The organism is Actinoplanes italicus (assembly GCF_003001815.1).
Classification (GTDB): Bacteria; Actinomycetota; Actinomycetes; order Mycobacteriales; family Micromonosporaceae; genus Actinoplanes; species Actinoplanes italicus.
This window is the reverse complement of record NZ_PVMZ01000018.1, coordinates 57,672-115,094: the sequence shown is the minus strand read 5'-3', so window position 1 is coordinate 115,094 and position 57,423 is coordinate 57,672. Positions and strand designations below refer to the sequence as shown.

Below are 57,423 nucleotides of genomic sequence, written 5' to 3'. Positions count from 1 at the left end.
ATGCCCGCATGCCTCCCCAGCGATTTGAGCGTGTGCTCAATCTAGCCGGTTTTGAGCGGTCGCTCAAGTCCGTTCAGGGTGCTCTCCAGCAGCGGCAACGCCCGCAGCACCTGCCGGGAGCGGATCAGCGAATCCCACAACGGTTCGAACTTCTTCCACCCGCCCGCGTACGCCAGATGCCGCCACCGCCCCGCGCCGGACTTCGTGGCGGCACCCCGCCAGATCGCGCCCCACCGGTAGAAGTCCCGGTACGCCCGCCAGTACCCGGCCTCCAGCTGCACACCGGTCATGCCCTTCGGCCGGTACACCACGTGCCGGGTGTCGTAGCGGTCCCAGTCGGTGTGCAGCAGCCGGTCGTCGGCCTCCATCCGCCGGAACAGGGCGGTCCCCGGATACGGCGTCATGATGTGGAACGTGGCGGTCTCCAGGCCGTTCTCGACCGCCCACGCCACGGTCCGGTCGAAGACGTCCGGCCCGTCGCCGTCCATGCCGAACACGAAGCTCGCGTTCACCATCACCCCGGCGTCGTGCAGCCGCCGCGCCACGGCGCCGTAGTCGCGGCCGATGTTCTGTCGTTTCCGCTGCTCGGCCAGGTTGGCGTCGTTGATCGTCTCGAAGCCGACGAACATGCTGCGCAGCCCGGCGTCGACCGCCTTCTCCAGCAGCCCCGGCCGCAGGATCGCGTCCACCGTGCTCGCCGCCTGGAACACCCGGCCCATCCCGGCCATGCCGTCGAACAGCGCCTCGGCGAACCGCCGGTTGCCGAGCAGATGGTCGTCGAGGAAGTACAGATGCCGGCCCGGCAGCCGTTCGATCTCGGCCAGCGCGTCGTCGACGAGCTGGGTGTAGAACGACTTCCCGCCCTCGAAAAAGGCGTCCTTGTAACAGAAGTCGCAGTGGTGCGGGCAACCCCGGGACACCACGATCGAATTGGGTACGAGGTAGCGCTCGCGCCGGATCAGGTCCCGCCGGACCGGCGGTAACCCCTTCAGCGTCCGTTCGGTGGAGACGTAACGCTTCTCGGCGGACCCGCGGCGGAAGTCGTCCAGGAAGCGTGGCCAGGTGTCCTCACCGGGCCCCAGGAAGATCGCGTCGGCGTGCGCGGCGGCCTCCTCCGGCAGCGAGGTTACGTGCAGGCCGCCCAGCGCCACGAACACGCCTCGCTCCTGGTAGGCGTCGGCCAGCTCGTACGACCGCCGCGCCGACGTGATGTACACCTGGATCACGACGAGGTCGGGCCGATCGTCCGCGACCACGTCGTCGATGCGCTCGACGTGCTCGTCGAGGATCCGCACCTCGTCGTCGTCACGCAGGTAGGCGGCCAGGGTGGCCAGCCCCAGCGGCGGGAAGAGCGAGTACTTGATCGGCCGGAACAGCGGGCTGGTCGCCTCGGTCAACGCGGGCAGAATCATCGTGACACGCATGAAGGTGACGCTAGGAACCGGTTGTGGAGATTCGGTGTGCCCGCCGTGGAGACTCCGCCGGAATCCGCCGGCGGCCGGACGTGCGGGAACGGCGGATGATCCACTCGGCGACGAGCACGTTGATCAGCCAGCCCAGGATCAGCGTGGCGGCGCGGCTGGCCGCCGTGAGCTCACCGGCGGCGGCCAGCACCGGCGCCTGGGTGAAGAACTGCGTCCCGGCGCCCATCCCGACGGCGTACCCGCGGATCATCCACGCCCGGTGAGTGGTGAAGTCGCGGCGGAGGACAGCCAGGAGACCGAGGATCAACGACATCAGCATGTACGTCACGACGGCCACCCGCGTACCCGTCAGCACCACACTGTCCACGTCGGTCCACGGCAGGAACAGGGTCAGCCACAGCCCGCTGAGCGCCGCGACGATCCCGGCCGGCAGCACGATCCGCCCGGCCACCCGGTGCCAGCGGCGACGGCCGCGGCGCAGCGACGGCGCGAACTGGAACGCGCCCAGGACACCGAAGACGGTGACGCTGACGATGTGCGCGATCAGGGCGACCGGCGCCTGGGTGACCCGGTCGTCCGGGAACACCTCGGCGGCGCCGGCCATCTCGGACAACCGCAGCGCACCGGCCACGGACGGAACGAACGCGAGGACCACGAGCCCGGCCGGGATCAGCCAGTTCGACGACTTCTTCATGCCCTCGATGCTCGCCGCCGGCGCGGTCGTGCTCATCGGTGCGCGGGCCCGGCTCGTACCGGCCGAAAGTGCGGGACGACAGCCGTACTTGAGGCCAATCCGGGGCGTGGTCGCGCTGCGTAGGATCGGGTCGTGCGTGAATGGTCGCTGTGGGCCGAGTCCCGTCCGCCGGGCCCGCCGGGCCGTGGTCCGCGTGACTGGGTGCTGACCGGTGTGCTGATGGTCGCGGTGCTGGCCGAGGGACTGCTGCGGCCGGACGTCCCGGCGCGGGTGGCGACCGTGGTCATGACGCTGGCGCTGATCCCGGCGCTGCTGTGGCGCCGGGAGCGGCCGCTGCTGATGGTCGTGATCGTCTTCGGGGTCAGCTGGGTGGTTCCGCTGTTCACCGGTCACCAGCCCGAGCTGATCTCCGGCGCGTTCGTGCTGCTGCTGGCGTACTCGCTGGTCAGGTGGGGTTCTGGCCGGGAGATCGTGGCCGGCGTGGCGCTGATCCTCGGCAAGATCGGGATCAGCGGGCTGACCGGCGCGATCCCGCTCAGCGAGGTGATCGCCGGTTTCCTGCTGATGTGCACGCTGTTCGCGCTGGCGGCGGCCATGCGGTTCCGGGGCCGGCTCCGGGCGCGCGAACTGGACCAGGCGAAACTGCTGGAACGCGAGCGGCTGGCCCGCGACCTGCACGACACCGTGGCCCACCACGTGTCGGCCATGGCGATCCGGGCGCAGGCCGGCATCGCGGTGTCGCGGACCAGCCCGGACGCCGCCGTCGACGCGCTGCGGGTGATCGAGGCCGAGGCGGTCCGCGCGCTCTCCGAGATGCGCACCATGGTCCGGGCGCTGCGCGGCGGCGACCCGGCCGACCTGGCGCCCAGCCCCGCCGTCGCCGACCTGGCCGAGCTGGCCGGGCCGTCGCCGGAGGGCCCGCGCGTGGACGTGGAGTTCACCGGCGACCTGCGGGACCTGCCACCGACCCTGGGGACGGCGATCTACCGGCTGGCCCAGGAGTCGGTGACGAACGCCCGGCGGCACGCCCGGCACGCCACCCGGATCGGGGTGCGGGTGCACGGCGGCGACGCCATCGTCCGGCTGCGGGTCAGCGACGACGGCGACGGCGGCCCGGTCCGTTCCGGCGGGTTCGGCCTGGCCGGCATGCGGGAACGCGCGGCCCTGCTCGGCGGCACCTGCGACGCCGGCCCGGACGTCACCGGCGGCTGGACCGTCACCGCGACCCTGCCCAGGAGCCTCACGTGACGGTACGGGTGGTGGTCGCCGACGACCAGGAGATCGTCCGCACCGGACTCACGATGATCCTCAACGCCGAGCCGGACATCGAGGTGATCGGCCAGGCCGGCGACGGGCTGCGCGCGGTCGAACTGGCCCGCCGGCTGCGGCCGGACGTGTGCCTGTTCGACATCCGGATGCCCGGCGTGGACGGCATCGAGGCCACCCGGCGGCTGGCCGGACCGGCCGTCGCCGACCCCCTCGCGGTCGTCGTGATCACCACGTTCGACCTGGACGAGTACGTCTATGCCGCGCTGCGCGCCGGAGCCCGCGGGTTCCTGCTCAAGGACGCCGGATCGGCGCTGCTGGCACAGGCCGTGCACGCCGCGGCCGCGGGCGACGCGCTGATCGCCCCGAGCGTCACGACCCGGCTGCTGAAGGCGTTCGCCGGCTCCGGTCCGCCCGCTCCGGCCCGGCAGCCCGTCGACCCGCTGACCGACCGTGAGGAGGAGGTGCTCGGCGCAGTGGCGCGCGGGCATACCAACACCGAGATCGCCGCCGAGTTCCACATCAGCCTGAGTACGGTGAAGACGCACGTGGCGAGCCTGATGGCGAAGATCGGGGCGCGGAACCGGGTGGAGATCGCGATGTGGGCGTACGAGACCGACCGCCTGCGGTCCAGATGAGGAGCAGACCGTGACGACCACTCTGGACCTGACGGTGTTCCGGGCGCTGAGTTTCGACTGTTACGGCACGCTCATCGACTGGGAGGCCGGCATCGCCGCGGTCCTCGCGCCCTGGGCCCGCGAGCAGGGGCTGGACCTCAGTGACGAGGAGCTTCTGCGGGCGTACGGCGATCACGAGGCCGCCGTCGAGCGGCAGACCCCGGCTCCGCTCTACCCGGACGTGCTGGCGGAGGCGTTCCGCCGGACAGGCGCCCGGTTCGGCCGCCCGGTCGGCGAGGAGCAGGCGCGGCTGCTGGGCGCGTCGGTGCCGGACTGGCCGGCGTTCCCGGACTCCCCGGACGCGCTGGCGCGGCTCGCCCGGCACTACCGGCTGATCATCGTCTCCAACGTGCACCGGGCCGGTTTCGCGGGCAGCAACGAGCGGCTCCGCGGCGACTTCGCGGCGATCATCACAGCCGAGGACGTCGGCGGCTACAAGCCGGGCGACCGGCACTTCCGGGCGCTGGAGGCGGCACTGCCCGGCCTCGGCGTGTCCCGTGGCGAGTTGCTGCACGTCGCGCAGAGCCTGTTCCACGACCACGTGCCCGCCAGGCGGGATGGCCTGCCGTCCGTGTGGATCAACCGCCGGCACGACCGGCCCGGCTGGGGCGCCACCCCGGAGCCGGACGAGGAGTTCGGCTACGACCTGGAGTTCGGGTCGATGGGCGCCTTCGCCGACGCCGCCGACCAGGCCTTCGAGAGGAGGCGCGGGTGACACCGGAGCGGGTCGCCACGATCGACTACCACACCGGCGGGGAGCCGTTCCGGATCGTGCCGGACCCGCCGGTCGCGATCGAGGGCCGGACGGTCGCTGAACGCCGGATGTTCGCGCAGTCCGACCCGGCCGTCGACCGGTTGCGCCGGATCCTCTGCCACGAGCCGCGCGGGCACGCCGACATGTACGGCGGTCTGCTCGTCCCGCCGGACGACGACGGCGCCCGCCTCGGGGTGCTCTTCTTCCACAAGGACGGCTTCTCCACCGCGTGCGGGCACGGCACGATCGCGCTCGGCGTCTGGGCGGTGAGGTCCGGGCTGGTCGGCGCGCCCGCCGACGGCGTGGTGGAGGTGCCGGTCGACGTGCCGTCCGGCCGGGTCACCGCACGCGTGCACACGACCGGCGGCCGGGTGAGCGCCGTCGACTTCGTGAGTGTGCCGTCCTATCTGGTCGCCGAGGCGATCACGGTCCGCACCGCACGTGGACCGGTCCCGGTGGTGGTCAGTTACGGCGGGGCGCTGTACGCCCAGGTGGAGGCGTCCGCCGCAGGGCTGTCGGTGACGCCCGGGCACCTGCCCGAGCTGATCGCGCTCGGCCGGCAGGTGAAGGCGGCGCTCGCCGGGCATCCGGCGGCGCGGCACCCGAGCGACGAGCGGCTGTCCGGGATCTACGGCACGATCGTGTTCGACAAGCTCGGCGGCCCGGCACATCAGCGCAACGTGACGATCTTCGCCGACGGCGAGGTGGACCGCTCGCCGTGCGGGTCCGGCACGGCGGCCCGGGTGGCGACGCTGGCCGCGATGGGCGCGCTCGCCCCCGATCAGGAGCTGGTGCACGACTCGATCGTCGGATCGCGGTTCGTCGCCCGCTACGCGCCCGGGCCCGAGGTGGTGCCGGTGATCACCGGGATGGCGTACCCGACCGGCGAACACGTCTTCCTCGTCGACCCGGCCGATCCGATGACCCCCGGATTCGTGCTGCGATGATCCCCTATCTGTCCGCCGAGCGGGTGTTCGCGCTGCTCCCGCCCGCCGACGCGGTCGCTGCGATCGAGGACGCCCTGCGCGCCGGCCTGGATCCGGCCGCCGGGGTGCCGCGCAGCGCGGTGCCGATGCGGCACGGGTCGATGCTGCTGATGCCCGCCGAGTCGGCCGCGCACGCCGGCGTCAAGCTGGTCACGGTGGCGCCGGGCAACGCGGGGCGCGGGCTGCCCACGATCAGCGGCGTCTACGTCGTCTTCGACGCGGGGACCCTGCGGCCGGTCGCGGTTCTCGACGGCACGGCGCTGACCACCCTGCGTACGCCCGCCGTGTCCTTCGCCGCGGTCCGGCGGTTCCTGCCGCCCGCGCCACGAACGGTCGTCTTCGGTGCCGGTGCGCAGGGCGGGGGACACGCCGCCACGCTGCGGGCCCTGGCCCCGGCCGCGTCGGTCACGGTCGTCACCCGTAGCAGTCCGGTGCCGGTGGAGGCCGCATTGCGCGACGCCGACCTGGTCGTCTGCGCCACCACCGCCCGGGAACCGCTCTTCGACTCGCGCCTGCTGAACGACCGGGCCGTGGTCGTGGCGGTCGGTTCGCACGAACCCGACGCGCGCGAGGTCGACTCCGCGTTCTGTGCCCGCGCCACGGTGATCGTCGAGGACCGGGCCACCGCGTTGCGCGAGTGCGGTGACGTGGTCCGTGCCGTCGCCGACGGCGTGCTCGACCCGGAGCGGCTGGTCGGCATCGCCGAAGCGGTGGGCGGTGCCCCGGTGCCGGACGGTCCGGTGCTGTTCAAGGGCTCCGGGATGGCCTGGCAGGATCTCGTGGTGGCCGAGGCCGTGCTGGCACGGGGCGAATAGGTCTGAAACGGCCCGCAGGGATCGGTGCCGGGCGATCATGGAGTGATGAGAGCGGCGACAGTCGTGCCGTCCGGGGTCGAACGCACCTTCGACGAGGACGAGATCATCGTCACCAAGACCGACACCAAGGGCGTTCTCACGTACGCCAACAGGGTCTTTCTCCGGGTCTCGGCTCTGACCGAGGCCGAGGCGATCGGCAAGCCGCACAGCCTGATCCGGCATCCGGAGATGCCCCGCGCGGTGTTCAAGCTGCTCTGGGACAGTCTTAAGGCCCGGGAGGAACTGTTCGCCTACGTCGTCAACCTGGCCTCCGACGGTGCGCACTACTGGGTGCTGGCGCACGTGACGCCGTCGCTGAACGAGCACGGCCAGGTGGTCGGTTACCACTCCAGCCGGCGCAAACCGGAACGGGCCGCGGTCGCCGCCGCGCAGGAGGTGTACGGCCGGTTGCGGGCCGAGGAGCGCCGGCACGACAACGCCAAGTCGGCGCTGGACGCGTCGTGGGCGATGCTGCAGTCCCTGCTGGACCAGAACGGCCAGACCTACGACCAGTTCGTCTGGGAACTCACGAACGCGAGCGCGGTGTGATCCGGCGCGGGCGGGGTGGCGACGCGCCGGAGCAGCCGGTCGGTGAAGCGCTGGCGCAGATCGCCCGGGTGTGCGAGTCGGCGGCGGCCGGCGACTTCGAGCAACGGGTTCCACGGATCGGCGAGGAGGCCGACGCCGAACGGGCCCGCGACGCGGTCAACAGCCTGCTCGACGTGACCGACGCGTTCATCCGGGAGTCGGGGGCGGCGCTGGCGGCGGCCGCCGAGGGGCGGTTCCACCGGCGGTTCCTGACTCGGGGCATGCGTGGTGCGTACCGGAACGCGGCCGAGCAGATCTCCCAGTCCAGCGGCCGGATGAGCGAGGACGCCGAGCGGGTCGAGCAGGCCGCGCAGGCCCGGCTGCAGCTCGCCGACGAGCTGGAGTCGGCGGTCCTCACGGTGTCCGAGCAGGTGGCGACCGCGGCGACCGAGATGGGATCGTCGGCGAACGGGCTCGCCGACTTCGCCCGCAACGCCGTCGGCAGCGCCGAGCAGGGCCTGACCACGGTGACGCAGTTGCGCAGCTCGTCGGACCAGATCCGCCGGGCCGTCGACCTGATCAACGCGGTGGCGGCGCAGACCCGGTTGCTGGCGCTGAACGCCACCATCGAGGCGGCCCGTGCCGGGGAGGCGGGACGCGGTTTCAGTGTGGTCGCCAGCGAGGTGAAGACCCTCGCGACCGAGACCAGCGCCTCCAGCGAGGAAATCCTGGCCCAGGTCAACACGGTCCAGCATGCGGCCGGGGACGCGGTGCGGGTGCTGGAGGAGGTGACGGCCAGCATCCGGGAGATGAGCCGCCTGGTCGACGGGATCGCCAACGCGGTGGACGGCGGGCCGGGGGCGCTGGAGGGCCAGGCCGGGCTGGCTCAGCTGGCCGAGGTGCTGCGCGGTGAGGTGAACCGGTTCGTCAGCACGGCCCGTCAGTAGAGCCTTCAGTTGCCGCCGGAGTCGGCCCGCATCCACATCCAGGCCGCCGCGATGACGATCAGCACCAGGACCGCGACGAACCGGAACAGCCCGAATCTGGTGCTGCGCATCTTGCTCCGCAGTCCGGGAAGGTCGGTGTTGGCCTTCTTGTAGCCCGCGAGAGCACCTTTCCTGCCGTCGATGTGGCGGGCCAGGCGCATCCCCACGAAGAGCGCGATGGCCACACCGAGGATGAATCCGCCCATCCACCCCTCCTCAGACCCTTGATCAGCCTTCCCGCGGCAGAGGTGCATGTCAATGCGCCGATCCGCCGGTACGTTCCGGCAAATCCCCTCGCGGAGGGACCGTCGATCGGCGGGGGTCACCCCGCCGATCGACGGTAATCTCTCCCGGATTCGTGCCCCGGAGGTGTTCTTTCACAGGAGCTTCACAGGGTCTGCCGTGGGATTCCCCTTGCCCGGCCGGAACCATGCCGGCCACATCTTCAGGGGGAACGGATGACAGACGTGCGGAGCGGCCGCCGGCGATCGCGCTGGCCTGCTGTCGGCGTCGCGATGGGCGCGCTCGTGCTCACCGGCGCCGGGGTCTCGGCGGCCGAGGCGGCCACGGCTCAGCCGGCGCTGACCTTCGTGGCGGCGACCAGGTCGGTGACGGCCGAGCGGTACGTCAGTGGCGACGAGGTCTACCTCTCGTTCGACCTGGGCCTGCACGTGATCGCCGGCAAGGACGCCTTCGAGATCCGGGCCCGCCGCACCGGCTACGACAAGCCGATCACGGCGCACCGCACGGTCGTCAAGAAGGGCAAGAAGAGCCAGGTCGCGCTGCCGGCCGGGACCGTCAAGGACTTCACCGGCCTGGCCGACTTCACCACGATCACCATCAAGAACGCGGCCGGCAAGGTCGTCACCTCGTACAAGACGTCGTTCTGCGGCAACTCGTACAGCTCGGCCCGGACCCGGCGCGACGCCCCGGCGACCAACCCGTACCCGACCCGCTGCGGTGGCGAGAACCCGTTCACCCTCGGCGCGGTCTGGGGTGTGCAGGCGGGCTGGAACGCGGCCGTCGCCGACCAGCCGGCCACGTCCGCCCCGCTGGCCAAGCTCACGCCTGGCAAGTACACGGCCGAGGCCACGATCGCGCCGAAGTATCGCAAGATGTTCGGCGTTCCCGACCGTAACGCCACGGCCAAGGTCGCCGTCACCGTGGTCGACGCGAAGGTCGACGAGGAGGGGCTCGCAGCGGCCCGGACCAGGGACGCCCGTGAGGAGCCGGCGATGGCTCAGCAGGTGGCCGCCGCCGGGCACGACCGGCACGCCGAGGAGGGCGACGCGAGCCGTCAGGTGTCGTCGTTCCGGCCCGAGTTCCGGGCCGCCGCCGGCCGCCCGGCCACCCTCGCGGCCGCGCCCAAGGCCGGCCCGAAGCCGGACCTGAAGTCGCTGCCGGCCTGGGGCATCTCGCTCTCCCAGGAGAACCGCAAGTGGTACGTGAACTTCGGCGCCACGGTCTGGAACGCGGGTTCGTCGCCGCTCGTGGTGGACGGCTTCCGGCGTACCGGCACCGAGCTGATGGACGCCTACCAGTACTTCTTCGATGCCAAGGGCAAGCAGGTGGGCTCCCGCCCGGCCGGCACGATGGAGTGGGACGACCGCGACGGTCACAAGCACTGGCACTTCACCGACTTCGCGCAGTACAACCTGCTCAAGGCCGACCAGAAGTTCGCGGTGCGCTCCGGCAAGGAGGCGTTCTGCCTCGCCAACACCGACGCCGTCGACTACACGGTCAAGGACGCGAAGTGGCGGCCGGACAACACCGACCTGTCCACGTCGTGCGGCGCGAACACCGTCGTGGCGGTACGTGAGGTGCTCGACATCGGCAACGGCGACACCTACTCGCAGGACCGTCCGGGCCAGTCGTTCGACATCACGAACCTTCCGAACGGCACCTACTACATCCAGGTCGTCGCGAACCCGGCCAAGCGCCTGTCCGAGCTGAGCACGGCCAACAACACCGCACTGCGCAAGATCGTGCTCGGCGGTACGGCCGCCCGGCGGACCCTGTCGGTGCCGAAGGTGTACGGCATCACCGGCTGATCCAGCCCGGTGGTGGGGGTGTTCCCGCCGGTCGGCGGAGAGGCCGCTCGGCGGGGACACCTTAGGGTGCGTACGGCAAATTGATCGATTGCGGCGGGGCGGGTGTACGTGATCCGGGTGGTGGTCGTCGACGACGAGGCACTGGTGCGGTCGGGTTTCCGGCTGATCCTGAACGCGGCGCCGGACATCGAGGTGGTCGCGGCGACCAGTGGCGGGGGAGCGTTCGACGCGGTCGGCGAGCACCGGCCGGACGTGGTGCTGGTCGACATCCGGATGCCGGACGTCGACGGGCTCACCGTCCTGGGCCGGCTGCGTGAGCTGCCCGACCCGCCGGTGGTGGCGATGCTGACCACCTTCGACGCCGACGAGTACGTGCTCAAGGCCCTGCACCTGGGCGCGGCCGGGTTCCTGCTCAAGGACACCGAGCCCGAGCACCTGGCCCAGCTGGTGCGCACCCTGGCGATGGGCGGGGTGGTGATGTCACCGAAGGCGTCGCGGACCCTGCTGCGCAGCCTCCCGCGGACCGAGGAGATCGCCGGCGACCCCGCCGGGACGCGCGTCGAACGCCTCACCGACCGGGAACGCGATGTGCTCGTACTGCTGGCCGAGGGTCTGTCGAACGCCGAGATCGGGGTGCGCCTTCACCTCGGCACCGGCACCGTGAAGGACCACGTCAGCGCTCTGCTCACCAAGCTGCGGGTTTCCGGCCGGGTGCAGGCGGCGTTGCTCGCCCAGCGGGCCGGCCTGCTGGACGCCCGGCCGTGAGGGCCCGGCTCTCGCGCCTGCCGTCCTGGGTCGTCGAGGTCGCGCTCATCGCCGTGTCCGCCCTGGACATCTGGGTCGACCTGTGGAGCGACCACCCAGCGGCCGTCGCCTCCGGTGCGGTGGCCTGTGCCGCGCTCGCCCTGCGGCGGCGGTTCCCGCTGCTGGTCGTCCTGCTCACCGTACCGGCGGCGCTGCTCGAGGCGGCGCTGGTCGCGCCCTGCATCGCCCTCTACACGCTGGCCGAACGGTCCCGTGACCGGCGGCTGCTCGCGATCTGCGTGGTGCTCGCCTCGATCGCGTCGGCGGCGCCGTCCCCGTTGAAGGACGACGACGCGCCGTTCGGCGACAGCGTGATCTTCTTCGTGTACGCCCTGGCCACGGTGGTGCTGCCGGTCCTGCTCGGCCAGCTCGTGCAGACCCGGCGCGAACTGTCCGGGCGGCTGGAGGAGATCGAGGAGGTCAAGGAGCACGAGCGGGTCCTGCACGCCCAGGCCATCCTGGCGCAGGAGCGCGCGCAGCTGGCCCGCGAGATGCACGACGTCGTGTCGCACCAGGTCAGCCTGATCGCGGTGCAGGCCGGGGCGATGCAGGTGTCGGCCGCCGACGACGACACCCGGGAGGCGGCGCGCACCATCCGGTCGCTGAGCGTCGGTACCCTCGACGAGCTGCGCACCATGGTCACTCTGCTGCGTGCGTCCGGCGACGACATCACCCAGCTGACCCCGCAGCCCACGCTCGCCGACCTGTGCACGCTCATCGCCAACAGCGGCATCGACGTCTACCTCACCGGGGATCTGGGACTCGCGGTCGGCACGCCGCGGCAGAGGGCGATCTATCGTACGGTCCAGGAGGCCCTCACCAACGTGCGTAAGCACGCCCCCGGCGCCACCGCGACGGTCGACCTGTGGCACGACGGCAAACACGTCGGCGTGACCGTCGTCAACGGCCCGCCGACCCGTCCGTCACTGCCGCTGCCCGGCGCCCACCAGGGCCTGATCGGTCTTCAGGAACGTGCCGACCTGCTCGGCGGCACGCTCGAGTCCGGCCCGACGGAGGACGGCGGCTTCCGGGTCAGGATGCGGCTGCCGATCGACGTGGACTGAATACGGCCGGTCATCGTGGCCAGTGACGGACCGCCGGCCAGGCACCAGATCGCGATCACCGGGTCGCAGATCGCGCAGCCCAGCGACGAGTTGTGGTCGAACGGCAGGATCGGCTCGCCGCGCAGGTGGTGAACCACGTCCCAGGCGGTGTGCAGCAGCCAGCCCAGCCCGATGAACCGCCAGGACGTCAGGCCACGGTAGGCGACCAGCGTCATCACGGTGGTGAACAGCAGCTCGCCGGGGCCGAACCCGCCGCCGCTGAGGTAGGCGGCGCCCGCGCCGGCCACCACGATCGCGTTGAACGGACGGCGGTGCCGATCCGGGAGCAGCGAGCTCAGGACGACGAAGACCACCCCGATGAGCAGGGGAATCACAACAGACATGCCCCGAACCTAGGGATCCTTCCGGAACCGGCACAGTGGCCATCGAGCCGTACCCCAACGGGTTCTGGCCATGCAAGAAGTTTCCAACAAATTCATAAGGCCACTTCAACGACCTCTTCGGTACGCGTGTTACCGCTCCCAGGAGCATCGATGGTGGCGTCCGTCATTGACCGAGTTCTCTTCGCGCGCAAGTCTTCTGCAGAAATTGGCTGACTTGTTCTTGCAGTCACAGCAAGATCTTGCGATCACGGAGGGTCAACCATGGAACGGCGACGACGAACCGCCGCACTGGCGGCGGCAGCGACCCTGGCGCTCGTGCCGGTGACGGCGGGCCCGGCCCACGCGGGTCCGGCCCACGCGGGTCCGGCCCACGCGGATCCGGCCCACACGGGCGGCCTGCGCGCCGGACAGGTCTACAGCTCCTTCATCGTGACGCCGCAGCCGGGCGCCACCATGACCACCCGGGCGCTCGAAGCGGGCGGGGGAGTGGACGCCGTGCGCATCCTCGCCACCGGTGGCGAACTGCTGCGGGTCAGGAAACCCCTGCCGGCGGCCGAGGCCCGCGCGTGGATGGAGCGGATCGCCGCCACACCCGGCGTCGCCTCGGTCGAACCCGACCTCACGGCGACCCGCACGTCGACGCCCGGCGACCCGCGCTACGGCGAGCAGTGGCCGCTGTGGCAGGTGCACCCGCAGACCGGCACGGCCTTCCGGGTCGACGACGCCTGGGACACCGGCGCTGACGGCGAGGGTGTGACAGTGGCCGTCCTCGACACCGGCATCCGCCCGCACGCCGACCTGGCGGCGGCCCTGGTGCCCGGCTACGACTTCATCGCCGACCCGGCCAACACCGCCGACGGCGACGGCCGGGACGCCGACGCCCTCGACCCCGGCGACTGGAACGACGAGGGCGACTGCGGCGCCACCGCGTTCTCGCCGAGCAGCTGGCACGGCACCCACATCGCCGGCATCATCGGCGCCGCCCGCGACAACGACCTCGGCATCGCCGGCATCGCCCCGCACGCGAAGGTGCAGCCGGTCCGGGTCCTCGGCACCTGCGGCGGCCAGGATTCCGACATCGCCGACGCGATCGTGTGGGCGGCCGGCGGCCAGGTCCCCGCAACACCCGCCAACCCCACCCCGGCGCAAGTGATCAACATGAGCCTCGGCGGTTACGGCCCGTGCGGCCCGACCATGCAGGCCGCCGTCGACAAGGCCGTCTCCCGCGGCGCCACCGTGGTCGTCTCGGCCGGGAACGCCGCCGACGACGCCGCGAACTACCACCCCGCCAACTGCGACGGTGTGCTCACTGTCGGGGCCACCGGCGACGACGGCTACCTGGCCTCGTACTCCAACCACGGCGACACGGTCGAGGTGGCCGCCCCCGGTGGCTGGGGCTACTGGCGCGACAACGACCCCTCGCACCGGATCCTGTCGACCGTCGACGCCGGAGCCCGGGGGCCGGCCGGAGACTCGTACGCCGTCATGCGCGGCACCAGCCAGGCCGCCGCCCACGCCTCCGGAGCGGTGGCGCTCCTCCTGTCCCGCCGTCCCGGTCTTACGCCCGCACAGGTGGGTGACCTCCTGCGGCGCAACGCCCGTGCGCTTCCCCTCGGCGGCGGCTGGTACAACAGCCCGCACCCGATCGGCGGCGGCCTCATCGACGTCGCCCGCACCCTCCACGACGCCACCGGCACACCCGGCGGCGAGTGCACGGTCTGCACCGGCGTGGCCACGATCATCGACATCACCGTTCCACCGGACACCCCCGGAACCGTGCACCTGGCCGGCGACCTGTCCCGGCTCGGCACCGGCGCCCCCGACTGGGACCCGGGCACGGTCCGGGCGATGCGCTACGTCCGCACCTCCTGGGACGGCACCCACACGCCCGCGTGGCGCGTCCAGCTCGCGGGAACGACCCCGGGAGTGGCGCTCGGCTACAAACTCACCCTCGGTGACTGGCCCCGGGTCGAGAAGGCCCGTGACTGCACCGAGACCACCGACCGGACCGTGACCCTGCCCGAGGACGGAACCCTGTGGGCGTACGCCACCGTGGACAACTGGAACGGCGTCACGCCGTGCACCTGAGCCTCCACCGCGTCCGCAGCACCTCGACCCAGCGGCGGCGGGCGCACACGGAACTGCTGCGTGTGCAGCCCCCGCCGCTATCACGACGGTCAGCGTCCGCGGACGCGCTGCATGTGCGCTCACCGCCGCTGTTCACGGCCGTTCACGACGTCGAAAGCACACGACTCGGCCCGGCGTGCGCTTCTGGCGCCGCGCGAATTGGTTCTCCGGCGACGCCGGAACCGAACTCGGATCTCGCCGGAGCGGAACCCCGAGGCACGGTCCGCCGGGAGTCGGTGTCCATCGCGTCGCGGTGCCGGTCCGTGCGCCGATGTGCGCCGATGTGTGGTGATCCGTGGTGATGTGCGTGCGGAGCGCAGCGGACCACCGGTCACCACGCGAGCCGGGGACGGGCGAGCCCGGTGACGATGACCCGGCAGGGCGGCGTCACAGATTGAGCCGTGGGAGCGCGGGTATGCGGGCGTCGTGAACACTCTTCGTGCCGTGGTGCTCAACTGCACCCTCAAGCCCTCGCCCGCACCGTCGTCCGCCGAGCTGCTCGGGCGTGAGGTGCTCGCGGCCCTCGCGGATCACGACGTCGACGGTGAGGTGATCCGGGTGGTGGACCACGACGTCCGGTTCGGAGTGTCCACCGACGAGGGTGACGGGGACGGGTGGCCGGGCATCCGCGAGCGCATCCTCGCCGCGAACCTGCTGATCATCGCGACCCCGATCTGGATGGGCCAGCCGTCGAGCGTCTGCAAGATGGTGCTGGAGCGGCTGGACGCCGAGCTGTCCGAGACCGATGACGAGGGGCGGCTGCTCACCTTCGGCAAGGTGGCCGCCGTCGCCGTCGTCGGCAACGAGGACGGCGCCCACCACGTGACCGCCGAGGTTCTGCAGGCGCTCAACGATGTGGGGTTCACGGTCGCGGCGTCGGCGTCCACCTACTGGGTCGGTGAGGCGATGGGCGGCGTCGACTACCGCGACGCCGGGCCGAAACCGGATACCACGGGCACCGCTACCAAGACCCTCGCCGCGAACGCCGCGCACCTCGCCCACCTGCTGGCGGACAGTCCTTACCCGGCCGGCTGACTCAGCGGTGCGGGACGGTTGCCGATAGGTGGTGCGTGAGCGCCCCTTGCGTCAGCCTCGATGACCTCCTGTGTGACGGCGGCGGCCTGTACTGCGTCTACCAGCCGTTCGTCGACGTGGACTCGGGTTCGGTGGTCGCCTTCGAGGCGCTGCTGCGCCCGCCTTCCGGCTCCGGCTGGCAGTCACCGGTGCAGCTGCTGAGCGCCGCCCGCGAGGCCGGGCGGCTGGCGGACCTGGAGCGGGCCTCGCTGCGGGCCTCCCTGGCCGACGCGGCACGGCTGTCCCGGGGCCGGCCGGTGACGTTGTTCGTGAACCTCGAGCCCGACACGCTCACCCGGCGCCTCGACATGGTCCTCGACGAGCTCGACGGCCGGGCCGGGCAGGTGCGGGTGGTCGTGGAGATCACCGAGCGGGCACTGGCCGACGATCTCGCCGGGGTGCTGGCCGGCGCCGAGCGGCTGCGGGCCGCCGGGTGTGCGATCGCGCTGGACGACGTAGGCGTACACCCGGAGTCTCTGGCATTCATCCCGCTGGTTCGTCCCGAGGTCGTCAAGCTCGATCTGAAGCTGCTGCGCACCGTCAAGGACCCGGCGACCGTGGTGGTCGCCGGGGCGGTGCGTGCCTACGCCGAGCAGGCGGGCGCCGAGGTGGTCGCCGAGGGTGTCGAGACCCCCGAGGACCTGACACGTGCCCTGGTGCTCGGCGCCACCCTTGGCCAGGGCTGGCTGTGGGGCCGCGGTGAGCGTGAGTTCGCGCCCCCGGCCGCCGATCCGGACCGGTTCGCGGCCCGGCCGATAGGGGCGGCCCTGGCAGCGACGCCGTTCGACCTGGTCGGCACCGACCGGCGGATCCGGCACGCGCCCAAGCACCTGCTGCTGCCGGTGTCCAAGACGCTGGAGCTGATGGCCCTGCAGGAGTCGGTGCCGCCCGTGGTGCTCGCGGCGTTCGAGCACGTCCAGTTCTTCCAGCCGTCGACGGCCGCCAGGTTCACCGGACTCGCCGCCCGCCTGCCGTTCGTGGCGGCGCTCGGCGTGGACATGCCGCCGTCCCCGGCGCCGGGTGTCCGGGGCGCGAACCTGGCCCCCGGCGATCCGCTGGCGGGGGAGTGGACCGTCGTGGTGCTCGGCGCGCACACGTCGGCCGCCCTGATCGCCCGTGACCTCGGTGACACCGGCCCGGACCGGGACCGGCAGTTCGCGTTCGTGGTCTCCTACGACCGGTCGACGGTGACCGCGGCCGCGCACTCGATGGCCGGGCGGATCGCCGCTTCCTAGACACGGTGCAACCCTTCCGCACTCGCACCGGGCCGTGATCGCACCCTTCGCTCCGCACAGTCGAACACACATTCGACTGGAGCCGAGGAGCGTACGTACCGGTGAAGAAGCGTCAGCGTGCAACCCGTCTCGTCGCCGCCGCGGCGATGACCATCGCCAGTGTCGCGCCGGTGGCGGCCGCGCCCGCTCCCGCGCAGGCCGCCGTGCCGGGCGTGGCGAAGACCTACGCGAGCCTGATGTACCGCAGCCTGACCGCCGACGCGACCATGGCGAAGCTCCGGAGCACCCTGGCCACGCAGAAGACCGACCAGCGCAAGCGAGATTCCGAGGCCGTCAAGGCGAAGAAGGTGAACGACAGCGCTCAGGCGCGGCTGGCCTCGGTGACCGCCGGGCACAAGGCGGTGCACGAGAAGCTCAAGTCGGCCGAGCGGGCGCTGAGTGACGCGAAGAACGCTGTGGCGAGGCAGTCGAAGCAGCGGCCGCGCAACAACGCCGCGATCGCCCGGGCCAAGCGGGCGGTGACGGCGGCGACGACGACCCGGGACACCCGCCGGACGCGTCTGCATCAGGCGGCGGCCGCGCTGCGGACCGCGAAGAAGGACGCGAGCACCGCCAGGTCCGCGTTGAGTGGTGCGACCTCCGCGGCCACCCGCGCGGCCTCGGCGATCGCGCAGACCCAGCGGCGGATCGACACGGCGGGTACGGCGGCCGGCTACGCCACGCAGGCGGCGGCGCTGAGCCGGACCGTGGTCGACGAGACGCGCCCGGTCTTCACGGTCGCCGACACCACCAGCGTGTACGGCACGACCGTGCACAAGAACGTCGCGTTCGCCTTCAAGCGGATGGTCGACGACGCCCGTGCCGACGGCGTCCTCCTGTCCGGCGGCGGTTTTCGCACGAAGGAACGGCAGATCGAACTGCGCAAGATCAACGGCTGTCCGGACGTCTGGACCGCGCCGGCGTCGTCCTGCCGGGTGCCGACCGCGATCCCCGGCCGTTCGCTGCACGAGATCGGCCTGGCCGTCGACGTCACGTCCGGCGGGAAGACGCTGACCCGCAAGAGCAAGGCTTTCACCTGGATGAGCGCGCACGCCGCCGAGTACGGCTTCGTGAATCTGCCGTCCGAGGCGTGGCACTGGTCGATCACGGGCGGCTGAACAAAGCAACTTCACAGTCCGGTTTCAGTTTCGGCGGCACCGTTCCGGGTTACGGCGTGTGACGGATTTCGCTAACCCTGAACGGCGCCGCCGGCGCTCGTTAGCCTGAGTGGAGTGAATGCCCGGATGCCCGTCACTGAACGCCGTCACCTCCGCAGCGCGGCCGTCCTGGCCGTCTGCGGCCTGATCGCCGGTCTCGTGGTCGCCGCGGCCTCCTTTCCCGCCGTCGCGATGTCCGGCCTGGCGGTCAAGGCCGGTTCGGAGGAGCTCGGCCAGCTTCCGGGCGAGCTCGTCGAGCAGTCGTCACCGCAGGTCTCGCGGGTCTACGCGTCGGACGGCAAGACCCTGATCGCGCTGATGTATGACGAGTTCCGCAGTGACGTGCCGCTCGCGCAGATGTCGCAGAACATCCAGGACGCGATCGTCGCGGCCGAGGACCACAAGTTCTTCGAGCACAACGGCGTCGACCTGAAAGGCGTGGCCCGCGCTTTCGTGAACAACAATCAGGGCGGCACGCAGCAGGGCGCGTCCACCCTGACCATGCAATACGTGCGAATGGGACTCGCGTATTCGGCGACCGACCCGCAGGAGGTGGTGGACGCCACCAAGGACACCGCGCAGCGGAAACTGAACGAGATGAAGTACGCGATCCAGGTCGAGAAACAGTTGACCAAACAGCAGATCCTGGAGCGCTACCTGAACATGGCTCCGTTCGGCAACGGCGCGTATGGTGTCGCCGCCGCGAGCCAGGTCTACTTCGGCAAGAAGCCGGCCGACCTCACGGTGGCCGAGGCCGCCCTGCTGGCCGGCATGGTGAAGGCGCCGACCTCGTTCGACCCGACCACCGAGACGGGTCACCCGCAGGCGCTGGCCCGCCGTGACTACATCATCGACAACATGGTCGACCTCGGGCAGATCACGGCCGCCGAGGCCGCCGCCGCGAAGAAGGTCAAGGTGCCGACCACGGCGAAACGGCCGAGCCGTGGCTGCGTGTCGGTGGCCAAGAACCACTGGGGTTTCTTCTGCGACTACTTCTACCGCTGGTGGCTGGACCAGAAGGCGTTCGGGGAGACGACGTACGACCGTGAGCGCCTGCTCAAGAGCGGTGGCTACCGGATCGTCACGACCCTCGACCTGGACGCCCAGTCCGCGGCCCGTAAGCGGATCACCGAGCGCACCTCGGACGACAACCCCGACGCGCTGATGCTGGCCGCCGTGGAGCCGGGCACCGGGGCGGTCCGGGCCCTGGCCGCGAACCGCAAGTTCAAGATCGACGACGAGGCGGATCCGCAGAACAAGCTCTCGTCGAACCCGGAGCTGGCCCGCGAGGGCGTCCGCGGTACGTATCCGAACACGACGAACCCGATCATCACCGGCAGCACCGGCGTCCCCGGCTACCAGGCCGGCTCGGTGTTCAAGATGTTCACCATGGTCGCCGCCCTGGAGAAGGGCATGGAGCTGGACACCACGATCTACTCGCCGCAGCGCTACAAGTCCCGTTACCTCGACTCGGCCGCCCCGCCGGGCTGCGGCGGCTACTACTGCCCGAGCAACGCGTCGGCGAGCGAGGCCGGGAACTTCAACATGTGGACCGGGTTCGGCCGCTCGGTGAACACCTACTTCATCCCGCTGCAGGAGCGCGCCGGCGCCGAGAACGTCGTCGCCGTCGCCAAGCGCTTCGGGGTGCAGTTCCGCTCCGCCGAGGACGCCCGGATGGCGAACAACCCCGACTACGCCCACGAGTGGGGCGCCTTCAGCCTGGGCGTCTCGGCGTCCACGCCGCTGGACATCGCCAACGCGTACGCCACCCTGGCCGCCGACGGCATGTACTGCGCACCGACCCCGATCGAGTCGATCACCACGGCCGACGGGACGAAACTCGACACCGGCAGGTCCACCTGCAGCCGTGCCACCAGCAAGGACGTGGCCCGTAAGGCGCTCGACGCGGCCCGCTGCCCGGTCGGCGACCGAGCCCAGCTCGGCAGCTGCGCCGGCTCGACCGCCCCGCAGGTCCGCGACGTGGTCGGCCACCCGGTGTTCGGCAAGACCGGCACCACCGACAAGGACAAGACGGCCGCCCTGGTCGTCGGCACCCGCTCGCTGGTCGTCGCCGGCTACCTCGCCAACCCGGACTGGGCGGCCCACACCGACCGCATGTCGCACGGCATCGTGAACCCGGCCGTCTACGAGACGCTCGCCGACTACATGAAGGGCAAGCCGGAGGAGGAGTTCCCCACCCCCTAACGCCGGGTCGCCTCGCGGACGTTGACCAGCAGCACGAGCAGTGCGGCGGCGAAGAACGTGAAGGTGACCACGTACCTGCCGTCGAACCAGAGCACCACCAGACCGAGCCCGAGTCCGCAGGCCACCAGGATCCGCAGCACCACGGCCAGGAACTTGCCGCGGACCAGGCCCTCGACACCGAGCAGCACCAGCAGCAGGACCAGGGCGGTCTCCTGACCCGAGACCGGCAGCGGCGACACCACGGCCCCGATCGCCCACAGGATGAGCGGGGTGCTGAGAACCGCCCACCACGAGCGGGCCCGGCCGAGGAAGCCGGTGGCCGGTTCCATCGGCAGCCGCCGGTGCAGCAGGTGGGCGTGCGGGTGGTCGGGAACCGGCTCGGCGGTGGTGGTCCGGCGCACCTCGTCGGCGAGGCGGGTGTGTTCCATCCGCATGGCGAGCAGCCTCTGCTCTTCGGGCGCGAGGGCCCGGACCTCCGGCGCCGCGGCGGGCAGGCCGGCCGCGGCGACCGTCAGTTCGTGGCGCAGAGCGGTCATCTCCCGGTCCAGCTGGGCCAGGCGATCGAGATCATGTTGGGTACGGAGGGCCACGAGCCGTTTCTCCTCGGCGGGATCGGGCACCACCTTGGCCAGACCGGCCCAGCCGACCGGGTCGGCCCACGCCTGCCGGACGACACCGTCGCGCCCGTAGCGCGGCCCGGCCGGCCCGCGCTCCCCGCCGAGCCGGTCGCGGGTGTCACGGCCCCACAACCCGCGGAAGTCGCGCACCCACGGCGTCTCGTCGCCGACCAGCACCGGGTGCCACGGTTCGTCCTGGCCGGGGCCGACCGAGCGGCCGTCGCCGCGGGCGTAGTCGACGTACGGGATCCCGAGATTGCCCCGGTCCTCCGGTGACCAGGGCGCGAGCAGCCGGGCCGACCAGCGCAGCGCACCGACCAGGCCACGGAGCCGCGGTGGGCGTACCGTGATCAGATAATCGCCCGGTAGATAGGCGCCGGAGTGCGAACCGGCGCCCACGAAGACCACCGGATGCCGCCCTCCGGTCGTGGTCAGGTCCGGATCGTCCCAGCGCCGCCGCAGGTCGTCGCCGACCTCCTCGTGGGCCGAGAACACCACCCACGAGGGCGACGGCAGCCCGTCCGGCCCGGCCGGCGCGGCCGCGTCGATGTAGACGGTGACCTGCTCCCAGTCGGCCTCGTGCTCGTTGACACCGCCGAACGCCGACCGCCAGTTGTTGAAGCTGTAGAAGAACCAGTACTGGCAGACGATCCACGAGCCGTCCCGCACCACCCGCCCGTAGTAGGTGGGCCGGTCCGTGCCCAGGTGATCGCGCTGCAGCAGGAACGAGTGGGCGGCGCTGCCACCCGGCACACTCCCGCGGAACAGCAGCGAGAACCGGTTGAGCGTGTCGACGAGCCGCCCGGTGAGCCCGACCGAGGCCAGCCGGCTGGATCGGGACAGGTGGGGCGGGCGGTCACGTAGCGGGATGTGGGCGTGGCTCTCGCCGCTGCCGATGCCGGACAGCGCGTAGCCGAGGCCCTGCTCGGCGCCACCGGCCGCGGCCAGCGAGCCGAGACTCAACCTGCCCGGCTCGACGACCTGCACCGGGCCTGCGCCGGGCTCGTGCCGCCACAGACTGGCCCGGCTCACGTACCGCTCGACCGACACGGGGAAGAAATACTCACCCTCAGTGAACCTGGCCACCGGCTCGTACGCGCGCAGCAGCTCGAGTTCGTCCCCGTTGCCCAAGTGCTCCGATCCCTTCCCATACGGCATCCGACGCGTGCCGACGTTACGCCGCCCTCATGATCACCCGAACGGGTGCCACTGGCGAACCCCGGTCCGCCCGGCCGGTGCCGCACCTAGTGTCACCCACATGATCTTGGCTGGTCCCGCGCGCCGCCGGGCATACCTCAGCGCCCTGCTCACCACCGTGCTCGTCCTGTCCGGGGCAACCGCCGCACGGGCGGAGAACATCCCGTTGATCTCCGCCAGGCCGGACAGCACGGTCGGCTTCGACGGGACGGTCCATGCCAGCGTCAACGTAGGCGACACCGTCTACCTGGGCGGCAACTTCACCCACGCGATCGTCGACGGCAAGAAGGTGTCCCGCAAACGGCTCGCCGCCGTGGACGCCAAGACCGGTCGCCTGCTGCCCTGGGCGCCGCAGGCCGACGACACCGTACTGGCCGTGACCACTGCCGGATCGTCGCTCTACGTGACCGGCGAGTTCGCCGCGGTCGGCGGCCAGGCGCGTGGCGGCATCGCGGGGATCGACCTCAGGTCGGGAGCGGTCGGACCGCTGCGGCACACCGTCAAGGGCACCGGCCGGGCGCTGGCGACCCGGGGCGACCGCCTCTACCTGGGCGGCGACTTCACCGCGGTGGACGGTCGCCCGGCGAAGAACCTGGCGGCCTTCGACCTGCGTGGCGGGGGAGTCGACCGGGCGTTCGGCGCGCGTGCCGACGGCAAGGTCTTCAGTCTGGCCGCCGTCGATTCCCAATCCCGGCTGTACGTCGGTGGCGGCTTCACCGGCATCGACGGCGACCGGAAGGCGTCGCGTCTGGCCGCGCTGCGCCTGTCCGACTCCAGGCTCGACACCGGCTTCCGCCCGAAGGTCCCGTACCCGGTGTTCGCCCTCACCGTCGCGGGCGACCGGGTGTTCGCCGGGCTCGCCGGCCAGGGCGGCCGGGTGACCGGTTACCGGCGCGACGGGGCAGTGCTGTGGAGCAGCGTCACTGACGGGGACGTGCAGGCGATCACGCATCTGGAGGGCGCCGTCTACGCGGGCGGGCACTTCACCGTGGCCTGTCCGAAGGCGTCGCGCACGGCCACGTCCTGGTGCCCGGCGAAGATGCGGGCGCAGCCCAAACTGGCCGCCTGGAACCCGGCCGACGGCACCCTGCTGGACTGGAACCCGCGCGGCAACGGCAAGTGGGGCGTGCTCACCATGCGCGCCAACCCGGCGCTGCGCTCGGTCACGGTCGGTGGTGACTTCACCGCCTTCGGCTCGAAGAACCGCTCGCGGTTCGCCCAGTTCAGCGCCTGCGCCTACGGCTGTGGCGGCGGGCGGTGAGATATTGCACTCGTAGTGCACTTGTCCCGTACGACCAGGATGTTTAGCGTCACGGCATGCCGGATTCATGGACGTTCGCCGTTGCCCGGAACGATCTCTCCCGCACCTCGCTGACCGAGGGCGCGACACCGGAGCTCGCCGCGGGCGAGGCGCTGCTGAGAGTCGACCGGGTCGGGCTGACCGCCAACAACATCACCTACGCGGTGCTCGGCGAGTCGATGCGGTACTGGCGGTTCTTCCCCGGTGAGCCTCGCGGCCTGGGCCCCGAGTGGGGTCTGCCGCCGCTCTGGGGATTCGCCGAGGTGGCCGAGTCGGCGACACCCGGGGTCGAGGTCGGGCAACGGTTGTACGGCTACCTGCCCCCGGCCGGTCATCTGGTGGTCCGGCCGGAACGCGTCGACGGCACCGGCTTCCGCGACGCCGCCGCACACCGCGCCGACCTGCCGTCGCCGTACAACGCGTACCGCTCCACCGAGGGCGACGCCGCCTACCGTGCCGACCGGGAGGACTTGCTGATCCTGTTCCGGCCGCTGTTCTTCACCTCGTTCATGCTCGCCGACCAGGTCGCCGACAACGACTTCCACGGCGCCCGGCAGCTGATCATCTCGTCCGCGTCGAGCAAGACGGCGTACGCGGCCGCCCACGAACTACACGGCCGGGGCCCGCGGCTGATCGGCCTGACCTCGGCCGGCAACGTCGATTTCACCAGGTCGCTAGGCTGCTACGACGAGGTGCTGACCTACGACGACGTCGACACGCTCGACCCGGCGCCGGCCGTCTACCTCGACCTCTCCGGCGCGCCCGCGACCCGTGCCGCCCTGCGCCGGCGGTTCGGTGACCTGCTGCTCCGTGACATCGCCGTCGGCCTTACCAACCAGGTCCCGAACGCCGAGGCCGCGGGTGAGGTGTTCTTCGCCCCTGTGCAGATGCGCAAGCGCCGCCAGGACTGGGGCCGCGAGGGTCTGGATCGCCGGTTCGCCGAGGCCTGGCACCGGTTCGCGACCCTCGCGGAGAAGTCCCTCGACGTCCAGGTGGGCTCGGGTCCCTCGGCGTTGCGGCAGTCCTGGCTGGACGTGCTCGAAGGCCGCGTCCCCCCGAACGCGGGCCGCGTCGTGCAACTCGGCTGACGCCGGGGCCCGCTTGCTGGCGCACTCCGCGCGCGTCCGTTGTGGCGGCCTGTGCCGGTATGCGATCCGCCGATCACCACGCACGCGGCGGCGACGCTCGGACGGGCGACGCTCGGGCGGGCGACGCTCGAGCGTTTGCGTGGTGATCTGTGGTCTGCGGGTGGGCGTGGGTGACCACGGTGCGACGCTCGGGCGTTTGCGTGGTGAGCTGCGGCTCGCCATGGGTGGCCTGTTTTGTGCGCCGCAGCTCACCAAGCACGCCGCCGTCGTCGGTTGTGTGGAGACCTGTGCCCATATGCGCGCCGCAGGTCACCACGCATCCGGAGGGGTGGACCGGGCAGGCTTGGCGGGCGCGTCGCTCAGGCCGCTACGGCGAAGCCGCCGGTCCAGGAGATCTTCTCGCCGGCCGCGAGCGTGATCTGCAGGAAGGCGAGGGCCTCCAGCTCGCGGGCCCGCTTGAGGCCGCCCGCGTCGACCGCCTTCAGGCCGGCCGCCGCGACGATGCCGGTGAGCAGCGCCTTCGCGTCGGCGTCGTCGCCCGCGATCAGGACGGTCGTGGTCTCGCCGCCGACCGAGCCGGAAGCCAGGGTGGCGCCGAAGTTGGTGTTGAACGCCTTGAGCACGGTCGACTGCGGCAGCTTGGCGGCGATCTCGGCGGCGGCGGAGCTGTCGGCGGGAACGGTCAGGCCGTCGAAGGTGGCGAAGTCGATCGGGTTGGTGATGTCCACGACGATCTTGCCGGCGAGCTGGTCCCCGCGCTGCGCGATGACGTCGGCGATCGAGCCGTACGGGACCGCCAGCACGATGACGTCGCCGGTGACCGGCCTGGCGGTGTCGGAGGTGTTCACCGACTCGACGGTGTTGCCACCCTTGGTGACCAGGCCCGCGATGACCTGACCCATGTTGCCGGTTCCGATGACGCTGATGTGAGCCATGACGACCTCCCGAAGCATTTGGTTGTATCTACAACTTAACCGCCGAGAGAAGCTTGAAGCAACAACAACTGAAGGTTCAAGCTGTGGGAAGCGTCACCGGTCGTAGCGGCGGTAGAGGGCCGTGCGGTCGTCCCCGGGGTCCAGCCGGGCCAGGATGGCGTCACTGATCGCCCCGAGCTGGGTGACCTGCTCCGGCGTGAGCGCGTCGATGACGTACTCGCGGACCGTCGCCACGTGGCCGGGTGCGCTGTCACGTACCTTCTGCAGGCCGTCCGCGGTCAGCCGGGCGTTGGTGGCCCGGCGATCCTCCGGGCAGGGGAACCGCTCCAGCAGCCCGCGCGTCTCCAGCCGCTGCACCACGTGCGACAGCCGGGCCAGCGTGGCCGCGGTCCGGTCGGCGAGAGCCGTCATCCGCAGCGTGTGGCCCGGAGCCTCGGAGAGCTGCGAGAGCACGTAGTAGTCGAAGTGTGTGAGCTGCGCGTCCCGCCGCAACTGACTGTCCAGCGCGCCCGGCAGCAGCTCCACCACACCGATGAAGCGCACCCAGGCCGACAGCTGCTCCGGGCTGAGCCATTCCGTGTTCACCCTGCGATTGTCCCAGGCGGTTCCAGCAGGTGATCAAGGCCGACGATGCGCAGGACGCGCTCGACGATGCCGCGGGCGTTCGCCAGGCGGAAGTCGATGCCCGACCGCTCGGCGGCCAGGTAGCCCTGGATCAGCGCGTTGATCGCCTCGGAGTCGACGAAGGTCACGTCGTTCAGGTCGACGAGGATGCGTTCGCCGGCGTCGGGCCCGACCATGCCGAGCAGGGTGTCGCACAGATCCTCGCGCGCACCGATGTCGAATGCGCCGGCCAGCCGGACCCGCGCGGTCGCGCCGTCGTCGGCAGGTTCCAGTGCGATGGTGTAGTAGTCGTCCGCCACGGACGTTTGTCTACCAGCAAATATTAACGGTCTCATCTCGGGAGCCTGATTTCTGCCTGCTCGACGTCGTCAGACGAACGTCATACGCTGGTGTGGTGGGGTACGAGTGGTTGACCGAGGCTCTGGCGCGATTGCGTGACGTCGAGTCGCACGAGGTCACCCAGGTTCTCTCCGCCGAGCGGCGCCTGCCGCTGGCCGCGGAGAGCGCCGGGGTGCACTTCCTGACGATCAGCGGACGCACCCGGGCAGGCCGGCCGCTCGTCGTCGCCGTGCGGCTGCTCGGCGGGCACCGGCAGCAGATCATCGGCGCCCGCGAGATGACCCCTGAGGAACTGGTGCGGTTCAAGGCATGGGAGGCGGACGCGTCATGAGCAGCCGGCAGTACACCGACGAGCAACTATCCGCGGCGGCGGCGGCCTTCGCCGCAGGAGATGTGACCTACCACGAGGGTACGAAGGTGAACCTGCCCCCGGCCCCCGAGAGTGAACCCATGGTGCCCCTCGGCATCCGTGTCCCGCCCGCGCTGGCCCAGCGGATCCGGGTCGCCGCAGACCAGGCCGGAGTGCCTTACTCCCAGCTGGTCCGCGAATGGATAGAACTCGGACTGACCGAGATGGCCGGCGATCTGACCGTGTCGGTGGCGGTCCTGCGCCGGGCCATCGCCCACGCCGCCCAATCCGGCCACGCCGCCTGACCCCGTTCGTCCACACGGCCGTGGCCCCGCATGCCCGGGCGCACCGCCTGATCCCGTTCGGCCGCACGCCTCGGCCCGCCGGCTCGGCCACGTGGTCTGGGGGCGATCACCGTGCCCGGCGGCGGATCAGAGTGCCGCGATGCCGGTGGCGCGTTCCGACCGGCTCAGCGCGCGGAGCACGGCCGTGCCGCCGTGCCGGGCGGCCGACCAGCGGCACAGCAATTCCAGGACCGTCTGTTCGGCCCGCGGGGGCAATGCCGGGGTCTCCACCCCGACACTGACGGCAAGATCATCGGAATGTACGGCGATCTCCAGCATCCGGGTCGCCAGGAAGTCGTCGAGCGTCAGTGCCCACGGCCCGAACGGCAACACGACGACCCGGCCGGCGGGCTGCTCCGCAAGACGCCGCCGGAGGCTGGTGAGTGCCTCCTCGACCTGGGCCCGCAACGCGGGCAGTCCCACCGCCGCGGCCTGCTCGCCCGCCAGCCGGATGCCGGTGTTCAGATCGCTCCCGATGTCACCGTCGGTCCATGTCGACCTGGCGTAGTGATCGAGCAGCGAGATCGGCGCCGCACCCGGCGGTTCGGCGTCCAGAACCGCGGCGACCACGGTGACCTGGCTCGCCAGGTGTCCGGCCAGCCCGCAGACCCGGAACCCGCGCAGCGCGCTGTCCGAGGTCCAGGACCGCTCCACAGCTGGTTCGGCCAGCAGCGTGACGACACCCGCCGCCAAGTCCAGGTAGTCCCGCCGGACCATCGCGCCTCCTCTCGCCGTGACCGCATTCTGACAGCGCGTCACCATCACATGCCAGAGCCGCCGCACCGGGTCATCCCCAAGGGCCGCCGCGAGCCGGTCCGGCGGTGTTCTGGAGGGTTCGTGGAGCACCGCTGGCGGGTGGCGGCTGTACCCCGGGGGCGAGGATGCGTGGTGTGCGGCAGGCGGGTACGGGGGTCAGGTCAGGCCATGGCGGATGGCGTAACGGGCGGCCTCGGTGCGGTTGCGGGCCCCGATCTTGGCGAACGCGTTGTTGATGTGGGTCTTGATCGTGGTCTCGGCGACGAACAGGGCGGCGGCGATCTCGGCGTTGGTGTGGCCGCGGGCCAGGTGGGCGAGTACCTCGGCCTCCCGCTGGGTGAGGCCGTCCGGGAGGCGGCCGGGCGGCGGCGGGGCCGGTGGGCGGGACATCGCGTCGGCCAGGCGGGTGGCCACGGCCGGGTCGAACATCGCGTGGCCGGCGGCCGCCGCTCGGAGGGCCAGGGTGATCTCGGCGCGGCCGGCGTCCTTGGTCAGGTAGCCGCGGGCTCCGGCGGCCAGGGCTCCGGCGATCGACTCGTCGTCGGCGTACGTGGTCAGCACGACGACGGCGACTCCGGGGAACTCGTCGCGGACGCGGGCGGTGGCGGCGATCCCGTCGAGGACGGGCATTCGCAGGTCCATCAGCACCACGTCCGGGCGGCGTTGGGCGATCAGCTCCAGGGCCTGCTCACCGTTCGTGGCGGAACCGAGGACCTCGACACCCTCGGTGAGGTCCAGCAGGGCGGTCAGCCCCTCCCGGACGAGCTGCTGGTCGTCGACGACCAGCACCCGCAGCGGACGGTCGGTCACTCCGGCACCTCCACGATCACGCGCCATTCGCCGTCGGCGGGGCCGGCCTCCATCGTCCCGCCGGCCAGCGCCACCCGCTCCCGGACGCCGATCAGCCCATGCGCGCCAGAGCCGCCACTGCCAGAGCCGCCACTGCCAGAGCTGCCGCCAGAACTGCCACCGCCAGAGTCGTTGCCGCCAGGGCCGGTGCTGCTGGAGACGGCGCTGCTGGCGTCCATACCGCCGGAGGGCTGGGGTTTGTCGGGCAGGGGATTGGTGACCGTGAGCCGCACCCGCGCCGGGTTGTAGTCGAGCGTGAGCGCCACCGTCGCGCCGGGCGCGTGCCGGACCGCGTTGGTGAGCGCCTCGCGGGCGATGCGCAGCAGCGCGACCTCCGCGCCCGGTGACAGCCTGCGACCGGCGCCATCGGTACTCAGCGTGATCGACGTACCGTGGTCGGCACGGTATGACGACGCCAGCGCGGCGAGGGCCTCGGGTAGCGGCGGCACGTCCGCGCGCAGGGCGGCCACCGCCGACCTCGCCTCGGCCATGCCTTCGGCGGCCAGCCGCCGGGCCCTCCGGATGCGGTCCGCGGCACCGGCGACGTCGCCCCTCTCGGTCAGCTGTGCTTCCGCCACCTCGAGTTGTACGCCCAACGCGCCCAGCGAGTGCGCCAGCACGTCGTGCAGTTCCCGGGCGATGCGGGCCCGCTCGTCGAGCGCCGCGGCCCGTGCCTGCGCCCGCTGCGTGTGCGACGTCTGCTCGAGCAGCAGCGCGGTCTGCTCGGCTCGCAGCCGGTGCTCGCGCCGGTGCAGGCTGAACAGGACCAGCACCGCGATCAGCGCGGGCTGGGTGAGCATGGCGGCCGGACCCCGCCCGGACAGCCACAGCGCGGCCAGGAGCGCGACGAGGACGGCGGCCGTGAGTGCCAGGATCTCCCGCATCGGGGTGTGGGGGAGGAGCACGAACGTGAACAGCGCCGCGTACAGGTAGAGCAGCGAGTGCGCATCGTCGGGACGGCCCGCGATCGTGGCCGGCAGCAGCGCCGCCAGCGCCAGCCCGGCCCGGGCCACCCGTGGCCACCGGCCGTCGGCCAGCAGGAACACCGACCAGCAGGCCAGGGCCGCGGCGAGCACCGGGCGCACGCCGGGGCTCGCCGGGCCCGCGGTCAGGAACGCCCACAGCATCAGCACGGTGAGCACGAGCCGGACCAGGCGGCCGGTCTCCGGATCGTCGGCCCGGATCAGCCGCAGGGTGTCGCGCAGGGTCAATCCCGCTCTCCCACCAGGGTCAGGACCAGGTCGATCATCAGCAGACGGTAGGCGACGAAGGCCAGGCCCGCCACGCCAAGGATCACCAGGACCGCGACGACGACCCGGCCGGTGACCCGCCCGCCGTCGCGGTCGGCGACCCGTCCGATGATCTCACCGGCGAGGCGGGTTCCGCGGCTGCCCTCCCGGTCGCCGGTGAGCACGTAGTTGACGACGTTCCGCTTGCGTTCATCCATGGCCCGGACGCTACGGAGAGGGGTGGGTGGAGTTGCACCTCCGCCGGGTGGAGATCCCGGTGGAGACGGTGCTCTCAGCGCAGACACAGCGGACGCCGACGACGATGCGGGCATGACGACGTTGTCCGGGCGCTCGGCGGTGCTGCTGGTGGCCGTCTCACGGCCGTGGTTCTGGCCGGTCTCGTGGGTGCCCGCGTATCTCGGGACGGTTCTGGCCGGTCGGTCGTGGTTTCCGGAGCGGGCCGACCTTCCGCGTGCCGCCGTGGCGCTGCTCGTGCTGGGGCCGCTGATCTGGGCCGCGGTGCTCGCCCAGAACGACCTGCACGATCTGCGCAGCGACCGGGAGAACCCGAGGAAGGCGAGCGCGCCGCTGGTCACGGGTGCGGTGTCGGAGGCGCGGCTGCGGTGGTGGTACCGGGCGGCGGCGCTCGCCTGCGTGGTGGCGGCGCTGTTCGTGGGGCCGCTGTTCGTGCTCGGCGTGGCCGGGGTGCTGGTGCTCGGCTGGGCCTACAGCGTTCCGCCGCTGCGGCTCAAGACCCGCCCGGGCTGGGACGTCGCCGTGAACGCGCTGGTCGTGGGGCTGGTGTCGCCGGCGGCCGGCTGGGCGATCACCGATCCGCCGTGGACGTTCCCGTGGCAGTTCGGGCTGATCGGGGTGCTGTTCGCGGCGGCGCTCTACGTGCCGACGACGGTCACCGACCTGGCCGCCGACACCGGGGCGGGCGACACGACGTTCGCCGTCCGATTCGGCGCGCGAGTCGCGTACCGCATCGGGGTCTGCCTCTGGGCTCTTGCCCTTGCCGTCGCTCTGGTGTGTGCGGCTCTCGACGTGGTGGTGCCGCGGTCGACCCTGCTGCCGCAGCTGGTGACCGTGCCGATTCTGCTGGCCGGTTACGCCGTGCTGACCCGGCGGCCGACGATTGCGCGGATGGCTGTCGTCTCCGTTCTCTTCGCGATACCGACCGTAGGGTTCGCGAGCGCCTATATCGGGTGAACGCGCGCGGCGCCGAACTGGCATGATGAGCGCCGTCGATGTGCATTGTGGACTTTGGAGGTTCCTCGTGACCGAGCCGACGGTGAAGAACCTGGACACCGGCACGCCGCATTCGGCGCGGTTGTGGAACTACTGGCTCGGCGGCAAGGACAACTTCCAGGCCGACCGGGACGCCGGGGAAGCCATCGCCGGGATGCTGCCGTCGATCGTCGCCTTGGCGCGCGAGGACCGGAAGTTCCTGCGCCGCTCGGTGGAGCATCTGGTGCGTGACGGCGGGATCCGGCAGATCCTGGACATCGGCACCGGGCTGCCGACCGCCGACAACACCCATCAGGTCGCGCAGAACGTCGCCCCCGAGACGCGGGTCGTCTACGTCGACAACGATCCGCTGGTGCTGGTGCACGCCCGGGCGCTGCTGCAGGGCACCGATGAGGGCGAAACCACCTACGTCGAGGCCGACCTCAACGACCCCGAGTCGATCCTGCGGGCGGCGCGGGAGACGCTCGACTTCTCGCAGCCGATCGCGCTGACCCTGCTGGGGATCGTGCACTTCATCCGCGACGACGAGGCGGCCCTCGCGGTGGTCCGCCGGCTCGTCGAGGAGCTGCCGCCCGGCAGCTACCTGGCGATCGCGCACGGATGCCACGACATCAACACCGAAGAGGCGCACCGGATCGTCGACTTCTGGAACGAGCGCGGCACCCCGAAGATCAAGTACCGGAGCTCGGCGGAGATCGCGGCCTTCTTCGAAGGCCTGCGCCTGCTGGAGCCGGGAGTCGTGCCGTGCAACCGGTGGCGCCCGGAGGGTGACCCGGGTGAGGACGTCAATCAGTACTGCGGCGTCGCGATCAAGGAGTAGCTTTGCGATCCTTGCCGGCATGATTGCCGATCGACGGTTGCTCGCCCTGTGTACGGTGCTGGCGCTGGCGGGCTGCGACTCGCCGTCGCCTCGCGCGCAACCGCCGCCGGCCACACCGCCGGCCGCTTCACCCGCCGGCTCGCCTGTTCTGGAGTCGGCGGTTCCGCAACCGGCCGGGACACCGGGCGCTGTCGATCCCGGTGAACTGCCGCCGGTGGTGGATCACGGGTCGCGTGAGCTCAAGCGGGTGGCGCTGACGTTCGACGCGGACATGACCGACGCGATGTCGGCGCGGCTGCGGCGGGGCGAGGTGAAGTCGTACGCGAATCTGCGTCTTCTCGGTCTTCTGGAACAGCGGAGGATCCCCGCCACGTTCTTCGTCACCGGGCAGTGGGCCGAGGAGTATCCCGAGGTCACCCGCCGGATCGCCGGGAACCCGCTGTTCGAGGTGGCCAACCACAGTTACGAGCACGCCGCGTTCACCGGCGACTGCTACAACCTGCCACGGGTCGAGCCCGCGGACATGACCGAGGACGTGGCCAAGACGTTCCGGGTGATCGAGCCGTTCGGTGGCCGGCAGACCCGTTACTTCCGGTTCCCGGGGCTGTGCCACGACCGGGCGGCACTGCGGGCGCTGGCGCCGCTCGGTGTCACGGTCGTCGACGGTGACGTGGTGAGCGGCGACCCGTTCGCCCGCGGCCCGGACCCGGTGGTCAAGGCGGTGTTGTCGCAGGTGAAGCCGGGTTCGGTGATCATCCTGCACGTGACCGAGGCGAACGCGCTCTACACCGACGACGCGCTGCCGGCCATCCTCGCCGGGCTCCGGCGCCGTGGCCTGGAACCCGTCACACTCTCGGAACTGCTGGCCGGCTAACGCGTCACCGGGTCACCCCGCCTCGGGGTGCTCCGTGACGTTCTGCAGGTACAGCGCCTCGCCCAGCTTCTCGATGAGGCCGAGCTGGGTCTCCAGATAGTCGACGTGATGCTCCTCGTCGGCCAGGATGTCCTCGAAGATCCGGGCCGACGTGACGTCACCGACGGAGCGCATGTGCTCCAGGCCGCGGCGCAGCCGGTCGACCGCCTCCACCTCGATCTTCATGTCGCACTCGAACTGCTCCTTGACCGACTCGCCGATCCGCAGCACGGACAGCTTCTGATAGTTGGGCAGTCCCTCGAGGAAGAGGATGCGGTCGGTGAGGACCTCGGCGTGCCGCATCTCGTCGATGGATTCGTGCTTGGTGTGCTTCGCCAGCACGGTGTAACCCCAGTTCTCCTGCATCTTGGCGTGCAGGAAGTACTGGTTGATCGCGGTCAGTTCCGCGGTGAGCTGCTCGTTGAGGAACTCGATGACACGGGCGTCACCTTGCATGCCAAATACCCCCAGTCATGGCCTGACTGGAGTTGATCGTAACGGCTCGGTGACGCTATGCGACTTTTGATAGGCGCGTGTCGGTGGTCTCCTCGTCGATCAGGTCGCAGATCCGGTCGAGGCAGCTGCCGCAGCCGGTCCCGGCGCCGCAGGCGTCGCCCACGGCCTCTTCGGTGTGCGCGCCGGCACGGATGACGGCGCGGACCTCACGCTCGCGGACGTGATTACAGATGCAGACGTACATCGAGCGTGGTCCTTAGGTTTTGCTTAGCCTTACCTTCGTTAGGCTGCCCTAAAGGTCCAGCTCACGCAAGTCCTGGGGGGCGTGAGCTGCCGCTGGACCCCCGGGGGCCACTGATCATGATCGCCTGGCGGATGAACGAAAGGCTGATGTGCCATCGGCCGAATGGTCGGTGATCGTGACGTGTGTCACCTGCAAGCATTGCGCCCGGTGGACGCTTGATCACCCTCCGGAGGCTGTCAATGGCGGACAGGAACCTTCCCATCTCCCGGCCCAGGCACGCCGTCGCCGAACGACCCGGACTGCGCGGGTTCTTCCGCCGGCCCGACGCCGATCGGCGTAACTGGCTGCTGCTGATCCCGATCGTCCTGCCACTCGTCCCAGCCTTCTACAACCGGGTCGAACCGGCGTTCCTCGGGTTGCCGTTCTTCTACTGGTGCCAGCTCGGCTTCGCCTTCCTGGCCAGCTCGGTCATCGCGTACGTCCACCTGCGGACGAGATGACCATGGACGATCAGAAGGTTCAGCTGATCGTCTTCACACTCATCTTCGGCATCGTCGCGATCATGGGGTTCGCGGCGTCCCGATGGCGCCGGCCCGACTCCATCCACACCCTGGAGGAGTGGGGGCTCGGCGGGCGGGCCTTCGGCAACTGGGTGACGTTCTTCCTGCTCAGCGGGGACGTCTACACGGCGTACACGTTCGTCGCGGTGCCCACCCTGGTCTACGGGATCGGCGCTGCCGGGTTCTTCCCGGTGCCCTTCCTCGTCATCGTCTACCCGATGCTGTTCGTGGTGCTGGCCCGGTTCTGGTCGGTCTGCCACGTGCACGGCTTCGTCACGCCCGCCGAGTTCGTCCGCGCCCGGTTCGGTTCGCGGCCACTGGGCACCGGGATCGCCGTGCTCGGCATCGTGGCGACCATGCCGTACATCGCCCTGCAACTGATCGGCATCGAGGCGGTCTTCGAGGTGATGGGACTGCCCAAGGGCTGGCCGCTCACCGTCGCGTTCCTGGTGCTCGCCCTCTACACGTTCAACAGCGGGCTGCGCGGGCCGGCGCTCGTCTCCATCGTCAAGGACACCCTGGTCCTGTGGTCGGTGCTGTCCGTCGTCATGATCGTGTCGATGATGCCGGGCGGCTGGGACCCGGTCTTCCGGCTCGCCGAGGCCAAGTACGCGGCCACGCCCCGCGTCGACGACGGGCTGCTGCTCGCGCCGCAGAGCCAGCTCAACTACGTCACCCTGGCGCTCGGGTCGGCGCTCGCGCTGTTCCTCTACCCGCACACGCTCACCGGCGTGCTGGCCGCCCGCAACCGTGGCACGCTGCGGCGCAACCTGGCCGTCCTGCCGATCTACACGCTGACCCTGGGCGTGCTCATGCTGGTCGGATTCGCGGCCATCTACAGCGGGACCAGCCCGGTCGGTGGTAACGCGAACACCGTCGTACCCCAATGGTTCAGTGAGAACGCACCCGCCTGGACCGCCGGTATGGTCTTCGCCGCCATCGGTGTCGGCGCCATGGTCCCGGCGGCGATCATGTCGATCGCCGCGGCCAACCTGTTCACGCGTGACATCTACCGCGTCTACTTCCGGCCCGGGGCCGGGGACAAGGAGCAGACGTACGTCAGCAAGATCGTCTCGTTGACGGTCAAGTTCGGCGCGCTGCTCGTGATCCTGCTGCTCAACACCCAGTTCGCGATCGACCTGCAGCTCATCGGCGGTGTCGTGATCATGCAGACGCTGCCGGCCGTGGCGCTCGGCCTCTACACCAACTGGTTCCATCGGTGGGCGCTCATGAGCGGCATCGGTGCCGGGCTGCTCGTCGGCATCGTCATGCTCTGGCAGATCCCGAAACTCGGCGGACCCGACGGTACGACCGTGGTGCGCGAGCACTTCGGCGGATCGGCGTGGCCGCTCGACACCATCGGCATCGACAGCGACGCCAGCATCTATGTCGGCGTCGTCGCTCTGGCCGTCAACCTGCTCGTCACGTTCCTGGCCACGCCGCTGTTCCGGGCGATGGACGTGCCGGACGGGCGGGACGACACGCGTTCACAGGACTACGTGGCCGATGAGGGCGACCCCACGATCCGCCGGATGACCGAGATCATCGACGGGGACCGGCCGCGCTCGCCGGCTCCGGCGTCCTACTTCACTCCGGTCGGGCAGCATCACCACGTTCATCCATCGGGTGCATATCCGCGAGCGGGTGGTCCGTCTGGTGGGTATCCGCGAGCGGGTGGTCCGTCTGGTGGGTATCCGCGAGCGGGTGGTCCGTCTGGTGGTTTTCCGTCGCTCGGCGAGCGGCTGGCGGGTCGTTCCGCTGCCGGGAACGTGCCGGGCGAGCATACGGGCGGTGGCTTCGCTGCCGGCCACCCGGCCGAACGTGCCGAAGACCGGACCTACCGTCCCGGTGACCATCCCTCCGGCGCCTATCCGGCGGCCCATGACCCGTCGGCCGGAGAGCCCTCACATGAATCGCGACCTGCGGATGATCCCTCGCTGCGGACATTCCGCCGCTGGTAGCTGCCTGCTGCGGCGGTCCGGTTGGCCTGCGGGCCGGTGGTCCTGCGGTCCGGTTGTCCTGCGGTCCGGTTGCCCGATGGGCTCGCACATTGGGGGTGACTGTGTGCTTCTGGCGTCGCGGGTCGCGGCGCCAGGGGTCCACGTTGCCGGTGCGTGGTCGTGTGACGTCGTCATGGCGACGGCCGGCGCACACACTGTAGCTGTGTGTGCGCCGGCCGTCGCTAGGTCCGCGGAAAGGGTCAGATGCGCGGGATCAGGGTCTTCGCCACCGCCTTGGCGTGGGACAGGTTCTTGGCGTCGGAGGCGCCGCGGGAGTAGACGTCGATCTGGACGGTTCCGTACAGGACGTAGAGGTGGCCCGAGTGGGCGAAGGCGTCCTCGCCCACGCCGCTGACCGGCTCGGCCTGGTCGACGGTGACCTGGAAGTCCTCAGCGGTGGTGCGGCTCAGGAAGACGGCGAGCTGGCCGCCGGACTGCTGCCACTGGCAGTAGCGGGTGACGTCGCCGGCCGCGCCACCGTCCTCGTCGATCTGGGTGATCTCACGGTCGGTCAGGTCGACGACCTCGGCCTTCGACAGCAGAGTGCACGGGTCCGGGATGTCCCCGGAGTCCTTGACCGAGTCGGACTTCGACGACGAGCCGGACGAGCCGGCCGAGTCGGACGAGTCCGTGGTGGGCGCCGGGGTGGCCTTCTTGGCCGGCGTCGTGGAGGTGATTTCGGGAGCGCCACCGGAGGCTGCGCTGCCGATCGCGCCGCATCCGCCGGTGAACGCGACGGCAACGACGGCGGTCAGGGCGACGAGGCGGTGCTTCATGGGATCTCTCCTTGGAGAAGGAAGTAGGCGTCTGCCTGTGCTGAGAACGATGCGCCCACCCGCCAAAGAAACCCCAAAGACTCACCCGAGCAGGGCCGCGACCACCTCCGAAAGGGTTAACGCGTTCGCCTCGCGGTAGATGGCGGCGACTTCACCCGTACCCAATCCTGATCTTGCATTGGCCTCGGCCGACTCCTTGTCGGAGACCTCGTCGGGGGTGAAACTGGGGGCGCCGAGGGCTGCGCGCTCGCGTTCGGCGACGGCGAGCAGGCGCAGGCCACCGGCCGCGTCGCCGTCGAGGATGTCCAGCTGAGCGAGCCCTTCGACGGCGTCGAGCTGACCTTCGGTGATGCTCAGCTCGGTGTAGATCGCCAGTGCCTCTAGCATCGCCGACCGCGCGGGAGCGAGCCGTCCGCGACGCCGGTCGGTGGTCGACAGGTTGGTCAGCGCGGCCGCCTCGCCTCGCCGGTCGCCGAGCTCCCGGAACCCGGCCAGCGCCCGCGTGAACAACGGCTCGGCCTCGTCGAGGCGGCCCATGCAGCGCAGCGTCCCGGCGGTGTTGTTGGACGCGGCCGCCAGCATCCGCGCGTCCGACGCCTCCTCGGCCGCGGCGATCGCGGCCTGCCCGAACTCCAGCGACGCCGGATAGTCCTCCTGCGCCTGAGCCGTGATCAGCAGGTTGTTGAGCGCGGCGAGCTCCCCGGTCCGGTCGCCGGCCTCACGGAACGTGGTCAGGCACTGTTCGCCGAGCTTGCGCGCCTGGGCGAGATCACCGGAGTTGCGGGCCAGCGCGGCGGCAGCCCGCAATGCCCGGCCACGCAGACCCGGCGGAGCCGCGGGAGCCGCGTCGAGGGCCCGGCCGAGCCACTCGCGGCCCTCGATCATCCGGCCCGCGACCCACCAGTACCACCACATTCCGGACGCGACCGCCAGCCCGCGTTCCGGATCACCGTCGCGCAACGACCAGTCGATCGCGGCGACGATCGTGTCGTGATCAGCGGCGATACCGCTCAGCCAGGCGGCGTGCTGCGGCCCGTCCGTCGGCGGCGGCACGGCGAGACGGCGCTCCAGGAAATCCACGAGCCGGTCGTACGCCCGAACGCGCTCGGTGGCGTCGAGGCGCTCCCGGGCGTAAGCGCGGATCGTCTCGATCAGCCGGTAGCGGCCGTCGCGCCACTCGACCATGGAGCGGTCGACGAGCTGGGTGAGCGGGTCGAGCGGGTCGTCGCCGTACACCTCGGCCACGACCGTCAGATCGAAGCCGCCCGCGAACACCCCGAGCAGTCGCAGCAACCGCTGCTGGGGGAGGTCGAGCAGGTCGTACCCCCAATCGATGGCCGCCCGCATGGTCTGGTGCCGGGCCACCGGCGAGTTGCCGGTGAGCAGGTCGAGCCGCCGGTCCAGCCGGGACATGATCTCGGTTACCGCCAGCGCCCGCAGCCGGGCGGCCGCCAGCTCGATCGCCAGGGGCAGACCGTCCAGCCGCCGGCACAGCTCGGCCGCCACCGCCTGCTCGGCCGGGGTCAGCCCGGCGCCGCCGCGGGCCGCCGCGACCCGGTCGGCGAACAGCCGCACCGCGTCGGAGTGCGGATCGGACGCCCCCGGCCCGGGCGTGGCCAGCCCGCCCAGCGTGAAGATCACCTCGCCGGGCAGGCCGAGCTGCTCCCGGCTCGTCGCGACGAGCCGCAGGCCCGGGCAGCCCGCCAGCAGGGCGTGCGCCAGCTCGGCCGCCGCATCGCGAACGTGCTCGCAGTTGTCCAGGATCAGCAGCACCCGGCCGCTGAGCTGCCCGATCACCGTCTCCAGCACCGGCACGCCGGGCTCCTCGCGGATACCGGTGGCCGCCGCCAGCCGGGCACCGAGCGGGCCGTCGCGGTGCTCGGCCAACTCGACGATGTGCACCGAGTCGTAGTCGGCGGCGGCCTCGCGAGCCACCTCCAGGCTGATCCGGGTCTTGCCGGCACCGCCCGGCCCGACCACGCTGACCAGGCGCGACGTACCGATCAGGTCGAGAAGCCGGTCGAGTTCGGCGCGGCGGCCGATGAACCGGTTGCGCTGCGCGGGCAGTCCCGGCACCGGCCGGTCCAGGATCGGGTCCTGGCGTCGCACAGCCTCGGCGAGAGCGTCCAGCTCTCCGCCCGGCCGTGCTCCGAGTTCCTTCAAAGCCCTGGTGGTACGGGTGAACGCGCCCAGTGCGTCGCCGGCTCGCCCCGACCGGTACAGAGCCAGCATGAGCAACCGCGCCAGGCCCTCGCCGGCCGGTTGCTCCGCAGACCAGCCGGCCAGCTGCACCGCCGCCGTCACATGCCGTCCCTCCTCCAGCTCCCGTTCGGCCCAGCGCAGCCGGGTCGCCAGCCGCAGCTCGTGCAGGCGGGCCGCGTCCGCGGCCACCGACGGCCCGGCCGTCACACCCTCGTAGGCGTTGCCACGCCACAGCACGAGCGGCCCGCCCTGCTCGAACTCGGTCGCGTCGAACCCCACGCCGGTCAGGTCCAGCTGATAGCCGCCGGGCGCGGTCCGCATCCGGTCACCGACAGCCTTGCGCAACGCGGACACGTGCATCTGCAGGGTGGCGTTCGCGGTCGACGGGGCGCCGTCCGGCCACAACTCGGTGAGCAGGCGTTCCACCGTGACCGGGCGGCCACGGGCGGCCAGCAGCACGGCCAGCAGAGTCCGCGGTTTCGGCGGCAGCGTGACCTCACCCGCGTCGCCGGTCACCCGGACCGGGCCCAGCACCTCGAACCGCAGCACCCGCCACATGCTACGGACCGATTCAGCCCACCGGAACGACCTCGACCGGGTAGAGATCGGTGCGGGCGATCGCGGCGTCCCGGTCGGCGGCCAGGGCCGCCCGGCGTGGGTCGGCCAGGAACCCCTCGTAGCCGGTCTGCGTGGCGAACTCGATCAGCTGCGTCTCGTCGGGCGAGCCGTCCCCGGCACCGGGGCGGGTCCGGGCGCGTGCCAGGAGCCGGCCGTCGTGGTCGCCGAGCAGGGCCAGCACCTTGTCCTCGTAGGCGGTCAGCGCCTCGGTGGTACCGGGGTGGGCCCACAGCAGTACGCACAGCTGGATCTTCATGGCCCGTACCCTAAACGGGGGGTCCGACAAAGAACCGTCACCGAGCCGGGAACGCGTGCTCGCGTCCGGCGAACGGATGTCATACCCGGGCGCTACCTTTCGGGCCGAGTTCACCGGGTGGTCCAGACGGGGGTAGCCGACATGCGTGAATCAGAGGACGCCTTCGTCCCGCCGGCGGCGTGGGCGCGGCACCTGCATCCGCGGCGCGGCGGCGCATCGGGCGAGCCGTTCGTGGCCGATCCGGACGCCCGCGCCAAGACCGACCGGATCCTGATCGAGCAGCCGGGCGGGGTGTTCGGGGTGCTCCACTCGGACGCGACCGACGCGGCGGTGCGGGTGGCCGCGGGGCGCTGGCTGGCCGGCGAGCCCGGCGCTCCACCGGCCGGTGCCGCCGCCGTGGCCGTGATCAAGCTGGCCGCCCGCGCCTCCGGCCCCGCCCGCATCGCTTTCGCCGACATGTGGATCAGCGAGCGTGGATTGCGTTTCGCGGTGCTCGCCGCGGCCGAGTTGTCGTCACTCGTGTGGCACGACGCCGGCATCCGGTTTCTGCTACCCGGTGAGAAACGTGCGGGCCGGTGGTCGGAACTGCTGATCCTGCTGCGGGTGCGAGCCGCGCTCGCGGTCGCGTCGCAGGACGAGTTCGAAGCAGCCGTCGGCCCTCTGGAGGCCTATCGGGCCGCACACGCGTACGCCCGGGCCGGGTGCTCGGTGCTCGTGCCACGGCGGGACTGGGTCGAGGCCGACGTCGCGGAGACGGTGGCCGATGCCGACGGGTGCCGGGCGCTGATGCTGCTTCACGCGGCCCGGACGGCGGAGCAGGCCGCCGCGCTCGCCAGGCTTCCCGACCCGTGGCACCTGCTGGAGGACGACGGCCTGGTGGCGACGCTTGTCGACGGCGTGGGACCGGCCGTCGCGCCGACCCTGTTCCACTGGTTCGACCAGGGGCTTGCGGGCTACATCGGCGCCGGCGCCGAGCGCTGGCTGCTGTCCGTCCTGGCCGCGCTGCCGGGCGACGACGTGATCCACGGGCTGCTTGCCCGTTCCGGCTCTCGGGACGTCCGGGCGGCGCTGCTCGAGGCCACCCGGCGGTTCCCGGCCCGTGCCATGCGGATCCTCGCCGAGGAGCCCGCCACCCACCTGCTGCGTCCTCACGTGCTCCTTCACCTCGACCTCGCCGGCCAGGTGATCCCCGGGCTCAGCCCTGAGGCCGCCGCCAGGGTCCAGGGTCTCGTCGGCTACGCGAACGGGGTGACCGCCGCGCCGGCGTCCGCCGTGCCGCCGGTGCTCGCCGACCCGCCCTGGCAGGGCCGGCGCAGGGCCGTGAAACCGCCCGTGGTCGCCGGTCTGACCTGCACCGACGCGGCGACCGTGAGCTGGCGTCCGGGCGAGCGTGAGGAGTGGGCCGGCACCCCCGGTCATCACCACCGCCCACCCACGGTCGGCTGGGACGAACTGGCTCGGCACGTGGCCGAGGGCAGCTGCGACCGGCGGGACCCCGGACTGCTGTTCAGCCGGGGCCCTGAGGAGCTCGCCCGTCCGGCGCTCCTGCGCTGGCTGCCGGTGAACAGCTGGGACGCGCCGGCGTCACTGCGGATCGCGGCGTCCCGTTTCGGGACCGGCGCGCTGCCGGCCCTGATCAAGCTTGCCGAGGACACACCCGCGGAGTTCGGTGAGCTGCTGTCGCCCTTCGCCTCGCCGGACGTGGCCGTGCTGATGGCCGACTGGCTGGCACGGCTCAAGTCGATGCGGCGGCTCGCCCACCGCTGGCTGCTGCGGCACCCGGGCGAGGCCGCCCGCGCGCTGATCCCGGCCGCCCTCGGCAAGGCCGGTACAGCCCGGCGGCAGGCCGAGCGGGCGCTGCTCCTGCTGCACGCCAACGGCCACGCCGAGCGGGTGCGGTCGGCCGCCGCCGCTTACGGGCCCGAGGCCGCCGCCGGGATCGAGACGCTGCTCGACACCGATCCGCTGACCGTTCTGCCGGCCCGGATGCCGGCGGTTCCGGCCTGGGTGGCGCCCGTGCTGCTGCCCCGGGTACGGCTGCGCGACGGCTCCGGGCCGTTGCCCGCCGAGGCCGTGCTCAACCTGGTCACCATGCTGATCATCTCGCGACCCGGCGAGCCCTATGCGGGGCTGGGGATCGTCCGGGAGGCGGTCGAGCCGGCTGACCTGGCCGAATTCGCCTGGGGCCTGTTCGAGCTGTGGGAGACGGCCGGCGCGGGCGCCAAGGAGAGCTGGGCGTTCGAGGCACTCGCCCTGCTCGGCGACGGCGGGACCGCGCGCCGCCTGACACCGCTGATCCTCACCTGGCCCGGCCAGGGACGGAACGCACTTGCGGTCGCCGCGCTCGGCGTGCTGGCCGGTATCGGCACCGACGAGGCACTTCTGTACCTGCACCGGATCTCGCAGCGGGCGAAGTCGGCGAACCTGCGCCGTGCCGCGGCCATACGCATCTCCGAGGTCGCCGACGGGCTCGGCCTCAGTGCGGAGCAACTGGCCGACCGGCTGGTGCCCGGCTTCGGCCTGGGCTCCGACGGGAGCCTGCTGCTCGACTACGGTCTGCGGCGGTTCGTCGTCGGGTTCGACGAACAGCTGCGGCCGTTCGTCACCGGCCCCGACGGCAAGCGGCTGAAAGCGCTGCCCAAACCGGGTGCCCGCGATGACGCCGAGACGGCCGAAGACGCGTACCGGCGGTTCACCGTCCTCAAGAAGGACGTCCGCACGGTCGCCGCCGAACAGGTCCGCCGGCTGGAGCGGGCCATGGTCGACGGCCGTCGCTGGACGGGTGCCGAGTTCCGGCGGATGTTCGTGGACCATCCGCTCCTGTGGCACATCGCCCGCCGTCTCGTGTGGGCCCGCTTCGACGCCGGTGGGAGGCCGGTGGGGGCGCTGCGCATCGCCGAGGACCGTAGCCTCGCGACCGTCGACGACGAACTAGCGGTGGTCGCCGACGACGACGTCCTCGGCATCGCGCATCCACTGCAGCTCGGCGAGGATCTGCCCGGCTGGGCCGAGGTGTTCGCCGAATACGAGCTGCTGCAGCCGTTCCCGCAGCTGGAACGGTCCACCTTCGCCCTCGGCGAGGACGAGCGGCCGGCGACCCATCTGAAACGCTTCGAGGGCGTCACCGTGACGACGGCCAGCGTGCTGCTGCTCGACCGGCGCGGCTGGCGTCGTGACGAGCCGGGACAGGGCGGCGTTCAGGCGTTGTTCGAACGGGTCGCCGGCCGGGGTCAGGTCCTCACGGTTCACCTTGATCCGGGGATCGTGGGGCAGGTCGGGTTCCATGCCGAGCAGATGCTGGCGTCGGTATACCTGCACGACGGCACCGCGAGTCACTGGGCCCAGACGGCCCGCCAGGAACTGCCGCTGGGTGATCTCGAACCGGTCATCGCCTCGGAGATCCTGCGCGATCTGACCGACGTCGTCGCCGCCGGCTAGGGCCTGAATCGACGTGGGAGACGGGCTCCGGCGCACATCCGGACGACACCTGGACCTCGCCTCGCTCCGACCCCCACTCCGATTCAGGCTCTAGGCGGCGCTGGTGGCGCGGTCGGTCACCACGCGTCCGCGACCGGTGTGTTTGCCCTCGTAAAGGAGGCGATCGGCGTGTTCGAGCAGTTCCTGGGCGGTCTGCCGGCCGTCCCACGGGGTCAGCCCGGCAGAGAACGTCTGGCCGTTTGGGGTGAGCGCCTGCAACCGTTCCATCAGCAGCGCCGCCTCGGCGACGGTCCGGCCGGTCAGCAGCACACAGAACTCCTCACCGCCGTACCGGGCCAGCAGATCTCCGTCACGCAGACCGGTGGACCAGGCCGTGGCCGCGCCGCTGAGCAGGTCGTCACCGGCCCGGTGCCCGTGCGTGTCGTTGAACCGCTTGAAGTGATCGAGATCCAGCAGTGCCACCACCAGCGGTTCGCCGGTGCGGGCGGCCCGCGCCATGGCGCCGGCCAGGGCGTCGTCCCAGCGGCGGCGGTTCGCGACACCGGTCAGCGGATCCTGGTTGACCAGGACCGACAGCCGGCGGGCCTGATGCTCCACCCGTATCACGAGACCGGCCATCCGAGCGCTCACCAGCAGGAACAACACGATCGAGCCGACGCCGAGGGGCAGCCAGTTCTGGGCGATCCGGCCGGTCGCACCCTGGTAGATACTCACCGCGGGGGCCAGCAGGATCGCGACCGTCAGCAGCGCCAGGCGCGGGCGTACGAACGCCGGAGGGTGCTCCAGTGGCACGGTGAGCTGCCGCATCGACGGGTGCAGCGTCGCCGCCGCGACGAACGCGTTACCCAGCACCAGCGCCGTGTCGGCGAGGTCACCCGGCCGGAACGGCATCGTCATGATCAGCACGTCGGAGAAGCCGGTCAGGGCCAGCGCGCCCAGCAGCAGCCGATAACTGACCGTCCGTGCGCCGGGCGTGGTGACCAGCAGCGAGATCAGCATGAACAGGGCGATGTCGCCGGCCGCGATCACCAGCTGCGTCCACGGCAGCGCGACCTCCTCGGCGATCAGTGCCCAGAACAGCAGAGCCAGGCTCGTCGCCACGATGCCGGCGTCGATGCCGGCAGTCCGGTCGTGCGAGCGGACCCGCCCCCGGATCAGGCCGATCAGGGCGTGGCAGAGCAGTGGATAACCGACGAGCAGCAGCAGCGTGCTGAGGTGTGTCCACGGCGCACCGAGCGTGGTCCGGTCGATCACCGTGCCGATCAGCCACACGCCGAGCCCGGCTGCGAACGTGTACCAGGTCGACGGCTGGTCCGGCCGGTAACGGCGGATCGCGGCCAGCACGATCGTGATGCAGGTCAGGCCGTCGACGGCATAGGCGATGGGATGCCACCAGCCGCCGGCGGGCAGCATCGCGTACACGCCGGCGGCCACGGCACCGAGCACGAGGCAGAGCTGCCACCCCGGGATCGCGCGTCGTTTCGGCACGCCCGCCCATCGGCGGCCACCCGGGCCACCTGAGGGAAGGCGGGCGTGATCGCTCTCGCTGAGGCGCCGGTCGGGACGGTTCTCAACGCCGCCGGACTCGAACCGGAACGTGGTCAGCCCGCGAAGCAGGCGTCGACCACGGCGGGGTCCATCTCCGCCAGGGTAGAAGGCTGCCAGCGCGGGCGCCGGTCCTTGTCGATGATCTGTGCACGGATGCCTTCGGCCAGGTCGGGCAGTCGTAGGAGGGCTGCCGACAGGCGGTACTCCTGGTCGAGTGCCTCTTGGAGGCCGGGCAGCCGGGACGCGGATCGCACCGAGCGCAATGCCACGACCAGCGACGTGGGTGACTTGGTGGCGACCTCCTTGGCCGCGGCCTGCGCGTCCGGCGACGGATGCCGGGCGAGGCGGTCGATGATCGCCTCGACGTCGTCGCCCGCGTAGCACTCGTCGATCCACGTGCGGGCCGCGTCCAGAACGCCCGGTGGCGGCTTCACCGCGAGCGACGCCGCCACCTGTCCGGCGCGCGACTCGGTGGCGGCGTCACGACCGGCCGGAAGTGCCGTGCCGTCGCAGGCGGTTGGTGCTGGCGATTTTGTACCGGTCAGGGCCTTGACGAGGTCCGAGAGACGGTCGGCGGCCATGAAGTGGTCGGCCAGACCGGCGGTGATCGCGTCGGCCGCGCCGATGCTCCCGCCGGTGAGGGCGAGGTGGGTGCCGATCTCGCCCGGCGCGTGGGCGAGCAGCCACGATCCGCCCACGTCCGGATGGAAGCCGATGCCGACCTCCGGCATGGCGAGACGGGACCGCTCGGTCACGATGCGGACCGACGCATGCGCGGAGACGCCGATGCCGCCACCCATGACCAGTCCGTCCATCCAGGTGACGATCGGCTTCGGGTAGGTGGCGATGTCGGCGTTGAGCCGGTACTCCTCGGCCCAGAAGTCCAGTGATCCCGTGCCGCCGGACACGGCATCCGCGTGCATGGCCCGCAGGTCGCCGCCGGCACAGAGACCGCGCGGTCCGGCTCCGTCGATCAGAACCGTGTGCACGGTGTCCGACTCTGCCCAGTCCGCCAGCGTACGGCGAAGGATGCCGACCATCTCGGCGGTCAATGCGTTGATCGCGGCCGGCCGGTTGAGGGTCAGCCGGCCGAGGCCGTCGGTCACCCGGGCGATCACGGGCGGTTCACTCACGCTGATCCTCCCGACGGTTCCGCGGCGGATGCGGCGGCTCCGGGCACTCTACGGCCCACCGGCAATCTTGCCGGTTCGAGCTGCGACGCGGCGGGAAGGTGCCCCGGAAAGGACGACGCCGCGGTGGCTGAGCACGGTCCGGTCGTATCCATGATTCGCAGAATGTAGTCAAAGCCTGCCGGATTCGTGCGCCCGCTATAGCCTGGCGACGGCGGAATGTGAAGCGGCGGACTGTGAGGACCGGGGTGCCCGACCGCGTGGCGTTGAGTGCTGTGCACGAGGCCGCGATCGAGCATGCCTATCGATTGATCGAGACGGCGCAGGGACACAACGACCCGGCCGCGGTCGACCGGGCCGAGCGGGAGGCGACGGCGCACGGCTGGACGGACGTCCGCCTGCTGATCCACATGACCCGGTCGCTGGCCTGCCTGGAGGACGGCCTCGACGACACCGCGCACGTCGAGGCGATGGTCGACGGGGCGGTGGTGCTCGGCGACCCGGCGATGCTGGCTCTCGCGGTGGCGCTCAAGGCGTTGCGCTGCGCGGGCCGCCGGCGGACCGCGACGACGGGGGAGTCGGCTGCATCGCTTCTGGTACAGGCGGTGGTGCTGCTCGACGAGGCGGACCGGACGGTGCCGGTGGTGCACCGGGCGGCGGCGCTGATCGAGGTCGCCTGCGTGGCCCACGAGCTGGGCTTCTGGGAGCTCGCCCTGGAGTACTACGAGCTGACCGAGAAGACCCTCGCCGAGCCGGGGGATCGCTGGGGGGAGACGATCCGCCGGCAGGCACGGGTCGTGTCGATCAACTCGTTCGACCTGGCACTGGACTGGGCCAGCTGCCTGGTGGCGATCGGCGAGTGGGACGCGGCGGCCGGCCGGGCGGGCACGGCGCTGGTCACCGGTGATCCGACTGACGCGGACTGGCCGCCGGTCTGGGTCGAGGAGGTGCACGGGATGCGGCATCTGCTGTCCGCGATCGCCGGAGGGATCCGCACGCCGGCCGAGGGCCGCGTCGCCGCGCTGGGCGGGGCGATCGCGGCGGCCCGCGCCGGTGACGCCGAGCTGGCGGCGGCGCTGGCCGAGGAGGCCGGCGAGGACCTGGGCGTTCCGGTGCCGACCGGGACCAAGCTGCTGCGCATGTGCATCGCGGCGAAAGGGCCGGGGGCGAACAAGGCCGCCATCCGGTACGGCGACGAACTGGCCACCCTGCGCTGGAACGACCGCCTGGACCGGATGTCCGGCATGCGCGACGCCATCGCCGTGGAGCGCCGCCGCCGCGACCACGAGCAGCTGCGTAAGGAACTCGTGGTGGACGAGCTGACCGGTCTGGCGAACCGGCGCGGCTACCAGGCTTACCTGGCGGCGCTCGACGAGCACCGGGGAAGCAGGCCGGGCGAGATCGACGACCGGGGCGACGAGTCGGCGTACGCCGTCATGATGATCGACGTCGATCACTTCAAGGCTGTCAACGACGGGTTCGGTCACGACGTCGGTGACCTGGTGCTGGCCCGCCTCGGGCAGATCCTCGCGGTGCACGTACGCCAGATCGACCTGGCGGCCCGGCTCGGCGGTGACGAGTTCGTGGTGATCCTCGCGGACGTGCACACCGGTGTCCCCGCGGCGCGGGCGCAGCAGATCCTCGACGCTGTCCGGTCGCATCCCTGGGACGAGCTGGCGGCCGGGCTGACGGTGTCGGTGAGCATCGGCGTGCATCACGGCAGCCGGGGCGAGCTGCCGTCGCTGCTGTCCGACGCCGACCGCAGTCTCTACCAGGCGAAGCACGACGGCCGCGGCCGCGTGTGGGCAAATTGACCAGCCTTCGACGGTACCGACCAGTAGATCTGAGCAATCTGCCCGGCAGAAAACGCGCTTGTTGTGCAGTGACCCGCGTCTCGTAAAGCTGGGGGCATCAGCAGGGCCTGAAGGGAGCACCGATGTCCGTCAACGACACGCTGACCAGCGAGGAACGACTCGCGGAGCTTGATCTCGACACCCTCAAGCAGCTCGTGGGTCTGGTCGAGTACGACTCCGCCGGTGACCCGTTCCCCGTCACCGGATGGGACGCGATCGTGTGGGCGGTCGGCAACGCGACCCAGACCGCGCACTTCTTCCGCTCCGCGTTCGGGATGGAGCTGATCGCCTACTCCGGCCCGGAGACCGGCAACCGCGACCACATGTCGTACGTGCTGAAGAGCGGCGCCATCAGGTTCGTCATCAACGGTGGCGTGGACCCGGACAGCCCGGTCATCGCGCACCACGCCGTGCACGGCGACGGCATCACCGACATCGCCCTGACCGTCCCGGACGTGGACAAGTGCATCGAGCACGCCCGCGCCCAGGGCGCCAAGATCCTCACCGAGCCGCACGACGTCTCCGACGAGTACGGCACGGTCCGGATCGCCGCGATCGCCGCCTACGGCGACACCCGGCACACCCTGGTCAACCGGGATCACTACACGGGTCCGTACCTGCCCGGCTATGTCGCCCGGACCACGACGCACCAGAAGCGTCCCGGCGCCCCGAAGCGGATCTTCCAGGCTCTGGACCACATCGTCGGCAACGTCGAGCTCGGCGCCATGGACGAGTGGGTCGACTTCTACAACCGGGTCATGGGCTTCACGAACATGGCCGAGTTCATCGGCGACGACATCGCGACCGACTACTCGGCGCTGATGAGCAAGGTCGTCGCGTCCGGCAACCACCGGGTCAAGTTCCCGCTCAACGAGCCGGCGATCGGCAAGAAGAAGTCCCAGATCGACGAGTACCTGGAGTTCTACCGCGGGCCCGGCGCGCAGCACCTGGCGCTGGCCACCAACGACATCCTGCGGGCCGTCGACGCGCTGGTCGAGGAGGGTGTCGAGTTCCTGGCGACGCCGGACTCCTACTACTCCGACCCGGAGCTGCGCGCCCGGATCGGCGAGGTCAGGGTGCCGATCGAGGAGCTGCAGAAGCGCGGCATCCTGGTCGACCGCGACGAGGACGGCTATCTGCTGCAGATCTTCACCAAGCCGATCGGTGACCGGCCTACCGTGTTCTTCGAGCTGATCGAGCGGCACGGGTCGCTCGGGTTCGGCAAGGGCAACTTCAAGGCCCTGTTCGAGGCCATCGAACGGGAACAGGCCAAGCGCGGGAATTTCTGATGGCTCACTACCAGACGGCGGGGAGCGTGCCGCCGAAGCGGCACACCCAGCACCGGGCTCCGGACGGGAAGCTGTACTACGAGGAGCTGATGGGGGAGGAGGGCTTCTCCTCCGACTCGTCGCTGCTCTATCACCGGCACGTGCCGTCGGCGGTCGCCGGCGCCCGGATCTGGCAGCTGCCCGACCAGACGACCGAGGCCAACCAGCCGCTGCTGCCCCGGCACCTGCGTCTGCACGAGCTCTTCGACGGTGAGGAGTGGAAGTCGTGCGACGCGGTCCGGGACCGGCGGCTGATCCTCGGCAACGCCGACGTGCGGATCGGGTACGTCGTGGCGGGCACCGCCTCGCCGCTGTACCGCAACGCGACCGGTGACGAGTGCGTCTACGTCGAGGCCGGGGCCGGCACGGTCGAGACCGTCTTCGGCGACCTCGAAGTGGGACACGGCGACTACGTGATCCTGCCCCGGGCCACGACGCACCGGTGGGTGCCGTCCGGGGACGCGCCGCTGCGGCTCTACACGATCGAGGCGAACAGCCACATCGCGCCGCCGAAGCGCTACCTGTCGCGGTACGGGCAGTTCCTCGAACACTCGCCGTACTGCGAACGCGATCTGCGTACACCCGGCGCCCCTCATGTCGTCGAAGGGGAGAACGTCGAGCTCTACATCAAGCATCGGGGCGACGGGCCGGGCGGACTGGCCGGGACCGTGCACCTCCTGCCGCACCACCCGTTCGACGTGGTCGGCTGGGACGGATGCCTGTACCCGTACGCGTTCAACATCGCCGACTTCGAGCCGATCACCGGGCGCGTCCACCAGCCGCCGCCGGTGCACCAGGTCTTCGAAGCCAACAACTTCGTGATCTGCAACTTCGTGCCCCGCAAGGTCGACTACCACCCGCTCGCCGTGCCGGTGCCGTACTACCACTCGAACGTCGACAGCGACGAGGTCATGTTCTACGTCGGTGGCGACTACGAGGCCCGTAAGGGCTCCGGCATCAACGTCGGATCGGTGTCGCTGCACCCCGGCGGGCACTCGCACGGGCCGCAGCCGGGCGCCATCGAGGGCAGCCTCGGCGCGGAACGGTTCGACGAGCTGGCGGTCATGGTCGACACGTTCCGGCCGCTCGGGCTCGGCGAGGCCGGGCGCGTCTGCGACGACGGCGTCTACGCCTGGACCTGGGCGCGGAACTCGTGAACCCGTTGTTCGCGGGGCTCTTCGACGACGCGGCGATCTTCCCGCCGGGCAACACACCGATGGACGTGGCCGTTTCTGCCCACCGGGAGCGGCAGGGTTCGCCGCTCGTCGGGCCGTTCGTCTGCTCGCTCGCACGTTTCGGCGATCTGGCCGGGGCAGCGGCCGGCGGGCCCGTCGTGAAGGTCTCGCTGGTGCTTCCCGGGCCGGTTTCCGAGATCCCGGCCGCTGACGGTCTGGACGTCGTGGCGCTGGAGGGCCCATCGCTCACCGCCCACGGCACCCTTCCCGTATATACCGAAATCTCCTGCCGGGAGATCACCGCGGCACGCGTCGCGGTTCTGCGGGAGTCCGGGTTGCGATTGAAGATCAGGACCGGTGGCGTACGGGCGGACGCGTTCCCGGACGAGTCGGAACTGGCCGGTGCCCTCTGGGCGGCGGTGCGCGGCGGCCTCGCGTTCAAACTGACCGCCGGCCTGCACGACCCGATCCGCCACCGCGACCCGGTGACCGGTTTCGAGCACCACGGTTTCCTCAACGTGCTGCTCGCGACCGCCCGTGCCCTGCAGGGTTACGAGATCGAGCGGGCGCTGGCCGACCAGGACGGCGAACGTGTGGCGGCGGCCGTCGCCGCGATCGACGAGGTCCTGGTCAAGGCGGTCCGGCACCACTTCATCAGCTTCGGCACGTGCAGCATCGACGAGCCGGTCGCCGGCCTGCGACAGTTCCGACTCCTGGAGGATCCGCGTTGACCTGGCTCGACATCCCGGCCGGCCACCCGTTCGGCATCACGACCCTGCCCTACGGCGTGTTCAGCACCGCCGCCGACGCGCACCCGCGTGCCGGTGTCGCGATCGGTGAGCATGTCATCGACCTCCCGGCCGCGGTCCGCCGGCTCGCGCCGGAGCTGGCCGCCGCCGTCGCCGGGCCGAACCTGGACGCGCTGCTCGCCTCCGGACCGGGCGTCTGGCAGGCGCTGCGCGCGCAGGTGACCACGTGGTTGACCGACGAGGTGTACCGCGACCTGCTCTCCGGCCACCTGGTTCCGGCCGCCGACGCGATCATGCACCTGCCGTTCACGGTCGCCGACTACGTCGACTTCTACGCCTCCGAACAGCACGCCACCAACCTGGGGAAGATGTTCCGGCCCGGCCAGGACCCGCTCACCCCGAACTGGAAGCACCTGCCGATCGGCTACCACGGCCGCGCCGGGACCGTCGTCGTCTCCGGCACGGAGGTGGCCCGCCCGTCCGGCCAGCGGCGCACCCCCGACGGCGAGATCACCTTCGGCGCGTCGCAGCGGCTCGACATCGAGGCAGAGCTCGGCTACGTCGTCGGCACGCCCTCCCGGCTCGGCGAACCGGTCGCGCTCGACGCGTTCCCCGATCACGTGTTCGGGGTGTGCCTGGTCAACGACTGGTCCGCGCGGGACATCCAGGCCTGGGAGTACGTTCCACTCGGCCCGTTCCTCGGCAAGAGCTTCGCCACCTCGATCTCGCCGTGGATCGTGCCCCTGGCGGCGCTCGGCCACGCCCGCGTGTCGCCGCCGGAGCGGACCGTGCCGCTGCTGCCGTACCTCGACGACGAGAAGGCGCAGCCGTGGGGCCTCGACGTCCGCTTCGAGATCCGGCTCAACGGACACGTCGTGTCGAACCCGTCGTTCACCGGCATGTACTGGACCGGCGCGCAGATGCTCGCGCACATGACGATCAACGGCGCGTCCCTGCGTACCGGCGACCTGTTCGCCTCCGGCACCGTCAGCGGCGGCTCACCCGGCTGCCTCATCGAGCTGACCTGGAACGGACAACAGCCGCTGACCCTGCCCGACGGGTCGGAACGCACCTTCCTCGCGGACGGGGACGAAGTGGTGATCACCGCGACTGCGCCAGGTCCGAACGGGACAGTCGTCGGGCTCGGTGAGGTGCGCGGCCGGATCCGATCAGCTTCTGTCGGATAGACGATCAGATCAATGCCGTCCCGGGTTGATCCGTCCCGGCCCGGTTCCCGTGTCATGTCGCGGAGGTGGGCAGCTCCGCCCACCCGAGCAGGCAGGGGAAGCTCATGCTCACGAACCGTTCCCGTATCCGTACGCTCGCGGCCGCCGGAATCGCCACGGCGGCCACCGCGGTCGTCACCGTCACCGGCGCAGCGCCGGCGCAGGCCGGGGTGCACGAGGACAGCCGCCCCGGCGCACGGCCGGTGTCCGTCCCGCTGATCCCGGCGGAGATCAAGCCGCCGAAGGGGTCCAAGCTGGTCGGCGCCTACATCGTCACGAGCGGCACGCAGACGTACACGTGTGTGGTGCCCGCCGGGGCCACCACCGGAGCGTTCACCGGCGGCTCGGTGCCGGAGGCGCAGCTCATCGGCACCGGCGGCCGCATCCATCACTTCGGCGGCCCGAGCTGGCAGTCGGTCCGCGACGGCTCCCTGGTGACCGCGTCCCGGGCCGCGGGCTCTCCGGTCGACGGCGCCATCCCGGAGCTGCTGCTGAAGGTCGAGACCCACTCCGGCAAGGGCGTCCTGAGCCGCGCCGACTTCATCAACCGTCTGCGCACGTCCGGCGGCGTGGCCCCGACCGGCAGCTGCACCGCGGGCCAGACCGCATCGGTGCCGTACGGCTCGATCTACGTCTTCTGGGACGCCCCCGCGGCCTGATCCACCCGCCACCGCCGTCCCCAGCAGCCCGCCGATCCAGCCGGCCGACGTCCCTTCCACGATTACGGGACGTCCGTCGCCGCCCCGGCGGGCTGTTGGCTGGACAGCCACATCGGCCCGCCGACAGTCCGGCAGCCTGGCCGGGCTGGCGGGTTGGCCGGGCTGGCGGCTTGGCCGGACCGGCGGCTTGGCGGGGCTGGCGGGTTTGTCGGACCGGCGGCTTGAACGGACTGCAGCTTGGCCGGGCTGACACTCTGATCGGGTCGGTTGCTTGCTGGCCGGGCTGACACTCTGATCGGGTCGGTAGCCTGCTGGCTGGGCTGACGGTCTGTTCGCCCCGGCAATGCTGCCAGACATCCAGAGGCTTGACGGGACGCCCGCCGCCCGATCGATCGGCACTCCGATCGGATGCTCCGCAGACTGGATCGGACATCCACTGACCTGACTGACGGCATCCGGACGCCGGGCCACGATGCCGGGAGTCTCCGCCAGCCGTGGCCCTCCACCCCACGATGCCGGGAGTCTCGGCCAGCCGTGGCCCTCCACCCCACGACGCCGGGCCACGATGCCCGGAGTCTCCGCCAGCCGTGGCCCTCCACCTCACGACGCCATGGCCGCCGATGCCCCGGCATGCCGCAGACGGTCCGGCCCGGCGTTCTCGAGACAGTCCGACCTTGCGTTCTCGAGACAGTCCCGCAAGCACGACCGGCACCGATGAACGCCTGATGGCGGATCGGCCAATTCGCAGGACGCGAATCTTTGCAGCCCCCGGCATTCCCGGATTCGAGGAGGCTTGGAGCATGACGCGGACCGGGCGACGGAAGAAAGATTGGTCACAAGAAACATGCTGTCAACGAGCCGATCATCCAAATAATGGCAGATGCTATAAGCATGAATCAACTCTTACCGGCTGCAGTAACGTCTTTAACCGCGCGGTGCTCGACGCGAACCAGAACATTCTCGCCGGTCTCGAGTGCAACCATGACCACCGCCTCACGACGACCACATAATCCAAGAAACCCGCCAAATTACGAGCGGCCTCGGAAACCATTCCGCAAACGCACCGGTGGCGCGAGGCGAAGGTTGAGAGGCGGCGCGTGATGTGGACGCAGAGTATGCCCGCCGGGAGGGTATGGCCCGGCGGCACCACCGGAACGACACGCGATACAGCTACCCGGCATGTCACCCGCGATATCGACGCAGTGTCTGCTGGCTGAAGCACGGCACTCCCGATCCGCAGTGCGGGCGGTACGTGTGCTGCTCGGGCTGCGGGAGTCCGAGGCCGTTGCAGGTGGCTGGGATGCGTGGGATGCGTGGGGTGTGCTGCGGGCGGCCTGCGTGTTGGGTGGGCTGGGTGGGTCTGGGGCCGCGGCGCGGGTGTGTGTGCTGCTCGGGCTGGGGGTCCGAGGCCGCGTTGCAGGTGGCTGGGATGCGTGGGTGCCCGGGTGCGCTGCGGGAGGCCTGCGTGCTGGCTCGAGTGCGGGAGTCTGGGGCGTCGGCGTCGGCGTCGGCGTCGGCGGTGTGTGTGCTGGTGGGGGTGTAGGCGCCTGGGGCGGTGGCGCGGGCGGTGTGTGTGCTGGTGGGGGTGTAGGCGCCTGGGGCGGCGGCGTAGGCGGTGTGTGTGCTGGTGGGGGTGTAGGCGCCTGGGGCGGCGGCGCGGGCGGTGTGTGTGCTGGTGGGGGTGCGGGCGTTCGGGGGTGCGGTGCCGATGACGTGTGTGCTGACTGCGGTGCGAGTGTGGGTGAATGCGGGTCAGCGGACCGCGTGGACCTCGTGTGTGATGTCTCAGCCGCGGTGATTGTCGGCCGTGGGCCTGCGGCCGAAGGCGATGTGGCCGGTGTGGCTGTGCGCGCCTGACCCTCGCCGGCGGAACCGGAAGCCCCGCCGTGCCTATTGCGGCGAAGCTTTTCCGCATGGCGTCGCCGCAAGCCCCAGGCGCGATGTCTCTCATGCTCCCGGCGGAATTCATCGCGGGCAGGAGAATAGCCGCGAGAAATGGTCCGGTCGCGCATCGACGCAATCTCGGACCTGCTGAATAACGATGCCTGGCCCATAACGAAATTCTTCCCCATCCGCATCGCGAACTGTAAGCGGATGATCATGCCAACCTCGACCCCGAGTTCCGGGAAATCGGACCCAGAAGGGAGTCGACGGCCGTTTGCTCTCAAGCAGTTTGTTCGTCCGAGTTCCAACGGTGCCCGGCGAGGCTTGGTCGAATTCGACGTTGGGAACGCAGTCGTCGATCCTGTGTGACTCCCACCTGCCGCTCACCGCGGCGCGGAGCGGCTCGGGAAGTGGTGCGGCTGGGGAAGTGGTGCGGCTGGGGAAGTGGTGCGGCTGGGGAAGTGGTGCGGCTGGGGAAGTGGTGCGGCTGGGGAAGTGGTGCGGCTGGGGAAGTGGTGCGGCTGGGGAAGTGGTGCGGCTGGGGAAGTGGTGCGGCTGGGGAAGTGGTGCGGCTGGGGAAGTGGAGCGGCTCGGGAAGTGGAGCGGCTCGGGAAGTGGAGCGGCTCGGGAAGAGGAATTGTCCAATAAGCAAGGTATGTCAAGACCAAAGCAGCATCGTCTTCCGGCCGCACCACGTCGCAGCGTGGTGGTCTGTGCCCACCGGCGCCGCGGGTCGCCACACTGCCGCAGGACACCGCCCGGCGGGCCGGTCGGTGGGCCGGTCGGTGGGCCGCTCCGGGGCGGGCTGTCAGGGGCGCAGTACGTGGTACTCCTCGCTGTCGAACCGGAGCGTCACCCGGGGCACGTGGAAGCTGAACGGCTCGGCGTCCCCGACGATCGCCCTCGCCGAACGGGATCGGACCGAGCCGGCCAGTGGGTGGCAGTCGGCGGGGGTGAGGCCGAGCCGGATCTCCTGGCGGGTGATCCTGCGGTGCCACGGCTGCACCGACAGCGCACGGTCCTGGTGCACCACGTATCTCAGCATGTCCTGGTAGGTCCCGAAGGCGGACCGCCACGGGCCGCCTGCCGGCTCCGGCGCGAACGTCAGCACCGCGTCGGCGTCGGGAGCGCTGCCGATTCCGGGGTCCAGCCGCAGCCGCACGGTGGCCTCGTCCGCCCGCTCCACGGCGGCGCGGCGCAGAAGGTGCATGGGCAACGCCTCACAGAACAGCCGTCCGCCGAGGGCGTGGGCCGCACGGTCCACGGCGGTGGTGACGAAGTGCACGCCGTCGTGGCCGGTGTGCGGATCGTGGACGTAGATGCGCCAGTTGGTCTGCACGGGTGACGGCAGGATTCTCCTGAGCCGTCCCAGAATCGGCGGGCCGAGATGTCCGTGGCGGTAGGTGAGGAAGGTGAAGACGGCCTGTTCACCGTCCGGACCGATCCGCTGCAGTCGCAGGCCCTCCGGCACGAGCGGGAGCAAACGGGCGGCCGGCACGAGGTAGTTGACGTACACCACGTCGGTGATGTCACTGACCATCGGCGGAACGGGAAGCGCCTCGGCCGCGGCCCGGGCGGCCCGGCTGTTGGCGAGCGCCTGCAGAGGTCTGGCCGCCAAGCTGTCGGCGAGCGCCTGCAGAGGTCTGGCCGCCAAGCTGTCGGCGAGCGCCTGCAGAGGTCCGGCCGTCGGGCTGTCGGCGAGCGCCTGCAGGGGTCCGGCCGCCGGGCTGCCGGGATGCACCCAGTCGGCGTACCGTCCGTGTGCCGTCCGTGGCCGTCTCCGGCGTAGCAACACCTCGGCAGTCACGGCGAGTCCCACCACACCGGCCGCGGCCGCCGTCCTGCGTACTCTCACCGGCAGATTGTCCTTCAGTACCGCAACCTCAGGACTGGGATCGCACCGGGACGGTGGGGCCGCCGAGAGCGCGGACACGGGTGACGAGGGCGGCGGTGAACGGCTGCTGCGAGAACCGGCCCCAGCCGCCGCTGTGGCGGTGGGCGCGGACCTCCAGGAACAGGCAGGCGCGCAGCACGTCGATGTCGTCGCCGGGGTCGCCGGTGCGTTCCCACCGGTCGCGGGTCCGCTCGTGCAGCTCGGACAGGTCGGGGTGCAGGCGGTAGCCGTCGTAGGTGTGGGCGAACTCGATGAACTCCTGCTCGCCGGCGTCGGCAGCCGGGACCCGTACCCGATCCATGTTTTGCACTTTAAAGGCCGGGCGAGGCCTGAGCCCCGCCCGGCGCTCGAATCACTGCTGGGCGCCGCTCCAGACGAACGTCCTGGCCGGTACGGCCGCCGCGCTCGCGAAGTTCGCGTTGACGGTGGACGCCTCACGCGTGTTCGGGTTCGGGTTGGTGCAGCTCACCGGCGCGCTGCTGCCGGACATCAGGTCGGTGCACAGCCC

Annotated in this window: 53 protein-coding genes and 1 pseudogene (2 of these 54 running past the window's edge); 31 read left to right on the top strand and 23 right to left on the bottom strand. The window is 71.1% G+C overall.

Going from position 1 to position 57,423, the window contains the following annotated elements; translation table 11 throughout:
- The 3 genes in view from CLV67_RS35330 to CLV67_RS35320 are tightly spaced (at most 39 nt apart) and all read right to left on the bottom strand, a layout consistent with a single transcriptional unit that may run on beyond the window.
- Positions 1–2, bottom strand: a 2-nt sliver of a protein-coding gene (locus tag CLV67_RS35330; protein ID WP_106326356.1) for an SRPBCC family protein. Its footprint begins 655 nt before the window's first position; only 2 of the gene's 657 nt are visible here; its start codon straddles the left edge of the window (only 2 of its three bases are visible, at positions 1–2); the stop codon falls past the left edge of the window.
- 39 nt (positions 3–41) lie between these two features.
- Positions 42–1,424 carry a B12-binding domain-containing radical SAM protein gene (locus CLV67_RS35325; protein WP_106326354.1) on the bottom strand — a complete coding sequence of 461 codons (1,383 nt, stop codon included), beginning with the start codon at positions 1,422–1,424 and terminating at the stop codon, positions 42–44.
- Positions 1,425–1,434: 10 nt separating this feature from the next.
- The gene (locus tag CLV67_RS35320; protein ID WP_106326352.1) at positions 1,435–2,154 is read right to left on the bottom strand and encodes a DUF2306 domain-containing protein; all 720 of its coding nucleotides are present in this window, start codon (positions 2,152–2,154) and stop codon (positions 1,435–1,437) included.
- A gap of 96 nt (positions 2,155–2,250) precedes the next feature.
- On the opposite strand from CLV67_RS35320, the gene CLV67_RS35315 reads away from it, so the two are divergent.
- The 7 genes from CLV67_RS35315 to CLV67_RS54425 are packed head-to-tail and all read left to right on the top strand — an operon-like array spanning position 2,251 to position 8,130.
- On the top strand, positions 2,251–3,366 hold the full coding sequence (locus CLV67_RS35315) for a sensor histidine kinase (RefSeq protein WP_239166378.1): 1,116 nt from the start codon (positions 2,251–2,253) through the stop codon (positions 3,364–3,366).
- On the top strand, positions 3,363–4,022 hold the full coding sequence (locus tag CLV67_RS35310) for a response regulator transcription factor (RefSeq protein WP_106326350.1): 660 nt from the start codon (positions 3,363–3,365) through the stop codon (positions 4,020–4,022). Before CLV67_RS35315 ends, CLV67_RS35310 begins: the two co-directional genes overlap by 4 nt.
- Before the next feature lie 10 nt (positions 4,023–4,032).
- Positions 4,033–4,776 carry an HAD-IA family hydrolase gene (locus CLV67_RS35305; protein ID WP_203737160.1) on the top strand — a complete coding sequence of 248 codons (744 nt, stop codon included), beginning with the start codon at positions 4,033–4,035 and terminating at the stop codon, positions 4,774–4,776.
- Positions 4,773–5,762: a proline racemase family protein gene (locus CLV67_RS35300; RefSeq protein ID WP_106326348.1), complete on the top strand. Its 990-nt coding sequence runs from the start codon at positions 4,773–4,775 to the stop codon at positions 5,760–5,762. Before CLV67_RS35305 ends, CLV67_RS35300 begins: the two co-directional genes overlap by 4 nt.
- Complete coding sequence (locus CLV67_RS35295) at positions 5,759–6,616, top strand: ornithine cyclodeaminase family protein (RefSeq protein WP_106326346.1); 858 nt, start codon at positions 5,759–5,761, stop codon at positions 6,614–6,616. Before CLV67_RS35300 ends, CLV67_RS35295 begins: the two co-directional genes overlap by 4 nt.
- A 45-nt stretch (positions 6,617–6,661) precedes the next feature.
- A complete protein-coding gene (locus tag CLV67_RS35290) occupies positions 6,662–7,204 on the top strand; it encodes a PAS domain-containing protein (protein WP_106326344.1) in 543 nt (180 codons plus the stop codon).
- Positions 7,201–8,130, top strand: a complete 930-nt coding sequence (locus tag CLV67_RS54425) for a methyl-accepting chemotaxis protein (protein WP_275414915.1) — start codon at positions 7,201–7,203, stop codon at positions 8,128–8,130. The genes CLV67_RS35290 and CLV67_RS54425 overlap by 4 nt, the downstream gene beginning before the upstream one ends.
- Positions 8,131–8,135: 5 nt before the next feature.
- On the opposite strand, the gene CLV67_RS35280 is transcribed toward CLV67_RS54425, so the two are convergent.
- A complete protein-coding gene (locus CLV67_RS35280; RefSeq protein WP_106326342.1) occupies positions 8,136–8,375 on the bottom strand; it encodes a hypothetical protein in 240 nt (79 codons plus the stop codon).
- A gap of 252 nt (positions 8,376–8,627) precedes the next feature.
- Here CLV67_RS35280 and CLV67_RS35275 point away from each other — a divergent pair, with 252 nt between their 5' ends.
- The 3 genes from CLV67_RS35275 (at position 8,628) to CLV67_RS35265 (ending at position 12,088) form a co-directional block, all read left to right on the top strand.
- Entirely contained in the window at positions 8,628–10,220 is a 1,593-nt protein-coding gene (locus CLV67_RS35275; RefSeq protein WP_106326340.1) for a lysyl oxidase family protein, read from the top strand.
- A gap of 108 nt (positions 10,221–10,328) precedes the next feature.
- Positions 10,329–10,985 (top strand): response regulator, encoded by a 657-nt coding sequence (locus tag CLV67_RS35270; protein WP_203737163.1) that lies wholly within the window; start codon positions 10,329–10,331, stop codon positions 10,983–10,985.
- Positions 10,982–12,088: a sensor histidine kinase gene (locus CLV67_RS35265; RefSeq protein WP_203737161.1), complete on the top strand. Its 1,107-nt coding sequence runs from the start codon at positions 10,982–10,984 to the stop codon at positions 12,086–12,088. The genes CLV67_RS35270 and CLV67_RS35265 overlap by 4 nt, the downstream gene beginning before the upstream one ends.
- Here CLV67_RS35265 and CLV67_RS35260 read toward each other — a convergent pair.
- Positions 11,989–12,471 (bottom strand): DUF6010 family protein, encoded by a 483-nt coding sequence (locus CLV67_RS35260; protein WP_106326338.1) that lies wholly within the window; start codon positions 12,469–12,471, stop codon positions 11,989–11,991. The two genes, CLV67_RS35265 and CLV67_RS35260, sit on opposite strands and share 100 nt — an antisense overlap.
- Before the next feature lie 261 nt (positions 12,472–12,732).
- Between CLV67_RS35260 and CLV67_RS35255 the strand changes: the two genes are divergently transcribed.
- The 5 genes from CLV67_RS35255 to CLV67_RS35235 all read left to right on the top strand — a co-directional run bounded on the left by CLV67_RS35255 (position 12,733) and on the right by CLV67_RS35235 (position 20,308).
- On the top strand, positions 12,733–14,559 hold the full coding sequence (locus CLV67_RS35255; RefSeq protein ID WP_106326336.1) for a S8 family serine peptidase: 1,827 nt from the start codon (positions 12,733–12,735) through the stop codon (positions 14,557–14,559).
- Between the two features lie 465 nt (positions 14,560–15,024).
- A complete protein-coding gene (locus CLV67_RS35250; protein ID WP_106326334.1) occupies positions 15,025–15,633 on the top strand; it encodes a flavodoxin family protein in 609 nt (202 codons plus the stop codon).
- 35 nt (positions 15,634–15,668) lie between these two features.
- Positions 15,669–16,907, top strand: coding sequence for a sensor domain-containing phosphodiesterase (locus CLV67_RS35245; RefSeq protein WP_106326332.1), 1,239 nt, complete (start codon positions 15,669–15,671; stop codon positions 16,905–16,907).
- 101 nt (positions 16,908–17,008) lie between these two features.
- Positions 17,009–18,064 carry a M15 family metallopeptidase gene (locus CLV67_RS35240; RefSeq protein ID WP_239166379.1) on the top strand — a complete coding sequence of 352 codons (1,056 nt, stop codon included), beginning with the start codon at positions 17,009–17,011 and terminating at the stop codon, positions 18,062–18,064.
- Between the two features lie 126 nt (positions 18,065–18,190).
- Positions 18,191–20,308 (top strand): transglycosylase domain-containing protein, encoded by a 2,118-nt coding sequence (locus CLV67_RS35235; RefSeq protein ID WP_106326330.1) that lies wholly within the window; start codon positions 18,191–18,193, stop codon positions 20,306–20,308.
- Here CLV67_RS35235 and CLV67_RS35230 read toward each other — a convergent pair.
- A complete protein-coding gene (locus CLV67_RS35230) occupies positions 20,305–22,056 on the bottom strand; it encodes a hypothetical protein (protein WP_106326625.1) in 1,752 nt (583 codons plus the stop codon). The genes CLV67_RS35235 and CLV67_RS35230 overlap by 4 nt on opposite strands.
- 127 nt (positions 22,057–22,183) lie before the next feature.
- Here CLV67_RS35230 and CLV67_RS35225 point away from each other — a divergent pair, with 127 nt between their 5' ends.
- Positions 22,184–23,383: a hypothetical protein gene (locus CLV67_RS35225; RefSeq protein ID WP_106326328.1), complete on the top strand. Its 1,200-nt coding sequence runs from the start codon at positions 22,184–22,186 to the stop codon at positions 23,381–23,383.
- A 56-nt stretch (positions 23,384–23,439) separates the two neighbouring features.
- Entirely contained in the window at positions 23,440–24,510 is a 1,071-nt protein-coding gene (locus CLV67_RS35220) for a DUF2855 family protein (protein ID WP_106326326.1), read from the top strand.
- Positions 24,511–24,869: 359 nt separating this feature from the next.
- On the opposite strand, the gene CLV67_RS35215 is transcribed toward CLV67_RS35220, so the two are convergent.
- The 3 genes from CLV67_RS35215 to CLV67_RS35205 form a co-directional block, all read right to left on the bottom strand.
- Positions 24,870–25,445, bottom strand: coding sequence for an NADPH-dependent F420 reductase (locus tag CLV67_RS35215; protein WP_106326323.1), 576 nt, complete (start codon positions 25,443–25,445; stop codon positions 24,870–24,872).
- A 93-nt stretch (positions 25,446–25,538) separates the two neighbouring features.
- The gene (locus tag CLV67_RS35210; protein WP_106326321.1) at positions 25,539–26,030 is read right to left on the bottom strand and encodes a MarR family winged helix-turn-helix transcriptional regulator; all 492 of its coding nucleotides are present in this window, start codon (positions 26,028–26,030) and stop codon (positions 25,539–25,541) included.
- Positions 26,027–26,368 (bottom strand): STAS domain-containing protein, encoded by a 342-nt coding sequence (locus tag CLV67_RS35205; protein ID WP_170154114.1) that lies wholly within the window; start codon positions 26,366–26,368, stop codon positions 26,027–26,029. Before CLV67_RS35205 ends, CLV67_RS35210 begins: the two co-directional genes overlap by 4 nt.
- Before the next feature lie 95 nt (positions 26,369–26,463).
- Between CLV67_RS35205 and CLV67_RS35200 the strand changes: the two genes are divergently transcribed.
- Entirely contained in the window at positions 26,464–26,739 is a 276-nt protein-coding gene (locus tag CLV67_RS35200) for a hypothetical protein (protein ID WP_106326317.1), read from the top strand.
- A complete protein-coding gene (locus CLV67_RS35195; protein ID WP_170154113.1) occupies positions 26,736–27,062 on the top strand; it encodes a hypothetical protein in 327 nt (108 codons plus the stop codon). Before CLV67_RS35200 ends, CLV67_RS35195 begins: the two co-directional genes overlap by 4 nt.
- A gap of 126 nt (positions 27,063–27,188) precedes the next feature.
- On the opposite strand, the gene CLV67_RS35190 is transcribed toward CLV67_RS35195, so the two are convergent.
- The 4 genes from CLV67_RS35190 to CLV67_RS35175 form a co-directional block, all read right to left on the bottom strand.
- Positions 27,189–27,818, bottom strand: coding sequence for a maleylpyruvate isomerase N-terminal domain-containing protein (locus CLV67_RS35190; RefSeq protein WP_106326312.1), 630 nt, complete (start codon positions 27,816–27,818; stop codon positions 27,189–27,191).
- A gap of 195 nt (positions 27,819–28,013) precedes the next feature.
- Entirely contained in the window at positions 28,014–28,667 is a 654-nt protein-coding gene (locus tag CLV67_RS35185; protein ID WP_239166380.1) for a response regulator transcription factor, read from the bottom strand.
- The gene (locus tag CLV67_RS35180) at positions 28,664–29,917 is read right to left on the bottom strand and encodes a sensor histidine kinase (protein ID WP_203737162.1); all 1,254 of its coding nucleotides are present in this window, start codon (positions 29,915–29,917) and stop codon (positions 28,664–28,666) included. Before CLV67_RS35180 ends, CLV67_RS35185 begins: the two co-directional genes overlap by 4 nt.
- Positions 29,914–30,153: a hypothetical protein gene (locus CLV67_RS35175; RefSeq protein ID WP_106326307.1), complete on the bottom strand. Its 240-nt coding sequence runs from the start codon at positions 30,151–30,153 to the stop codon at positions 29,914–29,916. The genes CLV67_RS35180 and CLV67_RS35175 overlap by 4 nt, the downstream gene beginning before the upstream one ends.
- Positions 30,154–30,265: 112 nt before the next feature.
- Between CLV67_RS35175 and CLV67_RS35170 the strand changes: the two genes are divergently transcribed.
- The 3 genes from CLV67_RS35170 to CLV67_RS35160 all read left to right on the top strand — a co-directional run bounded on the left by CLV67_RS35170 (position 30,266) and on the right by CLV67_RS35160 (position 32,880).
- A complete protein-coding gene (locus CLV67_RS35170) occupies positions 30,266–31,147 on the top strand; it encodes a UbiA prenyltransferase family protein (protein WP_170154112.1) in 882 nt (293 codons plus the stop codon).
- Between the two features lie 67 nt (positions 31,148–31,214).
- On the top strand, positions 31,215–32,006 hold the full coding sequence (locus tag CLV67_RS35165; RefSeq protein WP_239166381.1) for an SAM-dependent methyltransferase: 792 nt from the start codon (positions 31,215–31,217) through the stop codon (positions 32,004–32,006).
- Positions 32,007–32,025: 19 nt separating this feature from the next.
- Positions 32,026–32,880 carry a polysaccharide deacetylase family protein gene (locus tag CLV67_RS35160; protein WP_106326303.1) on the top strand — a complete coding sequence of 285 codons (855 nt, stop codon included), beginning with the start codon at positions 32,026–32,028 and terminating at the stop codon, positions 32,878–32,880.
- Positions 32,881–32,892: 12 nt separating this feature from the next.
- Here CLV67_RS35160 and bfr read toward each other — a convergent pair whose 3' ends face one another.
- Both bfr and CLV67_RS35150 read right to left on the bottom strand, forming a co-directional pair.
- Positions 32,893–33,375, bottom strand: coding sequence for a bacterioferritin (gene bfr, locus CLV67_RS35155; protein ID WP_106326301.1), 483 nt, complete (start codon positions 33,373–33,375; stop codon positions 32,893–32,895).
- Between the two features lie 55 nt (positions 33,376–33,430).
- Positions 33,431–33,619: a (2Fe-2S)-binding protein gene (locus CLV67_RS35150; protein WP_106326299.1), complete on the bottom strand. Its 189-nt coding sequence runs from the start codon at positions 33,617–33,619 to the stop codon at positions 33,431–33,433.
- Positions 33,620–33,858: 239 nt separating this feature from the next.
- Between CLV67_RS35150 and CLV67_RS35145 the strand changes: the two genes are divergently transcribed.
- Positions 33,859–34,119 carry a DUF3311 domain-containing protein gene (locus tag CLV67_RS35145; protein WP_106326297.1) on the top strand — a complete coding sequence of 87 codons (261 nt, stop codon included), beginning with the start codon at positions 33,859–33,861 and terminating at the stop codon, positions 34,117–34,119.
- 2 nt (positions 34,120–34,121) lie between these two features.
- A pseudogene (locus CLV67_RS35140) lies at positions 34,122–35,711 on the top strand (sodium:solute symporter family protein); the annotation flags it as partial.
- Between the two features lie 668 nt (positions 35,712–36,379).
- On the opposite strand, the gene CLV67_RS52190 reads toward CLV67_RS35140, so the two are convergent.
- From CLV67_RS52190 to CLV67_RS35125, 3 genes are all read right to left on the bottom strand, one after another.
- Positions 36,380–36,955: a hypothetical protein gene (locus CLV67_RS52190; protein WP_170154111.1), complete on the bottom strand. Its 576-nt coding sequence runs from the start codon at positions 36,953–36,955 to the stop codon at positions 36,380–36,382.
- An 81-nt stretch (positions 36,956–37,036) separates the two neighbouring features.
- The gene (locus tag CLV67_RS35130) at positions 37,037–39,706 is read right to left on the bottom strand and encodes an ATP-binding protein (RefSeq protein ID WP_170154110.1); all 2,670 of its coding nucleotides are present in this window, start codon (positions 39,704–39,706) and stop codon (positions 37,037–37,039) included.
- Positions 39,707–39,728: 22 nt separating this feature from the next.
- On the bottom strand, positions 39,729–40,031 hold the full coding sequence (locus CLV67_RS35125) for a DUF1330 domain-containing protein (protein ID WP_106326292.1): 303 nt from the start codon (positions 40,029–40,031) through the stop codon (positions 39,729–39,731).
- A 141-nt stretch (positions 40,032–40,172) separates the two neighbouring features.
- Between CLV67_RS35125 and CLV67_RS35120 the strand changes: the two genes are divergently transcribed.
- On the top strand, positions 40,173–43,469 hold the full coding sequence (locus tag CLV67_RS35120; protein ID WP_106326290.1) for a DUF4132 domain-containing protein: 3,297 nt from the start codon (positions 40,173–40,175) through the stop codon (positions 43,467–43,469).
- Positions 43,470–43,559: 90 nt separating this feature from the next.
- Here CLV67_RS35120 and CLV67_RS35115 read toward each other — a convergent pair whose 3' ends face one another.
- Both CLV67_RS35115 and CLV67_RS35110 read right to left on the bottom strand, forming a co-directional pair.
- A complete protein-coding gene (locus tag CLV67_RS35115; RefSeq protein WP_106326288.1) occupies positions 43,560–44,957 on the bottom strand; it encodes a GGDEF domain-containing protein in 1,398 nt (465 codons plus the stop codon).
- A 113-nt stretch (positions 44,958–45,070) separates the two neighbouring features.
- Positions 45,071–46,150 (bottom strand): enoyl-CoA hydratase/isomerase family protein, encoded by a 1,080-nt coding sequence (locus tag CLV67_RS35110; protein WP_106326286.1) that lies wholly within the window; start codon positions 46,148–46,150, stop codon positions 45,071–45,073.
- Positions 46,151–46,407: 257 nt separating this feature from the next.
- Here CLV67_RS35110 and CLV67_RS35105 point away from each other — a divergent pair, with 257 nt between their 5' ends.
- The 6 genes from CLV67_RS35105 (at position 46,408) to CLV67_RS35080 (ending at position 53,137) form a co-directional block, all read left to right on the top strand.
- Positions 46,408–47,961 carry a sensor domain-containing diguanylate cyclase gene (locus CLV67_RS35105; protein ID WP_146169409.1) on the top strand — a complete coding sequence of 518 codons (1,554 nt, stop codon included), beginning with the start codon at positions 46,408–46,410 and terminating at the stop codon, positions 47,959–47,961.
- A gap of 122 nt (positions 47,962–48,083) precedes the next feature.
- Complete coding sequence (gene hppD, locus CLV67_RS35100) at positions 48,084–49,289, top strand: 4-hydroxyphenylpyruvate dioxygenase (RefSeq protein ID WP_106326281.1); 1,206 nt, start codon at positions 48,084–48,086, stop codon at positions 49,287–49,289.
- The gene (locus CLV67_RS35095; protein ID WP_106326279.1) at positions 49,289–50,485 is read left to right on the top strand and encodes a homogentisate 1,2-dioxygenase; all 1,197 of its coding nucleotides are present in this window, start codon (positions 49,289–49,291) and stop codon (positions 50,483–50,485) included. The genes hppD and CLV67_RS35095 overlap by 1 nt, the downstream gene beginning before the upstream one ends.
- A complete protein-coding gene (locus CLV67_RS35090) occupies positions 50,482–51,234 on the top strand; it encodes a hypothetical protein (RefSeq protein ID WP_106326277.1) in 753 nt (250 codons plus the stop codon). Before CLV67_RS35095 ends, CLV67_RS35090 begins: the two co-directional genes overlap by 4 nt.
- The gene (gene fahA, locus CLV67_RS35085; RefSeq protein ID WP_106326275.1) at positions 51,231–52,439 is read left to right on the top strand and encodes a fumarylacetoacetase; all 1,209 of its coding nucleotides are present in this window, start codon (positions 51,231–51,233) and stop codon (positions 52,437–52,439) included. The genes CLV67_RS35090 and fahA overlap by 4 nt, the downstream gene beginning before the upstream one ends.
- A 104-nt stretch (positions 52,440–52,543) precedes the next feature.
- Positions 52,544–53,137, top strand: a complete 594-nt coding sequence (locus CLV67_RS35080) for a DUF3455 domain-containing protein (protein ID WP_106326273.1) — start codon at positions 52,544–52,546, stop codon at positions 53,135–53,137.
- Between the two features lie 2,692 nt (positions 53,138–55,829).
- Here the strand turns inward: CLV67_RS35080 and CLV67_RS35070 are convergent.
- The 3 genes in view from CLV67_RS35070 to CLV67_RS35060 are tightly spaced (at most 51 nt apart) and all read right to left on the bottom strand, a layout consistent with a single transcriptional unit that may run on beyond the window.
- Positions 55,830–56,876 (bottom strand): DUF2071 domain-containing protein, encoded by a 1,047-nt coding sequence (locus tag CLV67_RS35070; protein ID WP_146169408.1) that lies wholly within the window; start codon positions 56,874–56,876, stop codon positions 55,830–55,832.
- A 28-nt stretch (positions 56,877–56,904) separates the two neighbouring features.
- Entirely contained in the window at positions 56,905–57,216 is a 312-nt protein-coding gene (locus CLV67_RS35065; protein ID WP_106326269.1) for a hypothetical protein, read from the bottom strand.
- Between the two features lie 51 nt (positions 57,217–57,267).
- On the bottom strand, positions 57,268–57,423 hold the final stretch of the coding sequence (locus CLV67_RS35060) for a snapalysin family zinc-dependent metalloprotease (protein WP_106326267.1). The gene runs 384 nt beyond the window's last position; the window shows 156 of its 540 coding nt (coding positions 385–540); its start codon lies beyond the right edge, outside the window; its stop codon occupies positions 57,268–57,270.

Coding starts and splice junctions, on each gene's coding strand:
- CLV67_RS35325 (WP_106326354.1), bottom strand. CDS start 1,424: ATGCGTGTCACGATGATTCTGCCCGCGTTGACCGAGGCGACCAGCCCG.
- CLV67_RS35320 (WP_106326352.1), bottom strand. CDS start 2,154: ATGAGCACGACCGCGCCGGCGGCGAGCATCGAGGGCATGAAGAAGTCG.
- CLV67_RS35295 (WP_106326346.1), top strand. CDS start 5,759: ATGATCCCCTATCTGTCCGCCGAGCGGGTGTTCGCGCTGCTCCCGCCC.
- CLV67_RS35290 (WP_106326344.1), top strand. CDS start 6,662: ATGAGAGCGGCGACAGTCGTGCCGTCCGGGGTCGAACGCACCTTCGAC.
- CLV67_RS35280 (WP_106326342.1), bottom strand. CDS start 8,375: ATGGGCGGATTCATCCTCGGTGTGGCCATCGCGCTCTTCGTGGGGATG.
- CLV67_RS35275 (WP_106326340.1), top strand. CDS start 8,628: ATGACAGACGTGCGGAGCGGCCGCCGGCGATCGCGCTGGCCTGCTGTC.
- CLV67_RS35260 (WP_106326338.1), bottom strand. CDS start 12,471: ATGTCTGTTGTGATTCCCCTGCTCATCGGGGTGGTCTTCGTCGTCCTG.
- CLV67_RS35255 (WP_106326336.1), top strand. CDS start 12,733: ATGGAACGGCGACGACGAACCGCCGCACTGGCGGCGGCAGCGACCCTG.
- CLV67_RS35235 (WP_106326330.1), top strand. CDS start 18,191: ATGCCCGTCACTGAACGCCGTCACCTCCGCAGCGCGGCCGTCCTGGCC.
- CLV67_RS35225 (WP_106326328.1), top strand. CDS start 22,184: ATGATCTTGGCTGGTCCCGCGCGCCGCCGGGCATACCTCAGCGCCCTG.
- CLV67_RS35220 (WP_106326326.1), top strand. CDS start 23,440: ATGCCGGATTCATGGACGTTCGCCGTTGCCCGGAACGATCTCTCCCGC.
- CLV67_RS35215 (WP_106326323.1), bottom strand. CDS start 25,445: ATGGCTCACATCAGCGTCATCGGAACCGGCAACATGGGTCAGGTCATC.
- CLV67_RS35195 (WP_170154113.1), top strand. CDS start 26,736: ATGAGCAGCCGGCAGTACACCGACGAGCAACTATCCGCGGCGGCGGCG.
- CLV67_RS35190 (WP_106326312.1), bottom strand. CDS start 27,818: ATGGTCCGGCGGGACTACCTGGACTTGGCGGCGGGTGTCGTCACGCTG.
- CLV67_RS35175 (WP_106326307.1), bottom strand. CDS start 30,153: ATGGATGAACGCAAGCGGAACGTCGTCAACTACGTGCTCACCGGCGAC.
- CLV67_RS35170 (WP_170154112.1), top strand. CDS start 30,266: ATGACGACGTTGTCCGGGCGCTCGGCGGTGCTGCTGGTGGCCGTCTCA.
- CLV67_RS35160 (WP_106326303.1), top strand. CDS start 32,026: ATGATTGCCGATCGACGGTTGCTCGCCCTGTGTACGGTGCTGGCGCTG.
- bfr (WP_106326301.1), bottom strand. CDS start 33,375: ATGCAAGGTGACGCCCGTGTCATCGAGTTCCTCAACGAGCAGCTCACC.
- CLV67_RS35150 (WP_106326299.1), bottom strand. CDS start 33,619: ATGTACGTCTGCATCTGTAATCACGTCCGCGAGCGTGAGGTCCGCGCC.
- CLV67_RS35145 (WP_106326297.1), top strand. CDS start 33,859: ATGGCGGACAGGAACCTTCCCATCTCCCGGCCCAGGCACGCCGTCGCC.
- CLV67_RS52190 (WP_170154111.1), bottom strand. CDS start 36,955: ATGAAGCACCGCCTCGTCGCCCTGACCGCCGTCGTTGCCGTCGCGTTC.
- CLV67_RS35125 (WP_106326292.1), bottom strand. CDS start 40,031: ATGAAGATCCAGCTGTGCGTACTGCTGTGGGCCCACCCCGGTACCACC.
- CLV67_RS35120 (WP_106326290.1), top strand. CDS start 40,173: ATGCGTGAATCAGAGGACGCCTTCGTCCCGCCGGCGGCGTGGGCGCGG.
- hppD (WP_106326281.1), top strand. CDS start 48,084: ATGTCCGTCAACGACACGCTGACCAGCGAGGAACGACTCGCGGAGCTT.
- CLV67_RS35095 (WP_106326279.1), top strand. CDS start 49,289: ATGGCTCACTACCAGACGGCGGGGAGCGTGCCGCCGAAGCGGCACACC.
- CLV67_RS35080 (WP_106326273.1), top strand. CDS start 52,544: ATGCTCACGAACCGTTCCCGTATCCGTACGCTCGCGGCCGCCGGAATC.
- CLV67_RS35065 (WP_106326269.1), bottom strand. CDS start 57,216: ATGGATCGGGTACGGGTCCCGGCTGCCGACGCCGGCGAGCAGGAGTTC.